The 57,208-nt window shown below is 68.3% G+C and carries 53 protein-coding genes (1 of these 53 cut by a window edge); 28 read left to right on the forward strand and 25 right to left on the reverse strand.

The window, feature by feature from the left end; all coding sequences use genetic code 11:
• The 6 genes from M3C17_RS06385 to M3C17_RS06410 all read right to left on the reverse strand — a co-directional run.
• Window positions 1-469 (reverse strand): Dps family protein (locus tag M3C17_RS06385; protein WP_259976820.1); only part of this gene is annotated, 469 nt, incomplete at its 3' end.
• A gap of 47 nt (window positions 470-516) precedes the next feature.
• Complete coding sequence (locus tag M3C17_RS06390) at window positions 517-1,470, reverse strand: TIGR03571 family LLM class oxidoreductase (RefSeq protein WP_074040866.1); 954 nt, start codon at window positions 1,468-1,470, stop codon at window positions 517-519.
• Between the two features lie 12 nt (window positions 1,471-1,482).
• Window positions 1,483-2,124 (reverse strand): SDR family oxidoreductase, encoded by a 642-nt coding sequence (locus tag M3C17_RS06395; RefSeq protein WP_074040865.1) that lies wholly within the window; start codon window positions 2,122-2,124, stop codon window positions 1,483-1,485.
• A gap of 36 nt (window positions 2,125-2,160) precedes the next feature.
• A complete protein-coding gene (locus M3C17_RS06400) occupies window positions 2,161-3,147 on the reverse strand; it encodes an MDR family oxidoreductase (RefSeq protein ID WP_200829309.1) in 987 nt (328 codons plus the stop codon).
• Window positions 3,144-3,791: a TetR/AcrR family transcriptional regulator gene (locus tag M3C17_RS06405; protein WP_074040864.1), complete on the reverse strand. Its 648-nt coding sequence runs from the start codon at window positions 3,789-3,791 to the stop codon at window positions 3,144-3,146. Before M3C17_RS06405 ends, M3C17_RS06400 begins: the two co-directional genes overlap by 4 nt.
• A 105-nt stretch (window positions 3,792-3,896) precedes the next feature.
• On the reverse strand, window positions 3,897-4,454 hold the full coding sequence (locus tag M3C17_RS06410) for a TetR family transcriptional regulator (protein WP_074040863.1): 558 nt from the start codon (window positions 4,452-4,454) through the stop codon (window positions 3,897-3,899).
• A gap of 141 nt (window positions 4,455-4,595) precedes the next feature.
• Here M3C17_RS06410 and M3C17_RS06415 point away from each other — a divergent pair, with 141 nt between their 5' ends.
• Entirely contained in the window at window positions 4,596-5,429 is an 834-nt protein-coding gene (locus M3C17_RS06415; protein WP_074040862.1) for an SDR family NAD(P)-dependent oxidoreductase, read from the forward strand.
• 91 nt (window positions 5,430-5,520) lie between these two features.
• Here the strand turns inward: M3C17_RS06415 and argS are convergent, their stop codons facing one another.
• The 4 genes from argS to M3C17_RS06435 form a co-directional block, all read right to left on the reverse strand.
• Window positions 5,521-7,197 carry an arginine--tRNA ligase gene (gene argS, locus M3C17_RS06420; RefSeq protein ID WP_074040890.1) on the reverse strand — a complete coding sequence of 559 codons (1,677 nt, stop codon included), beginning with the start codon at window positions 7,195-7,197 and terminating at the stop codon, window positions 5,521-5,523.
• A 569-nt stretch (window positions 7,198-7,766) separates the two neighbouring features.
• The gene (locus M3C17_RS06425) at window positions 7,767-8,201 is read right to left on the reverse strand and encodes a hypothetical protein (protein ID WP_074040861.1); all 435 of its coding nucleotides are present in this window, start codon (window positions 8,199-8,201) and stop codon (window positions 7,767-7,769) included.
• Complete coding sequence (locus tag M3C17_RS06430; RefSeq protein ID WP_131941896.1) at window positions 8,198-8,926, reverse strand: DUF2637 domain-containing protein; 729 nt, start codon at window positions 8,924-8,926, stop codon at window positions 8,198-8,200. Before M3C17_RS06430 ends, M3C17_RS06425 begins: the two co-directional genes overlap by 4 nt.
• Before the next feature lie 20 nt (window positions 8,927-8,946).
• Complete coding sequence (locus tag M3C17_RS06435) at window positions 8,947-10,035, reverse strand: ArdC-like ssDNA-binding domain-containing protein (protein WP_074040860.1); 1,089 nt, start codon at window positions 10,033-10,035, stop codon at window positions 8,947-8,949.
• A 565-nt stretch (window positions 10,036-10,600) separates the two neighbouring features.
• Between M3C17_RS06435 and M3C17_RS06440 the strand changes: the two genes are divergently transcribed.
• The 3 genes from M3C17_RS06440 (at window position 10,601) to M3C17_RS06450 (ending at window position 14,546) form a co-directional block, all read left to right on the forward strand.
• Entirely contained in the window at window positions 10,601-12,253 is a 1,653-nt protein-coding gene (locus M3C17_RS06440) for a ParB N-terminal domain-containing protein (protein WP_074040859.1), read from the forward strand.
• A 97-nt stretch (window positions 12,254-12,350) separates the two neighbouring features.
• Entirely contained in the window at window positions 12,351-13,235 is an 885-nt protein-coding gene (locus tag M3C17_RS06445) for a DNA-processing protein DprA (RefSeq protein WP_074040858.1), read from the forward strand.
• Window positions 13,236-14,108: 873 nt separating this feature from the next.
• Window positions 14,109-14,546: a hypothetical protein gene (locus tag M3C17_RS06450; RefSeq protein WP_074040857.1), complete on the forward strand. Its 438-nt coding sequence runs from the start codon at window positions 14,109-14,111 to the stop codon at window positions 14,544-14,546.
• A gap of 184 nt (window positions 14,547-14,730) precedes the next feature.
• Here the strand turns inward: M3C17_RS06450 and drmB are convergent, their stop codons facing one another.
• The 6 genes from drmB to M3C17_RS06480 all read right to left on the reverse strand — a co-directional run bounded on the left by drmB (window position 14,731) and on the right by M3C17_RS06480 (window position 25,435).
• Window positions 14,731-16,656, reverse strand: coding sequence for a DUF1998 domain-containing protein (gene drmB, locus M3C17_RS06455; protein ID WP_074040856.1), 1,926 nt, complete (start codon window positions 16,654-16,656; stop codon window positions 14,731-14,733).
• On the reverse strand, window positions 16,653-20,153 hold the full coding sequence (locus M3C17_RS06460; protein ID WP_074040855.1) for a helicase-related protein: 3,501 nt from the start codon (window positions 20,151-20,153) through the stop codon (window positions 16,653-16,655). Before M3C17_RS06460 ends, drmB begins: the two co-directional genes overlap by 4 nt.
• Window positions 20,150-21,859, reverse strand: a complete 1,710-nt coding sequence (locus tag M3C17_RS06465) for a nuclease-related domain-containing DEAD/DEAH box helicase (RefSeq protein WP_239279600.1) — start codon at window positions 21,857-21,859, stop codon at window positions 20,150-20,152. Before M3C17_RS06465 ends, M3C17_RS06460 begins: the two co-directional genes overlap by 4 nt.
• On the reverse strand, window positions 21,847-23,379 hold the full coding sequence (locus tag M3C17_RS06470) for a hypothetical protein (RefSeq protein ID WP_074040853.1): 1,533 nt from the start codon (window positions 23,377-23,379) through the stop codon (window positions 21,847-21,849). The genes M3C17_RS06465 and M3C17_RS06470 overlap by 13 nt, the downstream gene beginning before the upstream one ends.
• The gene (locus M3C17_RS06475) at window positions 23,376-24,074 is read right to left on the reverse strand and encodes a hypothetical protein (RefSeq protein ID WP_235006245.1); all 699 of its coding nucleotides are present in this window, start codon (window positions 24,072-24,074) and stop codon (window positions 23,376-23,378) included. The genes M3C17_RS06470 and M3C17_RS06475 overlap by 4 nt, the downstream gene beginning before the upstream one ends.
• Before the next feature lie 320 nt (window positions 24,075-24,394).
• Window positions 24,395-25,435: a DNA cytosine methyltransferase gene (locus M3C17_RS06480; RefSeq protein ID WP_074040852.1), complete on the reverse strand. Its 1,041-nt coding sequence runs from the start codon at window positions 25,433-25,435 to the stop codon at window positions 24,395-24,397.
• A 428-nt stretch (window positions 25,436-25,863) separates the two neighbouring features.
• Here M3C17_RS06480 and mobF point away from each other — a divergent pair, with 428 nt between their 5' ends.
• Window positions 25,864-29,373: a MobF family relaxase gene (gene mobF, locus M3C17_RS06485; protein ID WP_259976853.1), complete on the forward strand. Its 3,510-nt coding sequence runs from the start codon at window positions 25,864-25,866 to the stop codon at window positions 29,371-29,373.
• Window positions 29,374-29,381: 8 nt separating this feature from the next.
• Here the strand turns inward: mobF and M3C17_RS06490 are convergent, their stop codons facing one another.
• Both M3C17_RS06490 and M3C17_RS06495 read right to left on the reverse strand, forming a co-directional pair.
• On the reverse strand, window positions 29,382-29,729 hold the full coding sequence (locus M3C17_RS06490) for an Lsr2 family protein (protein WP_235006243.1): 348 nt from the start codon (window positions 29,727-29,729) through the stop codon (window positions 29,382-29,384).
• 68 nt (window positions 29,730-29,797) lie between these two features.
• Window positions 29,798-30,568, reverse strand: a complete 771-nt coding sequence (locus M3C17_RS06495) for a hypothetical protein (protein ID WP_074040850.1) — start codon at window positions 30,566-30,568, stop codon at window positions 29,798-29,800.
• A gap of 141 nt (window positions 30,569-30,709) precedes the next feature.
• On the opposite strand from M3C17_RS06495, the gene M3C17_RS06500 reads away from it, so the two are divergent.
• The 6 genes from M3C17_RS06500 (at window position 30,710) to M3C17_RS06525 (ending at window position 34,944) form a co-directional block, all read left to right on the forward strand.
• Window positions 30,710-30,943 (forward strand): addiction module protein, encoded by a 234-nt coding sequence (locus M3C17_RS06500; RefSeq protein ID WP_083603968.1) that lies wholly within the window; start codon window positions 30,710-30,712, stop codon window positions 30,941-30,943.
• Entirely contained in the window at window positions 30,940-31,251 is a 312-nt protein-coding gene (locus M3C17_RS06505) for a type II toxin-antitoxin system RelE/ParE family toxin (protein WP_074040848.1), read from the forward strand. Before M3C17_RS06500 ends, M3C17_RS06505 begins: the two co-directional genes overlap by 4 nt.
• 33 nt (window positions 31,252-31,284) lie before the next feature.
• Entirely contained in the window at window positions 31,285-31,782 is a 498-nt protein-coding gene (locus M3C17_RS06510) for a hypothetical protein (RefSeq protein ID WP_074040847.1), read from the forward strand.
• A 341-nt stretch (window positions 31,783-32,123) separates the two neighbouring features.
• Window positions 32,124-32,720, forward strand: coding sequence for a hypothetical protein (locus M3C17_RS06515; RefSeq protein WP_259976821.1), 597 nt, complete (start codon window positions 32,124-32,126; stop codon window positions 32,718-32,720).
• Window positions 32,721-32,839: 119 nt separating this feature from the next.
• Complete coding sequence (locus M3C17_RS06520) at window positions 32,840-33,169, forward strand: hypothetical protein (protein ID WP_259976822.1); 330 nt, start codon at window positions 32,840-32,842, stop codon at window positions 33,167-33,169.
• A complete protein-coding gene (locus tag M3C17_RS06525; RefSeq protein ID WP_259976823.1) occupies window positions 33,166-34,944 on the forward strand; it encodes a DUF4304 domain-containing protein in 1,779 nt (592 codons plus the stop codon). Before M3C17_RS06520 ends, M3C17_RS06525 begins: the two co-directional genes overlap by 4 nt.
• Here M3C17_RS06525 and M3C17_RS06530 read toward each other — a convergent pair.
• Window positions 34,916-35,527, reverse strand: coding sequence for a flavodoxin family protein (locus tag M3C17_RS06530; RefSeq protein WP_259976824.1), 612 nt, complete (start codon window positions 35,525-35,527; stop codon window positions 34,916-34,918). The genes M3C17_RS06525 and M3C17_RS06530 overlap by 29 nt on opposite strands.
• Window positions 35,528-35,615: 88 nt before the next feature.
• On the opposite strand from M3C17_RS06530, the gene M3C17_RS06535 reads away from it, so the two are divergent.
• On the forward strand, window positions 35,616-35,822 hold the full coding sequence (locus M3C17_RS06535) for a hypothetical protein (RefSeq protein WP_025105563.1): 207 nt from the start codon (window positions 35,616-35,618) through the stop codon (window positions 35,820-35,822).
• A gap of 28 nt (window positions 35,823-35,850) precedes the next feature.
• On the opposite strand, the gene M3C17_RS06540 is transcribed toward M3C17_RS06535, so the two are convergent.
• From M3C17_RS06540 to M3C17_RS06550, 3 genes are read right to left on the reverse strand one after another with little or no spacing between them, the layout of a single operon-like run.
• A complete protein-coding gene (locus M3C17_RS06540; RefSeq protein ID WP_259976825.1) occupies window positions 35,851-36,453 on the reverse strand; it encodes a GNAT family N-acetyltransferase in 603 nt (200 codons plus the stop codon).
• 32 nt (window positions 36,454-36,485) lie between these two features.
• Window positions 36,486-36,881 carry an ImmA/IrrE family metallo-endopeptidase gene (locus M3C17_RS06545; RefSeq protein WP_259976826.1) on the reverse strand — a complete coding sequence of 132 codons (396 nt, stop codon included), beginning with the start codon at window positions 36,879-36,881 and terminating at the stop codon, window positions 36,486-36,488.
• A 19-nt stretch (window positions 36,882-36,900) separates the two neighbouring features.
• Window positions 36,901-37,272, reverse strand: a complete 372-nt coding sequence (locus M3C17_RS06550; RefSeq protein WP_259976827.1) for a helix-turn-helix domain-containing protein — start codon at window positions 37,270-37,272, stop codon at window positions 36,901-36,903.
• Window positions 37,273-37,366: 94 nt separating this feature from the next.
• Here M3C17_RS06550 and M3C17_RS06555 point away from each other — a divergent pair, with 94 nt between their 5' ends.
• The 4 genes from M3C17_RS06555 to M3C17_RS06570 are packed head-to-tail and all read left to right on the forward strand — an operon-like array spanning window position 37,367 to window position 39,928.
• Complete coding sequence (locus tag M3C17_RS06555) at window positions 37,367-37,597, forward strand: helix-turn-helix transcriptional regulator (RefSeq protein ID WP_259976828.1); 231 nt, start codon at window positions 37,367-37,369, stop codon at window positions 37,595-37,597.
• A 36-nt stretch (window positions 37,598-37,633) separates the two neighbouring features.
• On the forward strand, window positions 37,634-38,560 hold the full coding sequence (locus M3C17_RS06560) for an aldo/keto reductase family oxidoreductase (RefSeq protein ID WP_259976829.1): 927 nt from the start codon (window positions 37,634-37,636) through the stop codon (window positions 38,558-38,560).
• Window positions 38,561-38,598: 38 nt separating this feature from the next.
• Window positions 38,599-38,982 (forward strand): PLD nuclease N-terminal domain-containing protein, encoded by a 384-nt coding sequence (locus tag M3C17_RS06565; protein WP_259976830.1) that lies wholly within the window; start codon window positions 38,599-38,601, stop codon window positions 38,980-38,982.
• Window positions 38,983-39,016: 34 nt separating this feature from the next.
• A complete protein-coding gene (locus tag M3C17_RS06570; RefSeq protein ID WP_259976831.1) occupies window positions 39,017-39,928 on the forward strand; it encodes a DUF1214 domain-containing protein in 912 nt (303 codons plus the stop codon).
• Here M3C17_RS06570 and M3C17_RS06575 read toward each other — a convergent pair.
• On the reverse strand, window positions 39,837-41,054 hold the full coding sequence (locus M3C17_RS06575; RefSeq protein ID WP_259976832.1) for an ROK family transcriptional regulator: 1,218 nt from the start codon (window positions 41,052-41,054) through the stop codon (window positions 39,837-39,839). The two genes, M3C17_RS06570 and M3C17_RS06575, sit on opposite strands and share 92 nt — an antisense overlap.
• A 113-nt stretch (window positions 41,055-41,167) precedes the next feature.
• On the opposite strand from M3C17_RS06575, the gene M3C17_RS06580 reads away from it, so the two are divergent.
• From M3C17_RS06580 to M3C17_RS06610, 7 genes are all read left to right on the forward strand, one after another.
• Window positions 41,168-42,277 carry a Gfo/Idh/MocA family protein gene (locus M3C17_RS06580; RefSeq protein WP_259976833.1) on the forward strand — a complete coding sequence of 370 codons (1,110 nt, stop codon included), beginning with the start codon at window positions 41,168-41,170 and terminating at the stop codon, window positions 42,275-42,277.
• Window positions 42,274-43,845, forward strand: a complete 1,572-nt coding sequence (locus tag M3C17_RS06585; protein ID WP_259976834.1) for a sugar ABC transporter ATP-binding protein — start codon at window positions 42,274-42,276, stop codon at window positions 43,843-43,845. Before M3C17_RS06580 ends, M3C17_RS06585 begins: the two co-directional genes overlap by 4 nt.
• Window positions 43,842-45,047 (forward strand): ABC transporter permease, encoded by a 1,206-nt coding sequence (locus M3C17_RS06590; RefSeq protein WP_259976835.1) that lies wholly within the window; start codon window positions 43,842-43,844, stop codon window positions 45,045-45,047. The genes M3C17_RS06585 and M3C17_RS06590 overlap by 4 nt, the downstream gene beginning before the upstream one ends.
• Window positions 45,044-46,111, forward strand: a complete 1,068-nt coding sequence (locus M3C17_RS06595) for an ABC transporter permease (protein ID WP_259976836.1) — start codon at window positions 45,044-45,046, stop codon at window positions 46,109-46,111. The genes M3C17_RS06590 and M3C17_RS06595 overlap by 4 nt, the downstream gene beginning before the upstream one ends.
• A gap of 2 nt (window positions 46,112-46,113) precedes the next feature.
• The gene (locus M3C17_RS06600) at window positions 46,114-47,322 is read left to right on the forward strand and encodes a substrate-binding domain-containing protein (protein WP_259976837.1); all 1,209 of its coding nucleotides are present in this window, start codon (window positions 46,114-46,116) and stop codon (window positions 47,320-47,322) included.
• A gap of 75 nt (window positions 47,323-47,397) precedes the next feature.
• The gene (locus M3C17_RS06605) at window positions 47,398-48,249 is read left to right on the forward strand and encodes a sugar phosphate isomerase/epimerase (protein WP_259976854.1); all 852 of its coding nucleotides are present in this window, start codon (window positions 47,398-47,400) and stop codon (window positions 48,247-48,249) included.
• 67 nt (window positions 48,250-48,316) lie between these two features.
• Window positions 48,317-49,324: a sugar phosphate isomerase/epimerase gene (locus tag M3C17_RS06610; RefSeq protein ID WP_259976838.1), complete on the forward strand. Its 1,008-nt coding sequence runs from the start codon at window positions 48,317-48,319 to the stop codon at window positions 49,322-49,324.
• A gap of 12 nt (window positions 49,325-49,336) precedes the next feature.
• On the opposite strand, the gene M3C17_RS06615 is transcribed toward M3C17_RS06610, so the two are convergent.
• Entirely contained in the window at window positions 49,337-50,305 is a 969-nt protein-coding gene (locus tag M3C17_RS06615; protein WP_259976839.1) for an NYN domain-containing protein, read from the reverse strand.
• Window positions 50,298-51,293: a Gfo/Idh/MocA family protein gene (locus tag M3C17_RS06620; RefSeq protein WP_259976840.1), complete on the reverse strand. Its 996-nt coding sequence runs from the start codon at window positions 51,291-51,293 to the stop codon at window positions 50,298-50,300. Before M3C17_RS06620 ends, M3C17_RS06615 begins: the two co-directional genes overlap by 8 nt.
• Window positions 51,294-51,398: 105 nt before the next feature.
• On the opposite strand from M3C17_RS06620, the gene M3C17_RS06625 reads away from it, so the two are divergent.
• The 5 genes in view from M3C17_RS06625 to M3C17_RS06645 are tightly spaced (at most 38 nt apart) and all read left to right on the forward strand, a layout consistent with a single transcriptional unit that may run on beyond the window.
• A complete protein-coding gene (locus M3C17_RS06625; protein ID WP_259976841.1) occupies window positions 51,399-52,793 on the forward strand; it encodes an NtaA/DmoA family FMN-dependent monooxygenase in 1,395 nt (464 codons plus the stop codon).
• A 38-nt stretch (window positions 52,794-52,831) separates the two neighbouring features.
• Entirely contained in the window at window positions 52,832-54,466 is a 1,635-nt protein-coding gene (locus M3C17_RS06630; RefSeq protein ID WP_259976842.1) for a TIGR04028 family ABC transporter substrate-binding protein, read from the forward strand.
• 16 nt (window positions 54,467-54,482) lie between these two features.
• Entirely contained in the window at window positions 54,483-55,448 is a 966-nt protein-coding gene (locus tag M3C17_RS06635) for an ABC transporter permease (RefSeq protein ID WP_259976843.1), read from the forward strand.
• Window positions 55,445-56,389 (forward strand): ABC transporter permease, encoded by a 945-nt coding sequence (locus M3C17_RS06640; RefSeq protein WP_259976844.1) that lies wholly within the window; start codon window positions 55,445-55,447, stop codon window positions 56,387-56,389. The genes M3C17_RS06635 and M3C17_RS06640 overlap by 4 nt, the downstream gene beginning before the upstream one ends.
• Window positions 56,386-57,208: the 5' portion of an ABC transporter ATP-binding protein gene (locus tag M3C17_RS06645; protein ID WP_259976845.1), read on the forward strand. 794 nt of this gene lie beyond the right edge of the window; only the first 823 of its 1,617 coding nucleotides appear in the window; its start codon is at window positions 56,386-56,388; its stop codon lies beyond the right edge, outside the window. Before M3C17_RS06640 ends, M3C17_RS06645 begins: the two co-directional genes overlap by 4 nt.

A 57,208-nucleotide genomic window follows, 5' to 3' on the forward strand; every position in this document is an offset into this window, starting at 1 on the left:
ACACGAGGAACCAGCGGTCCTTGTCGAGTCCGCGCTGGATCTCGATCGCGACGTCCTGGCTGGTCAGGTCGATGCCGTCGAGGCCATCGACCGCTGCGCGGACATCGGCGAGGAGACTGTCGATGTCCGCGATCACGGCATGCACGAGGTCGTCTGAGCTCGCGAATCCCGCCGGGACGCTTGTGACGGCGCCCTTCTCGGCGACAGCGCTCACACGGGCGTCGAGCGGGAGCCCGAGCGCGACGATGCGTTCCGCCGCCGCGTCGGCGAAATCGCCCGCGTTGCTCGCGATGGTGTCCAGCAACTCGTGGACGCCGACGAAGTTCGCGCCGCGCACGTGCCAGTGCGCCTGCTTGGCGTTGATCGTCAGTGCCTGAAGGCCGAGCACGACGGGCGTGAGGAACTGCGCGGTCGCGACAACCGCCGTCGGGTCGCTCGCGGTCGTGGCGATGGTGTCTGTGCTGCTCATATCAATCGTTCTCCCTGCTCGTTGGTTTCTTGATTCGGTGGACTCGGTCACGATCGGATGTCTGCGCCGGCTGGCTCTGATGCGGTTCGGGCTCGGAGGGCGGGGATGACGTCTTGTCCGATCTCTTCCATGACGTCCTCGACATCTCTGCGTCCCGGCCGCAGCACCAGGTTGATGTGCGCGATCCCTGCCGAGGCCAGTCCCGTGAGGTAATCGGTGAGACCGGTGGTGCCGACCCGTGCGCCGAGGCGGATGGGCTCGAAGGGTGCATCCGGGTTCTCAGCGAGGTCGAGGTAGAGGTTCGTCATGAACGGCTTGAGCGATATCGCCCGCCACTGCGCGGCGACGGCGCGCATCTGCGGGCCTGCACGGTGGTAGGTCATGTGCGCGTCGAGATTCTCGGCCGCCCACGCCGGGGACTGCTGCGCGCCACCGATCCCGATCAGTGGAATCGTCCCGTCCACAGGGGCGGGCAGGAACGAGTCCTGATCGATCCGGCCCTGCGCCGCCTGCTCCCAGATCTCACGCATGACACGCACGCCTTCGCGGTAGGTCTCTCCACGGCGATCGAAATCGGCTCCGAAGAACGGGTACTCGCCCGGCCTGTCGCCCGAGGCGAGGCCGAGCAGCAGCCGCCCACCGGAGAGAGCGTCGACGGTGGCGGCCTCCTTTGCCAGCGTCACAGGGTGCCGCAGCGGGAGCACAATCCCTGCCGTGCCGAGCAATATGCGCTCGGTCGATGCGGCGAGGTAGCCGAGGTAGGGGATGGGGTCGAAGATCTGTCCGGCATCGCCGAAGTCACGCGGTCGCCACATCGGCACGTCCCGGAGCCAAAGGGCCTGGAATCCGAGCCGGTCGGCGAGCTGTGCCCTCTCCTGATGCCGGGTCAGATCAGGGAAGAGACCCTGACCCGAGACATCTCGTCGAGCGAGGTCGTTGTCCAGGGGCAGCTCGATCCCGAGGGACAAGCCGTCCTTGGTGAGTGAGTCTAGAGCGGTCATGGCATGGTCCGTTCAGTACCAGGAGGGCTTGTCGCCGTCGGTGCCGGGCTTGTTCACGCCGAGCGAGGCGCCGACGCTGTCGGCCGGGTTCTTGGCGAGTTCGGCGACGAGCGCGCCGACGCTCTTGCGGGACACCTCGGTGCCCTGGAAGGGCTCATCCTTCTGGGTCAGCTCGTAGTCGACCTCGTCGTCATCTGACAGCCAGGCGGGACGGATGATCGTGTAGTCGAGGTCGGACTCCTCGATCACTTTCGCGGCGGCGCTGTAGGTCTGCAGGTATCCGCCGTCGAGCATCCGGTGGTTCCACTTGCCGTACTCGCCGGGCACCTCGTCGTAGATGCCGAGGGTGGATATCCAGATCAACCGTCGCGTTCCCGCGGCGGTCAGCGCTGCGACGACGGCGCGGGCCTGAGCTTCGATGTCGCCCCCGCCGAGGTTCGCGTACACGATGTCTTGCCCCGTGACGGTACGCGTGAGGAGGTCTTCATCGAGGACGTCGCCCTCGATCACCTGGACGCGGTCGGCGGGCACGTCAGCCAGGCTCCCCGGGCGACGCAGGTACAGGGTCAGCTCGTTGGCAGGCTCTTCCAGCAGTGCGGCGATGGCGTGTCTTGCGATACGTCCGCCGGCTCCGAGCACGGTGATCTTCGTCATGATCTTCTTCTTTCGTTTGTGTGGTCTTGGGGATGGTCAGCGGTTCACGTCGACGACGATCCGGCCGCGGACGCGCCCGTCCAGAAGGTCATCGGCAACGGAGAGGGCCTCGCTCAGGCCAACCTCGCGGCTCATAGCGGGCAGCAGGTCCAGGTCAAGCTCTGCGGCCAGGCGGTTCCACGCTGCGACGCGCTTGTCGTGAGGTTGGGTGACGCTGTTGATGCCGAGCAGACGCACCCCGCGTAGAATGAACGGCGCGACGGTGGCGGGTAGATCCATGCCCTGTGCGTTCCCGCATGCGGCGACGGCGCCGCCCGCCTTCGTCCCGGCACAGGCATTGGCGAGGGTATGGCTGCCGACGGAGTCGATCGCAGCCGCCCAGCGCTCTTTGCCGAGCGGCCGGCCGGGCTCGGATAGCTCTGTCCGGTCGATGATCGTCGTAGCGCCGAGGCGGCGCAGGTAGTCGGCTTCAGCGGGACGGCCGGTCGACGCGACGACCGAGTAGCCGCCGCATGCCAGCAGCGCGATCGCGAACCCGCCGACCCCACCGTTCGCGCCCGTGACGAGGACGTCACCCGAATCAGTGGTGAGGCCATGCGATTCGAGGGTCATGAGGGAGAGCATCGCCGTGTATCCGGCCGTGCCGATCGACATCGCCTGCCGCTCCGAGATCGCATCAGGAACCGGCACGAGCCAGTCCGCACTCACGCGAGCTCGCTGGGCGAGGCCGCCCCAGTGCGTCTCGCCGATGCCCCACCCATTCACCAGCACCCGGTCACCAGGCGCATAGGAGGGACTGTCGCTGTGTTCCACGACCCCGGCGAGGTCGATCCCGGGCACCATCGGGAAGCGACGCACGACCGGCGCCTTCCCCGTGATCGCGAGGGCATCCTTGTAGTTCAGACCGCTGTACGACACGCGAACCGTGACGTCCCCGTCGGGTAGCTCGCTGTCGTCGAGTTCGCGCAGCGTTGCCTGGTATCCGGCGTCGGCCTTGGCGATGGAGATTGCGCTGAACATCATGCTCCCTCGGGACGGAAACGGATGGATGCGAGGAAGCCGGCGAAGAAGACGCCCATCGGTCGGACGTCGCGGGTCAGGCGGGCGCGAAGGATCGCGCCTTCCCAGCCCACCCAGAAGAAGGACGCCAGCTCGTCGCAGTCGGAGCCGGGCGGGATCTCGTCTGCGTCTGCGGCCAGTCGCAGGCACGCCGCGACGCGACGCTCCCAGTCGCGCAGCACGTCTTCGAGCGCTTCACGGTAGCCCTCGGGAAGGGTGGAGACCTCTTGGCCGAGATTGCCGACCAGGCAACCTCGTTCGAAGTCATGTCGCACCATGCCGGCCTTGGCGTCGTTCACAAACCGCGCCAGGCGTTCCAGCGGAGATGGGCCCTCTTCGAGCAGCCATCGGTCGAGCTTGCGGGCGAAGTAGCCCGCATACCGGTGCAGCACCTCGAACCCGAACGCGTCCTTGCTGTCGAAGTAGTGGTAGAAGGAGCCCTTCGGCACGCCGACGCGCTTCAGGACCGTGTCGATGCCGGTCGCGCTGATGCCCTGCATCGTCAGCACCGCCATGCCGCAACGCAGCAGCGCCTCGCGCGTGTCCCCGTGCTCGCGAGGGATCTTCGGGGGGCGTCCCCGGCGGGGTCGAGCTGCGATGTCGGTCATGACAGCGAATTTAGACCGACCGTCTCTAAATATCTACGAGTGAGCGCAGAGCATGCAGAGATCGGCTAATCGGGGCAGGGATCGGCCACTGGCTGGCGGGGCGCGTCAGGTGGGATCGCTGCCGATGGCCGCCATGGCGTGATCGAGGACGGCTGCGAGTGGCAGGGCTCCGTCTCCTTGAGCCCACGCGGCGATCGCGGCGTCGAGATATCCGAACGTCGCGGCGATCAAAGCCCCCGGGCGGGGGTCGCGGGGGTCGTCCGACTGGTTGCCCAGTCGGCGTGAGACCTCGGGGCCGAGCGTGTCGCGCCAACTCGCGACCTTTGTCGCGTGGTGCACGGCGAGAGCCTGCGTGCCGGTGAGCATCTGTGCGACGCGCATCGCGCGGTCGGGGTCCGTGCTGTAGATCGCGAGCAGTGGATCGAGCGAACGGCGCAGTGCGGTCCACGGCGTCTCAACCTCGGGGCGCTTCTCCAGTGCCTCGCGCATCTCCTCGCCGAAGCCGATTACTCGCCTGAGCAGTGCCTGTTCCTTCGTCGGGAAGTAGCGGAAGAACGAGCTGCGGGAGACTCCTGCAGCAATGCAGATGTCGTCAACTGTCGTGCTCTCGTATCCGCGGTCCGCGAAGAGCTCGAAGGCTGTCTCCGCGACATGGTTCGCCACCGCGCTTCGCGCAAGAGCCCGAGCGGTCGGTCGAACAGGTGGGCGAGGATCCTCAAGCATGCCACTCATGCTACTGTCATCCCGAAACTGAAACTACAGTGTCATGTAGGGGACTACAGTCCCGGGAAGGCGGGCTGCAGGATGCCCACACGAAAAGTCATCGTCATCACGGGAGCCAGTGACGGCATCGGCGCGGCAGCGGCCCGCGCCCTCTCCGCACGGGGCCATCGGATCGTTCTCGTGGGACGCAGCCGCGAGAAGACGCAGCGGATTGCGCAAGAGCTCGAGCAGGAGTTCCACGTGGCAGACTTCGCAGAACTCGAGCAGGTGCGCGCGCTTGCGCACCTGCTCCTCGAACGTCACCCGCGCATCGATGTCCTGGCCAACAACGCCGGTGGCGTGTTCGGCAGGAACCGGCAACTGACCATCGACGGGCATGAAGTTACCTTCCAGGTGAACTATCTCGCACCATTCCTTTTGACGAGCCTGCTCATGGAGAGGCTGATCGAATCCCGCGCTTCGGTCATCAACACCTCGAGCGTCGCGAACCGCGCTTATGGGCGCATCGACCTCGCGAACCTGAACGGTCAGAAGCGGTACAGCCCCGTTACCGCGTACGGCAACGCAAAGCTCGCGCAGATCCTGTTCACCAGGGAACTGCACCACCGCTACGCAGACCGCGGCCTGGCCAGTGCCGCGTTCCACCCAGGCAACATCGCGACCAGTTTCTCCACCGAGGCCGGCGCCGGCCTCCGTCTCGTCTACCAGACCTGGATCGGACGGCGCATCCTCCAGACCCCGGACAAAGGCGCCGACACGCTCGTCTGGCTCGCAGACGCTGAAGCCGGAACCGACTACCCATCCGGCGAGTACTTCGTACGGCGTCGCGTCCGCCGAGCCAACCGCCAGGCCTACGACGAGACACTCGCGCGCGACCTCTGGGCGGCGAGCGAGCGCCTCCTTCACTCCCGATAGAGGAGGGGTGCAGGAGAGCGCGGCCTCACGTCAGAGGGAGCTGATCGATCACCCGGCGGCCCCTCTGGGCGGGCATCTTCCGCGCAAGCACTCAGGTAGTCGGCCACATCCGCTCGGGCGCCGAAACACCCAGCAGGCCGAGGCCGTTGCGCAGCACCTGTCCGGTGGCGTCGTTCAGCCACAGACGCGTGCGGTGCACGCTCTCGATCGGGTCATCGCCGAGCGGAGTGATGCGGCAGTTGTCGTACCAGCGGTGGTACAGGCCGGCGAGCTCCTCCAGGTAGCGGGCAACGCGGTGCGGCTCGCGCACCTCGGCGGCGAACGCCACGACGCGCGGGAACTCCTGCAGAGCGCCGAGCAGCGCCGACTCGGTCTCGTGCGTGAGCAGCTCGGGGGCGAACTTGGAGCGGTCGACGCCCGCGTCGGCGGCGTTGCGGGCCACGTTGTGCGTGCGGGCGTGCGCGTACTGCACGTAGAACACGGGGTTGTCGTTCGTGCGCTTGCGCAGCAGGTCGGGGTCGAGCGACAGCGGCGAGTCGGCCGGGTAGCGCGCGAGCGAGTAGCGCAGCGCGTCGGTGCCGAGCCACTCGCGCAGGTCATCGAGCTCGATGATGTTGCCCGCGCGCTTCGAGAGCTTGGCACCGCCGATCGAGACGAGCTGGCCGATCAGGATCTCGACGTCCTTCTCGGGGTCCTCGCCCACCGCACCCGCGAGCGCCTTGAGGCGGTGCACATAGCCGTGGTGATCGGCGCCGAGCAGGTAGATCTTGTGCGCGAACCCCCGGTCGCCCTTGTTCAGGTAGTACGCGGCGTCGGCGGCGAAGTAGGTGTACTCGCCGCTGGAGCGGCGGATGACGCGATCCTTGTCGTCGCCGAAGTCCGTCGTGCGCACCCACACCGCGCCGTCCCGGTCGAAGACGTAGCCCTGCGCGCGCAGCCGGTCCACGGCGCGGTCGACGAGGCCCGGCCCTCCCGCCTCGCCCGCGGCATGCAGCACGCGCTCCGAGAACCACACGTCGAAGTGCACGTTGAATTTCGCGAGCGAGCCTTCGATCTCCGTCAGCTGCAGCGCGTACGCGTCATCGCGCGCGGCGACGAGCTGCTCGTCGGCCGGCAGGCTCAGGATGTCCGGACGCGCCTCGAGCACGCGACGACCGAGCTCCGTCACGTACTCGCCCGGGTAACCGCCCTCGGGCGTGGACTCGCCCTTTATCGCGGCCAGCACGGAGGCGCCGAAGCGGTCCATCTGCACGCCGGCATCGTTGATGTAGAACTCGCGCGCCAGCGTCGCGCCCGAGAACTGCAGCACCCGGCCGATGCTGTCGCCCAGCGCGGCCCAGCGGGTGTGGCCGATGTGCAGCGGGCCCGTGGGGTTCGCGCTCACGAACTCGAGGTTGATCGTGTTGCCGATCTGCGTGTCGTTGCGGCCGTAGTCGACGCCCGCCTCGACGATCGTCTTCGCGAGAGCGCCCGCGGCTCCCGCCTCGACGCGGATGTTGATGAAGCCAGGTCCCGCCACCTGGACCGACGCGATGCCGTCGGCCGAGGCGAGCTCCTCGGCGATCTCCCGCGCCAGCTCGTACGGGTCCGCACCGAGACGCTTGGCGATCTTCATGGCGATGCTGCTGGCCCAGTCACCATGATCGCGGTTCCGTGGACGTTCCAGCACAATGTCGGTGGCGCTGAGAACGAGCGCTTTCTCCGGGCATCGCCGCGCGGCGATCGGCGCGACGACGGCGAGGAGAGCGGCGGCGAGACCCTTTGTCACCCCGGGGACCACCCGCGTAGGAATGCGAGAACCTTTGCGTCAGGCATCTCACAGGCCCGGAGGCAGTCAGCGTCCTGAGTCCGGTACACATTGGCGCTGACTAGATCATTTCCCCCTAGTTCCTCGGCGTAGATGCTGACGCTTCGTCCGCCTGCGTGCTCCGTTCGAGCTAGTCCGTAGGGACGTCCGTTGTAGACAACACGGGTCCAGCCTATTGGCACCCGGTCGAGCAGCGTGGAAAGGGGCTCACTGCAACGCTCGCCGCGCTGTGGTCGAGTGAGAGCATCCGTGTTGCTTCGCTCGCTGGGGCTTCGCCTGCTTTGCGAATTCAGATTCCCGGTTACGTGGCCCGGGCTAGTCACGTTCAATGTGTCCACCGTCCTCACGGCCTCGCCGGACAGCGTAGGGCCGCCCTGTAGACCACCCTAGACGCAGACTGGACCCCAAAGACCAAAAGTTGCGTATGTCGCGTCTGACCTCCCGCACATCAGCGAACTCGACGCGCCCGCCGGATCGACTGGCCCTCCGCTGCGCAGTGCACAAGGCGTCGGTCTCCGACGCGGTGCCGCTCAGATGCTCTGACGAGTCACCACAGGTTCGCTCTGCTGCGGTCGCCCGATGACGGGGCGGGGCGTGCCCAACTCTCGTACCCGCTCGCCGACGGCCTGCGCCACCTTCCTTGTACCGGCTACCGTGGCGTCCCGCACAGCCCGGTGCAGTCTCTCCTGCCCGTGACTGATCGCGTCCGCGGCACGTTGGCTGCTGTGTCGCATCAGTTCCGATGCGGGCATCCACGTCAGCCGCGAACGATCCTTCACCTGAGCGGCGATGCGCTCCCGACGCGCCGCCAACGCCGGGTCCGACAAGCGAGCCAGCGCGTCCGAATCCCTTTGCGCCGTCTCCACATGCTCCGGCCCGGCCGTTCGTTCAGACGCCACAGTCACTACTGAATCCCTGCCATCCTGCTTCAGCGGGATGTACCGCTCGTCGTCAGCCGTGTTCATGATTCCTCCTCTTTCTCCACTGCGGTCTCGGACCGCTTCTCGACTGATTTCAGCCACCGTCCGACGGTCGTCGGATGGACACCGAGCTCGAACGCGATCTGTCGGTTCGACAGACCCCGCTTGCTCAATCGGATCGCCTCTTCAGGCCCGCCCATATCCGCGGGCGCCCGGCTCGGCGTAGATGATGCCGCGTGCGTGTCTTCCGCTGTGACTGCTGTGCTCACTGTTCCGGACGCCAACGCTCGAACCGGCGTACGCTCCAACCTCCCTTCCTGCATCAGGGTCGTGGCCGGGACGACATCGGCATCCTCACCGACGGTCGGCACGGCGCGGCGGTAGCGGCCCAGCTCCACGGTCAAGTGCGTGGCCGCAAGCAGTACGATCGGTGGCACCGATGCCACGAGTGCCGCCACTATGCCGGGCACGGTGTCGTCAGCGGCGACCAGTGCGTGCGTGATGTTCGCCGTGATCGACACCAGCGCTGCCCCGGCCAACAGCAGCCATGGATACCGGGTCGCCGCCCGCCCATACGGTGACAAGGCGACCACCGACATCGTCGCGATGACGATTACCCCGTCCACGATCAACGGCCATACCCACGCGAGCCCCACCGCGGTGCCCGCGCGGGACGCGAGGTCCGCGAGCGCGGTGAACGATAGCCAGAACGCGCCGACTCCCAGCAGCACCGTGCCGATGATCGAGGCACCGACGACCCAGGCACCCATCCGACGCTGCGGCATACCCGTCACAGCGCCGGCACGGAGACGTCGACCGTCGCCGTCGTGCGCACCGGAGTCGCCGTACCCAACTCCACCGTCCGGGCCCGCGACGTCTCCCGTTCAGCGTCGGGGCCGGTGCGGTCAAGCCCGGGCGGGTACCCATCGCCGATGCCCGCATCCGGCAGCTTGTCGAGGATTTCCAGTGCCACGCGACGCACCCGCTCGCCGGTCTCGCGCACCACGTCCACCGGTTCCTTGTCCGCCACCGACTGCGCCCACGTCGCGACGTAGGGAATCGTGTAGTCGCTGGTGTCCATGCCGTGCGCCGCGCCGATCATCATCGCCACCGACTCCGCTTCTACCTCTCGGATGCCTCGATGATGGGTGACGGCCTCAGCCGGGTCGTGCATGCGGACGTGCCCGAGTTCGTGCGCCAGCGTCTTCACCCGCGCTGCATCGTCCATGTCCGCGCGAACTGCGACAACCTTCGTGTCGTAGATCGTCACGCCATTCGCTCCCCAGATGGAAGTCGCATCCACCGCGTCCTGCAACTCGAATCCCTCCGTCGCGACCTGGGCGGCGAGCCCCGCCCACAGCCCGGCCGGCGCCTCTCCTTCGAGCAGCCGCGGCATTGGCCGCTCCGGGATCTCCGACCCGCTGGTCTGCGTCACATCCCACACGTAGGCGGGCTTCACGTTGACGATCCTCGAACGCACCACCTCGCCTGCTGCAGGTTTCTCCCGGGCTTGCAGTCTGCGCCACGACATCGGATCGGAGGGATCTTTCGACGCGAATCGCCCCATCACCGGGGCGTAGATCATGTACCCGGATTGGCCCTTGTCGACCGACCGGTCGAGTTGTTTCCACTGGTTGAACCCCGCTACGTACGTCGGCACCGGCGTCGATACTCGTCCCTGTTCGTATGCGTCGGTGTGCTGGGCGTAGATCAGCAGTGTGTTCCGAAAACTCCGAGATCTGAACCGGGCCGCGAACTCGATTGCCCTCTTCCAATCCTCACCCGTCGTCAGCCCCGCGACGGCAGTCTCGAGCTTCTCCGCCATCTCGTCGAGCTTGGCTTCACGCGCCGCCTGCACCTCGGCCGGTGAACGTCTCATTCGGGCCACTCAGACCACCGCCTTCACGTCCGCACCGACCACGCTCGGATCGGCTATTCGTGAGGACAGGTGCGCGCGTCACACCCCACAAGTCCGTGCTGGAGGTGACCTCGGGAACCTGCTGCTGTCCCGCGAGTAACCATCCCGGGTGCCCGGCACTCCCGAGCCGCCATCGCCCTCTCGCTACTCTCCGCCGCTCATCCTGTTCGCCGTCGCGTGTCCAGATTCCTCCCGAGTTGCGGGCTGGCGCTGTCGCCGCTTCTGCACGGAAAGTCAGGCGGTCACCGCTGACGCGGTGGCAGCACTGGTTGGGCAATCCTGCGGATTGCCTTTCGGCTGCTTGATTGTGCGGGACCATTCCCTTCTGCGCAAGGCACGCAAAAAATCTCCCCGATAGTAGATCTCCTTCCCCTGGCGTGGGGGAGGAGATTTTTTGACTCTTCGGCCTTGCGCATTCATTCCTGGCCCCTTTTCTCGGCATGTGCCGAAAGGCAATGGCAGGGAGGGAACAGCCACACCACCGGGTGTGACGGCCCTCCGGGATTCAGGAAAGGAACCGAAAGCCATGACCATCATCGACACCACCCCGACCCAGGCCGCAGACCTCACCCCCGCCCAGGAGGCCGTGCAAGGACCGGAGGTTCGCCGGATCAGCCCCCACGCCCTCGTCGTGGAGGACAACATCCGCTCACAGGTCGACCTCGACCGGGCATTCGTCAACTCGATCAAGCTCCACGGCGTGATCGTGCCCATCCTCGCTCACCCCGACCAGGACGGAAACATCATCGTCCGCGACGGCCAGCGCCGCACCCTCGCCGCCCGCGAGGCAGACGCCGAGGACGTGCCCGTCTACGTCGTGGACGCCTCCGACGAGAAGCGCATCCGCATCATCCAGCAGTACATCACCAATGAACACCGCGCAGGCCTCACCGACACCGACCGGGCCGAGGCATGGCGGCAGTTGGCGCTGGACGGGATGAGCGTCACCGCGATCGCCAAGCAGACCGGCACCAAGCGCACCACCGTCAAGACCGGTCTTGCCGTCGCCGAAAGCGACATCGCCAAGACCGCCGTCACCCAGCACGCCCTCACCCTCGACCAGGCACTCATACTCACCGAGTTCGAGGACGACCCGGACGCGCTGGCCGAACTCACCAGCATCGCCGCACGCGACCCGGAATCGTTCGACCACTACGCCCAGCGGCACCTGGACGACAAGGCCACCAAGGAGGAAATCGCGGCCCTGCGCGCCCAGTACGAAGCAGACGGATACATCGTCGTGGACTACCCGGCATGGGGCGACGAGGACGTGGCGTTCTTCCATGACCTCCTCACCGCCGACGGCGAGCGCGTCACCGAGGAGAACTACGCCGGGAAGGACGGGCACGCCGTCGCTATCGGGGAGCGGTGGGGGAGCATCGACGTCGCGCACGTCGTTGTGAACTGGCGTGAGCACGGCCTGACCTCCATCCGGCACAGCCAGCCCACCACCCGATCCGGGGCGATGACCGAGGAGGAGAAGGCCGAACGTCGCCGCGTCGTCGCGAACAACAAGGCATGGGTCAGCGCGGAGAAGGTGCGCCGCGCATGGGTGACCAAGTTGCTCGGCCGGAAGCGTCTGCCCTCTCAGGCGCTCGCGTTCGCGGCAACCGTGATCGCGGACAGCCGTTACGAGGTCGCCCGCGCCGCAAACGACGGGCACGACATGGCCGCGACCCTCCTGGGCCTCGACGGTCAGCGCCACTACGGGCAGCCGCACCCCATCGCCGCGATGACCCAGGCCACCCCGACCAAGGCCGGACACGCACTGCTCGCCGTCGCACTCGGCGCTATGGAAGCGGCAACCGACAAGAACAGTTGGCGCAACCCCAACGAGTCCATCCGCCAGTACCTCGACCAGCTCGCCGCATGGGGATACACCCTCTCCGACGTCGAAACCCTCATCACCGACCCCGACAGCGCCACCCCCGGCGAGGACGCTCCGACCCCCACCGAGGAAACGGATGCCGCCGACGAGGAGAGCGGCACGGACGAGGACGAGGCAACCAGTGACGCCGACGACGAGGAGAACGGGCCGGAGGACGTGACCGCGCTCGAGAACCCCGCCGACGACGAGGAGCCGTCCACCGAGACGGACGCCGCCGACGCCACCGAGGCACGCGGCACAGACGAGGACAACGCGACCGACGCTGGGGCCGAGGTCGCAGACGCCGCCTGACCCGCCGTCAATAACCACAGGGGCCGGCCATCGCATCGCCGTCGGTGACCGGCCCCGCTCCCTCTTTCCGTTTCGCGACCTCACAGGAGCAGACATCATGAGCACCCAGATTCTCGACCGCATCACCGCCGACCCCGACCAGCAGGAACGCTACGCACGCATCGCGCTGGCCTGTCTGACCATCCCCGGCGAACCGAACCCGCCCGCCGTCCGTCTCACCGGCACCAACGGCCCCGCCGTCGTCCAGCACACCCTCGATACGCTCCCGCCCGCCATCGCAGAACAGACCGTGATCGACGCCCTCGACAGCGCCGCAGACGGCACCCACCGGGTACTCATCCCCACGGACCCGGAATGGCCCACCGGGCTCGACGACCTCGGCACGGAACGCCCCGTCGCTCTCTGGGCATCCGGAGACCTCGACCTCCTCACCGGCACCCCCGCCCGAGCCGTGACGATCACCGGAGCCAGAGCCGCCACGAGCTACGGCGACCACGCCGCCGCCGAACTCGCCCACGACCTCACCAGTACCGGGCGCAGCATCATCACCGGAGGCGCGTACGGGATCGACGCCGTCGCCACCCGCGCAACCCTCGCCGCATCCGGACACCCCATCGTCGTCCTCGCATCCGGCATCGACCGCCCCTACCCGGCAGGCAACACCGGCCTGCTACATCAGGTCACCGAGCAGGGCCTCGTGCTCACCGAGACCCCGCCGAGTGTTGCACCGACCCGCTCCCGGTTCGTTGCACGCACCCGCATCCTTGCAGCGCTCGCCGCTGCAACCGTGATCGTGGAAGCCGGAGCGCGCTCGGGCGCACCCCAGGTCGCGCACACCGCGCACCGCCTCGCGCGCACCGTGGGAGCAGTGCCCGGCCCGATCACGAGCACCACCAGCACGGGATGCCACCTCCTCATCCAAGCGGGCATCGCCCGCCTCATCACCAGCGCCGACGACCTCGCCCCCACCGTGGACGAGTAACCGCCAGCACCCCCGGACGGCGCCGACCGCGTTACCAAGCCACGGTCGGCACCGCCCGAACCCCTCTCACACCGCACCCTGCGCCCGACCCTCGCCGCCAGCACCATGACCAGCCCACGCACCCAGCACCCGGCGCCAGCTCCGCCTCCGCTCGACCCGAAACCGGCCCCGCGGACCTCCTCCACCACGCTCCGCACCCGCTCTTCTCACAGTCGGATACACGTCTTGCATTTACACGCCGATCGAGCATTATTGCGGCAGAAGCCTCTTCCGCGCCCGCGTCGATGCGACCTCGCCGCCGCTACGCAGCGATCCCGCTCTCGCTCGATAAAACAGCCGACACCGCACGCGCGCCCGCGCCTGAAACTTGCCGAGACATCGACCCGGGCCCGAGAAATCACCACGCGCGCAACTCCACAGCTCGCGCTACGGCCGAACAGGGATCGAGCCTCACCACCACCGGCGCTCACACCGCCGACAACGGCGACCGGAGCCGAAACACCCCGGCACCGCGCCCGCCATACGCGATGGCGAGGCGAACGTGCTCCGCAACACGCACGCGCACAACAGCCCGCACATCACACCCGCAACACGAAGCCCCCGCAGCATGTTGCACACAGCAAAGGCCCCGGCAGCTCCAAGCGTGCTGCACGCCTCGCGCCCGCACATCCGCGACCTGTAACATCCCTGCACGGACCCGATGCACCGCAAGAAGGAAGCCCTAGCGGCACCATGCAACACCCGGTACCATCGACAGCACCCGGCGGGCAATTACATGCTTCAGGATTCAGGACGCACCATCGGTGCGAAGGGGCCCAGCCACCAACAACACAACCGAGCACGAATGTGCTCGACCGTTGAAGGAGGCCCCTGATGTTCCTCATCTCACTCGCCATGCGCCCCGCCGCCGCCGTCTACAACTGGTGCCAGCGGTGGCTCCCCAGCAATCGACTCGTCACGCTCCTACGCACGCGGCGAGGCTACCGTTGGGGCGTGCCCGCCGTGCTCCTCGGCGCCCTGTACTTCGTCGTCGGGATCGGCTGCTACGGTGCTGTCCGCCTCGGACATACCGAATGGCTCTACCTCGGCATGCTCGTCTTCTGGTGGACCGCCCTCAAACTCGCCGTCCACGGCGTGACGGCGACCATCCGTCTCCTCATCGCCCGCGGCCACGAGAACCTCGCCGTCCGCGCCGCCATCCGCAACGAACGCCGCATCGCCGTCGCAGAAGGTCGAACGGCGCCGACCCACACCGTCGCCGAACGCCGCCGCATTACCGGTGACGTAAGGCACACCTTGCTCGCGCAGTGAGAGACACCGGCCGACAGCCCTCCTTAACTCTGACGGCCGCCCAGAGCCATAACTCCGAGTATGCAACTTCTGGGCGGGCCGATACGACCAGACTCGTACTCGATGCCCCATAGTTTGCGCATGAGCACCGCCCCCGAGTGGCGATGGGACTGGTCGTCAGATGGTATCTTCCTTCGGAAACGCTTCAGTCTGAGAACGCGTCGGAGAAGTAGCCCAGCTTCGGGTCGTCCAGAGTGCCGATTACGAGACCTCGATCGAGGAATCGATTGAACTCCTCACAGCTGGTCTCGGGGAGGAGCCCACAGGCGTGACACGCCGCAAGGTTGCAGGAGTCCGGTCCCTGCCCCTTCTCGCCTGCATCCATACACACCGGATCAGTCGAGCACCAGTGAGCGTCCGCCAGTGCAGAGGCAAAAACTTGCCGCAGGTTGTCCGGGCGTGCCATGCGAACAAGTCCGCCCATCGTCCCTTCTGAGTCGCCCGCCGCTGTGTAGATCAGTACGCCGGCCATGTTCCGATCGGCCGAGTCAGAGACGTAGAGACGCTCCCGGAGCGAAGCCGAGCTGTAGCCGCAGGCGAAGATGAACTCGTTGATCAAGAGATGCGACAGCGTATGCAGCAGCACGAACCTTGGGCTAATCGTCCGCCCCTGCAACCCGCGCTGGCTTGCCACTGATCCGTAGTGATCGGTGATCCGCTGGGCGCGTGCCTGAACCTCCGCACGCCCCTCCCAGGCTGCAAGGCGTGTCCCATCGAGTTCGAAGTAGATTCCTTCACCCTTGACCACATAGGCCGGCAGCCAATCCTGTGCAGGGGTCAAGCTGGCACGCCTGAGCATCGCCTTCCCCTCCGTCAGCTTCAGCTCGCCGTCGCGAACTCGCGTAAACCCCCGCAACGCGCGCGTCTCCCGAAGCACATCGATCGACCTCACGCGAGAGAGGTGGCTTGCTAGATCAGCGTGAAGACCGGGGTCGGATGCCGCGAGGAAGTCATCTTTCGGTGTCTCGCGAATCTTCACGTATTCCGGATGCCGCCAGATGTCGTCGCTCGTCAGGCTCTCCGCGTCGACCGGAGTCTCGACTGGCTCCTCCCCGCTGCTCTCGCCGATGCCGAACTGATCTTGGTATGCCGCCAGTAACTCGTCGTCCGAAATGGGAGCGAAGAGTTCGGGCGGGACGTTTCGCTCCAGCAGCTTCCGTAGCTGCCCGCCCGACACCTCATCAAGACTCAACTGAAACACGTTGTTGAAGGTCGTGCTGACAGCAGGGTGTCGGAGCAGCTGATGGACCTCCTCGCTGACGGCTCCCTCACGTCGAGGGAGATAGATCGAGGACTCCACCTTGGGGAAGTAGACGTTTCCAGCAGCGCGCAGGGCGCCTCGAATCGGTTGATCGCAAACACCGTCAAGCTGCGCTAACCAGGGCCGAGCCCCACCGCAGAGATAGGGCTGTTCGGGCGAAACGAGCTGATCGCTGAGATTGGTGTGCTCCTCGCCGTTCTTGTCGAATCGGGCCTCGGTGACCCCTCGAAGCGAGCGCTCCTGCTTGCAGGTATCGCAGGTTACGACCTGCCCTTCGAGCCCGCCGCCTCCGCGTGATACGAGGCGCAAGGTGCCCGTACATGATGGGTTGGCCGATCGATGCACCCACTTGTCAAAGGGAAAGTCATCCAGGTGTCCTCGGGCGCAGATCGCCACGAACGGAACCTGCGACATCTTCGGCTTGTACTTCTTGTCGGCATGCTCCTTGTCCTGGCACTCAACGAGCGTCTTCATCGTGAGCTTGCTGAGTTCCAGACGCTTGCAATAGATGCAGAACGACCATCGGGGGAAGCGCAACACGGGCACGGTAAGTCGGACGTTTCGCAAGTCGCTGCCCTGGCCTGACGGCCTGTAGTCCGGTGGCAGTCGGAACTCGGAGACTTTGAGGCGAGACTCAAGCCGCCAGTCGTGTTCCTGGTACTCCTCCATCGCGAGAGCGCTTTGGTCGACGACCTCGTACCAGTGATCAAGACCAGCAGTGATCACTGAGGTCCCATTCACAAGCACGCTCATGGCCCCCACGCCGAATGGAGTCACTAGCTGCGCTCGGCGCATTGCTCCAGTGCTCATGCTGGCTCCTCCGCGGCCGTGTCCTCGAACAGGTACGCCTGACTGATCTCCAGGCGGCATTCGGCATCGACGTTCCGCATGCTTGTCGGCACATCCCAGATCGTCGCGCGCCTATCGAGATCAGGGAGGGTTCCCGCGAACCGCATGAGCCCCTGCAGCGGATCACCAGTACGGGGGTTGGCGTCCCACTCGGTACGCTCCCAACCACCCCACTGACGGGCGCGATCACGCGCAAAACGATCGAGGACCGGGAGCTCGTCGGGTTCCGCGATTTCTGCTCGCTCACGCAGCAGGCGAATGGCCTCGTCGTAGGCAGTCGAAGGGAACGGGTCGGGTCCGAGTGTCTCGGGAGCGGTCTGCCGAACATAGGCGACCGCGGCAGCGTGAAGCGCTCTGCGAAGGACCGGCATGGCAAATGGAGTGACGGAAGTAGGCTCCACCTGCGCGTAAAGCTGTTGATGGTAGGTGCGGAAACGCTCGTAGTGGCTGCGGTCACGCGGCTTCGCGGCCCCGTAGATGGTGATGACCAGTCCAGGGCTGACTTCCTGCTTCCGGCCGACCCGACCGCTCACCTGGATGTACTGCGCCGTGGTCTTCGGTTGCCCGACGATCGTCATCAGCGCGAGCCGATCGATGTCCACACCTACCTCGATGATGTTCGAGGCGAGACAGATATCGATAGCCTCTTGTCGCTCCTTCCCAGGGGCGTACCTCACCTGGAGCTGTTCGATCGCTTTTGGAATCTCGTCTGACCGCCGCCTCGATGTGAGTTCCATCTGTCGGTGAGGCCACCGTGGCACGATCCCGTCCCGTCGGCGGAGCCCGGTGAGATAGTCGGGAATGTCAGCCTGGAGGAGCGAGACGGTATTCCCGAGTTCCCGGAGCGAGTTGAGGAAGTTGAGGTTGGTCCAGTAGCCGTCCCGGTCCTCTTCCGGGATGTCCACCGCGGCCTGGAGGGTTGCGGCGGCGACGCGGACCTGGACCGTCTGTGTCGAGCCGAGCGATGCGCTCATCACACCGATGTAGCGCCGCCCTGGTTCCGGGGTTCCGTCGGCCGAAGTCGCGGGTTCAGCGAAGAAGGATCGCCCCTCCTCAAGACCGTGCGGCGGAAAGAGCGCGACGGTCTCCCTGCCGAAAAGCCCCTTGATCTGGTCCTCATATCGTCTGACCGTCGCCGTGGAGGCAATGATCTTGGGGAGCACAGGACTCGCGCCGCGGCGATCGGTACAGAGTTCGTCGATCACGGGCTCGTAGATTCCGACCATTGAGCCGAGCGGGCCGGAGATCAAGTGCAGCTCGTCCTGAATGATCAAGCTGGGCGGGGACACCTTTCGCGCGCCACTCCCGTCAAGCCCGAAGAGATTCCTCGCCCTGGGGCGCCACGCCATCATCGCGAACTTGTCGACAGTCCCGATGACAATCGAGGGCCGAGCTTCATAGATATCGTCATCGACAACATGGACCGGCAGACCAGCGCGGCGTGAATACTTGCACTCGCCGTCAATGCAGCGGAGCACGACCCTGCCCGCTGCTTCCTCGTACCCGATCGGTTCCTGTCCACCGCCCTTCTTAGGCTGCGGGCCCATCTGTGCACCGCACCAGGGACACCTCAGCAGAAGGAAAAGGTTCTGCTCGTGAGGTCGTCTACGCAGAGCCCGCAAGTTGTCAAGTGCTTGCTTCCACGTATTCGGCGTTGAGCTGCCACCCAGCCAAATCCCAATTCCAAAGGGAGCAGCACCGAGGGTGTCAGAGTTCTGCTCCCGAATGTCTTCGAGCACGCAGACCAGCGATGCAGCACGGAGGAACTGCTGCGCCGTGAGGAGACGCAGGGTGTATCGCATGAGCGTGTCTGTTCCGGCGTCCTCGGGGTTACGGAGCCGCCGGGAGAGCAAACTGACGGCGGCCGCGCCAAGGTACGCCTCTGTCTTGCCACCACCAGTGGGGAAGAAGATCAGATCGACGTCGCTGCGAGTCTGGCGTTCTGGCTCTACGAGTTCGGGCAGCACTGCAAGTAGGAACGCGATCTGGAATGGACGCCAGTATCCCCGGCCAGTCGGCACGGTGAGTGCGGGGTGCGCTCCCTCGACTCTCCAGCGACCATCGCCGCTCTGCTTGGCCTCGCGCAGCTCGAATCCGGATCGGACCTGCTGGAGCAGCATCGCCTCGTTTGCCCAGCGAAACGCTCGCGCAGCTCGATCGTTCGCTGCCACGAGGCTCCAGCCTGTTCGCATCCGCGTCAGCGCCGCTCGTGCTCGACGCATGTGCTCACTCGCGGCGTCCTGATAGCGCGGAAGCAACTCGGGGATCTCGGCCTCCCGCCGGTCGATCCACTTCTCGTACTGACTGAGGACAAGCTCCACTTGGGCGGCGCCGTCCTCGCTACCGCTTGCCAGGGCCGCCATACTGACAGCCACCGGCTGCCGCTTGCCATCGGCATCGAAGGCAGGATTCCCGTTGTCGTCAGACAGGTACACGTTCGGTGAGAGGCTGACGACCTCATATGCAGGCAGAGCCGCGGCCTGCACGAACGGCACAACTCCATCGGCGTTGACTGCCCCCCATTCGGCTGCACAGCCATGCCCGATCGCATAGGTGCGCTGGTTCCGGTAGAGGAGGTCAAGTGATCGCTCCTCCTCGTCCCGGTCGGGCAGCTCGACCTCCGGATAGGGGACGATGTCAGCGTCGCCGACAGTCGACACCTTGAAGCCAACCTGAAAGACCGCCGCAGACGGGCCGGAACCAGGGGCATCGTTGACGACTGCGAGGGTCACGATCCTGAGAGCCGGGTCGTCAGCCCCGGGGACCGGACGACTGAACACTCGCACCGCAAGAGGGACAACGCCTTCGCCGCTCAGGAGCACGACGTCGATAACTTTGAGCCGATTCGTCTCCCGCAGAACCGTACGACCCGAGATCGTGCCGACCGCCTCGAAGGGGCGTCTGACCCACCAATCGACTGGTTTGGCGACACCTGGGATGTGCACGGTCAGCTTCTCGTATCTCGCGCCGACTACCTCAACTGTGAGGGTTCCCGAGTCAGCCATGCGAGTCTCAAACGAGACGGCCATCGCCGACGGCTTGAACGTGTTGGCATCCGTGAGATCGAAGTCATCCGAGTCAGCGACATCGTGACGGACGTGGCCCTGAATCTCGACAGGCGGCCCAATCTGGTCGTCTTCGGAGAGCGCGATACCGGTGATTCCGTCGAGGGCGTCGGAAACCTCCTCGACGGCGCTTTCCACCGGCGAGCCGCCGACGGTGGCGCCCGCGAATAAGACTCCGACGCCGTAGCGCTTGAGCGGGGTGCCGCTCGTGAGAATCTCCTGGCCGCTGTCCGCATCGTGGAACTGGCCCCGGGATGCCTCCGTCGTCTCGAAATGCACGACTCCAGCGTTAATCGTCAGCGGCTGCCCCCGCACGGGATCACCGTCGAGAGGCCCGAAGAGCTCGCGCCGTAGGGCCGCCTCAACGGTCTCACGGGCTTCGATTCCGCTCATGCCTCTCCTCCAACCAGTCGCCGTAGCGTCTTCGTTTCTACCAGGGCGGTCAGGCGATCCGTCGCGCGTGTCAGCCCGACGTAGACGAGGGCATCGAAGTGCGGCCCACCGGAGTCATCAAGGTCAGTGACGATGACGGCCGGCGCGTCCAGTCCCTTGAACGAGTGGATGGTGCCGTAGCGGAGCCGCCCCTTGATCGGCTTCGAACCGTCTGCGGGACTCAGCACTTGACGAAGCCAGGGCTCAGATGTGCTCGCAGCGACAGAACTATCGCCAAGCGGGCTGAGCACGACGATCTCTGTCAGATCGAAGCCTTCGTCACGCAGATCGCCTACGACCTTCCGCAATATGGCGGCCTGGTCCTCGCCGCGGACGTACTTGATGATCGTCGGATCGATACCGTCGTCGGTTCGGCGGAACTCTCTGAACCCCGGCGTCAAGTGACCGAGGAGATTCACCTGATATCCGATGCGGGGCAGGTTCCGACAGTTCTCGGACAGCCGGAACGACGCCAGATGCGGCGATCGGGCGCGAAGTACCTCGCGTGCCCCCTCGCTGCCATAGATCGCCTGGCGTTCAAAGTCACCGAACATGAGAACGCGACCGTCGCGCAGCCCGCCCTTGACGAGCAGATCGAGCAAGTCGAGGTAGGTGCCAGTCGCGATGTCCTGAATCTCATCGACGATGAGGAAGTCCCCGACCTCCTCCGCACTCCGCTCAGCAAGGCCCTCAAGGGCCTTCTCGGGCAGCACTCGCTCCCAGAAGTCGCTATCGGCGTCTGCCGGCGGGCCGCTCATGCCGGCGAGTCGCAACATCTCCTGGTGCAATGTGCCCACGCGGAGCCCCACGACATCCATGAGCTTCTCGCGGAGACTACGCCCAAGTAGGCGGTTGAAACACAGAAGTCGACCTGCTCGCCCCTGAGCGACCTCCCGCTGAGCCGACTCAGCGGCGAGGAAGGTCTTGCCTGTGCCGGCGGGGCCTGTGAACAAGACGCCTCTGTTGTCGGCGGCTGAGTCCAGTGCGCGGTACTGCTCCTCGACGAACTGTGCGAGCTGACCCTCTCGCGCTTGTCGGCGGTCCCCAGCAGTCATCACAACCTCGAACCGCGGACGAAGCGTAGCCACGATCCGTTCAGTGGTGGCCCGGTCCGGGCCATATCCACCAAACCCGAAGTACTTGATCATCGAGGCGAGGTGCTGCGCTCCCTCTCTCATGACTCGTTCAACCGCTTGAGCTGTGGTCGGGAGGTCGCTCGAATCAAGCACCTGCCACGAGTGCCACTCAGGTGAGTCGGGCAGCGTCGCTCGCGCACGCACTCCCGTGAACCACACCGCGTGCAGGACCGGGACGTCCCGCAGCTCGACCCGTTTGCTCCGGAGGTAGCCCCGGATGCTGTGCATCGCCTCCTGCGCCTGCTGAAAAGGTCCTCGCACGGTCGGAGGGTCCTGACCGAGGCGCCAGGTGCCATCGGAGCTACGCGCGACCGACAGGTGCGACTTCACCTCTACCACCAGCAGGCCAGCGTCGGGCGCGACGACGACGAAGTCCGCCTCTCCTTCGACCTGTCGCTCATGCTGCGCGATCCCAAGTGAGTGCAGCACAGTCCAGTGTTCAGTCCCAGCTGCGTCCCGCAGTGCCACAAAGACGGCCTTCTCGCCTGGAGGCGCGGACTCGGTGCAGTAGGCCGGGATCATTCGAGCCATTGAGCACCCTCGTCGGCAAAGGGCACGCGAGCGTCGTAGCGGGCGACCAGTTCCGTAAATGGCGCGATCGCAAGGACGCGGGTGACGAACATGCCCCGAAAGCCTGGCTCAGCAATGTCGAGAGTCATATGACCGACGCGCTCGAGCTCGTGAAGGTCCGCGGCATCCGCCGCTGCTTCCAGCCGGTCACGCAGCTCCCGGGTGGCTCGATGCACCTCATGTCTTAGCAATGAGGCGTGCCCGAAGTGCGGCTGGATCGGTAGCCCCAGCCATCCGAGGAGCCGCTCGAAATCGCCATCACTCTGCGGACGGATAACGTGCGGCGATGCCCAGGCGCGAACCTGGCCGGCCGCGCGAACACCGAGTGCACGCAAGGCGCGTTCGGAGTCGCGGATGCCTCTCGCCCTAAGTTGCTCAATCAGTGCAGACTTCCAGGACGCCTGCGACTCCTGGGTTGCTGACGCGCGAGGGCCGATTCGCGTATATGCTCGCGCATGGAGGGACTCCCGCTCAGCCTCACCTTCACGCAGAAGCAGGTACGTGCCCGGAGCGACCGCGGACACCTCCGAATAGCCGACGCGCTCGCCAGGCGGCTGTGTCGGATCAAGCGCACGGATGCGCTCACCATCGTCATCAAGCCAGATTGCGCGATTCCCCGAAAGAAGAATCTTGCGCGCTTCCACCTCGTCCGCGTGCGGCGCACGGTCCTCACTCACCCGGCTCCCCCAGACCGGCTGCGGAAGGAGGTCCTCCTCCTGGATCGGCTCGGTCTCCGACATCGCAGGCTCCGGCGGCGCAGGCAGCGCATCGCCGACCTCGACGATGCGCGCGGCGACCTGGATACCGCCTTCGGCGTACTGTGCGATCGCCGACCTTGGGACGTTTCGATCGCCGAACCACGCCGGAAGGATAAACGTCACTTCCAGCGTGCGGGGCGCAGTGACCGCCGTCGGTTTGAAGAATCGCGGGGGACCCACGAAGTAGGCGATGTCCTCGGAAACATCGGCGCGCTCAAGATCGCCGAGCGTGAGAACTCGTGCCCCAAGCGAGCCGAGCCATTCGCCCAGGGCTTCTCGCGATCGACTGCTCGCAGTCACGACAATTGCCGAGTCCACTCCGACCTCAGTCAGCGACTCAAGCAGTACGGCGCCTACGAGTGGGTCGCGGGTGCAGAGTGCCGCCGCGGCGTCAGCGATCTCTCGCAGGAGCGCATCTTCGTCGACGGCTCCGATCAGCTGCCGAGCCTGACGACCCACCTCGCCCGCAGCAGCCGTGAGCTGAGCATTGCGCTCTATCGGCATCGGGTCGGTGATGAGGCGCCAGCGCAGTGCTTTCGCGGCACCGGCAAGATGATCCCAGACGCCGGGCCCATCCCGCTGGATCAGTCGGAAAAGGCCGCGGGTGGCCGAATCGAACCTTGCACCGAGTTCGTCCCGAACAGCAATGATCTCGACGCCATGCCGCACCAGCGAAGCCGAGGCTGTATATCGCTGATCGAGTCCGATGATCCGCGACGTCATAGTGCCACCGTGAATCCGAGTGCCTCGACACCGGCAGGAGGAGCCCAACCGAGCTGTGTCGACAGCGCAATCGGCTCTCCGCGCGAGTTTCTGAGCTGCACGACCTGTTCCGCTGCACTCTCGTCAGCAACGGATCGATCGAAGACGCACACGACGATCGGGCTTAGGACGTCATTGAGATATCTGATCGCACCTTGGCCGTCCAGAATCGTGAGGGATACGTCATCCGAAAGCGGAAGCTGGTCAGCAAGGCCCGAAGACGAGTAGATGCGCGAGAACCAAGTTGCCGATTTCTCGGTCCTCGGCAGAAGCAGGGTAGCCAGCGAGTCGCCATCGGGATCATCACCCCGGGCAAGAACAGCTTCGAGGTCGTCGCTGATCCAGCTTTTCGTGCCCACGATTGCGAGGTCCGCCGCAGGAGCGACAAGACGCCGCGCCCAGTTTCGGTCAACACCTGTCATCCGACCGATGCTCCCGATGCGCGGTCGCGGCATCCGCTCGGCCGGGTCGCCCTCGGCAGTGGCCGCGACTGCTTCCAGCATGTCGACGACCCACTGCCCTGCGAGTGTGACATCAACGCGCAGCTTGTCTCGCACGACCTTCTCGGACAACCCCTGGAACCTACCTGAAATCACGTGGTTCGCGTTGACGGCACGATAGTTGCCCTGCGGCAGTGCCGCGCGCAGAACCGTCAACGGATCAGTCGCCACCTGAGTGGGCGGCCTTCCGAGAGTCCAACCGGAACCAATGAGCGCCGCTGCATACTCGCGACTCGGAACCGAGATTGCAATGATCAGCTGTCGACCTCTGAAATCATCAACCTTCCGCGCAAGCCGCGTTCCCAACGCGAGGATGGGACCAATCCAAGACGAGCAAACCGAGGCGGAGTCAGGGTTTTCAGCAAGACTGAGGAGCACGTTCGGCCCAGGCCGACTCTCCGCCTTACTCATCGTTTCCTCCCCCCTCCACTGTAGGGATGACGGCCGACATTGGACGCAGGCAGCGGCTGAGCTGACTACGCTGTGACCGTCTGGGTAGCGCTCGCCGACGTGGTTAGCGCAGTCGAGGTGGCCGCCGCGAGCGAACGAGCCACGGGCGGTGGCACAGCGTTCGAGACCTGCTCCACCTGCTGTGAGAGAGTGCCTTCGAGGACGAATGACCTCGGGAAGCCCTGCAGGAGCATCGCCTCATAGATGCTGAGCCGACGCGCTCCGTCCGGATGAACATGAATCTCGCGATGTCCGTAGGCGACCGTGGGACTTGGCTTGTCCCACGACAGGCGTCGGAAGCTCCTAGTGGGCGCGGGCGCAGCGGTCTCGCCCTTGAATCTCTTGGACCGCGGAGTCATCGTCCAATGGTTCGGATGTGTCGGGATGTCGTCCGCTGAGAGGCTTCGCGAGAAGAAAACTGGCTGAGGCAGGTGACCAATTGCGCCGCGCACGGTCAAGTCGACTCCCTCGCGGGAGATTGTCTTCGGCTTGAAGGCGCTAGCGGCTGCCTCGTTCTTGAATCCTGAAATGATCACACGGTTCCGTGTCTGGGGCACGCCGTAGTCGAGGGCCGAGTGGTCGGCGACACCCGCCGTGAGTTCCAACTCTTTGAGGCGAGCCAGGATCCCACGGAATGTCACCGAGTGCTTCGCATCGCGGATGCCCATGACGTTCTCGAAGAGCACGAACTGCACGTCGTAGCGTGTTTGCAGCGCCTGAACGATCTCAAGGTAGAAGGTTGGCATTTGATTTCGGGGGTCATCAGCGCGAGAGTTCGAGTTCGCGCGTGAGAATCCCTGACACGGGGGCCCGCCGATGATTCCGATGGCCTCGCCATCCGTCAGCGCCTTCGCGATCTCATCCAAGACGGCGAGGCTGCCGGACGCCTCGTTCCGGATCGTGATGTCCGCCGCAACTGACATGGTCGCTGGGAAGTTGCGCTTATGCGTCTGCACCGCGGCCACCATCCGATCGACAGCAAAGGCGATTTCGTAGCCCTCCAGATGGAAGCCAAGATCAAGTCCTCCTGCACCCGAGAAGAGGCTCACGATGCGGGGCAAGACCATCGGGCGCTCCTTCGGCTACGCAGGCACCCGACTGGGCCTTTCCGGCCTAGCGTACCGGCATCGCCGACTCAGATCAGACCGCTGTCGGCGTGTCGTGAGGCTCCTTCTGCTTGTGTCGGCTATTGCTTCCTCGCCCCCTACCAGAGCGCGCCGGAATGGTCCGGATGGGGCAGCTTAACGCGAACAGACGGAACGGGGCTGTTCGGACTGTCCGGTGGAAGCCAGGGCGCTAGCGGCAGGAAAGCTGTGGTGAATTTCGATTCCTGCGCGCTTCCCTACTCGACCAGTCGGACACTCCGAGGAGCACCTCCGATCAGTTCCCCGATTCACCTTCCGCATGAAGACCTCGTCGGGCCCTCTCCCCGGCCGCCGCCTCAAGGGGCCCTCGAAGGGATCGGGTCACGTACCTGTCTTGTGTGACGGTGTCGATGCGTGTGCTCAGTGCGGGGGAGGGGTATCGGTATCTCCTCAAGAGCATCGCGGCCGGTGACACCGGGCGGGACCTTGCGACGTCACTGACCCGCTATTACGCGGAGGCGGGAACCCCGCCGGGATTCTGGCTTGGTACTGGTTTGACCGGTCTCGAGGATGCGGCCGTCGCGGACGGTGAGGTGGTGACGGAGGCCCAGCTTCGTCATCTGCTGGGACGGGGTGAGCATCCGACGACGGGTGAGCAGCTCGGGCGGGCGTACTTCGCGTTCAAGCCGTTGCGGGAGCGGGTGAAGATCCGCACTGGCAGGTTGTCCGAGGATCTGAACGCTGAGAAGCGGGAAGCCGCGGTGGAGAACATCGTCCGTGAGGAGAAGGAACGCAAGCGCCCGCGCACCGTCGCCGGGTATGACTACACCTTCTCCGTCCCGAAATCGGTCTCCGTACTCTGGGCCGTTGCAGACGGCGGCACACAGGCACTGATCGGACAGGCCCATCACGCGGCAATCCGGGAAGTCATCGATCTGATCGAGCGTGACGTCGCGGCGAGCAGGACAGGCACGAACGGTGTCGCGCAGGTCGACGTGCGGGGCGCGGTGGCGACCGCGTTCGATCACTTCGATTCCCGCGCGGGCGACCCTCAGCTGCACACGCATGTCGTGATCGCGAACCGGGTGCAGGCAGCGGACGGGAAGTGGCGGACGCTGGATGGCCGGCCCATGCACGCGGCCGTGGTCGCGTTGTCTGAGCACTACAACGCGGTGCTCGCCGACCACCTCACCCGTGTCCTCGGGCTGGGGTGGGAAGCTCGCGATCGCGGCCGGGACCGCAACCCCTCGTGGGAGATCACCGGGGTGGGCGACGCGTTGATCGATGAGTTCTCGTCCCGGTCGGCCGCGATCGACACGGAGAAGAACCGGCTCATCGACGAGTACGTCACGCGTCACGGGAAGTACCCGTCAGAGACGACGATCATCCGGTTGCGCCAGCAGGCGACCCTCGCCACCCGTCCCGCGAAAGAAGTCCGCTCCCTCGCTGACCTGACCGAGGAATGGCGTGGACGGGCGACCCACGTGCTGGACGAGGAATGCACCACGTGGGCGACGCATCTTCTCGAATCCGGCACCGCCCGGGGAACCCTGCGCGCAGATGATCTTCCGCTGGACCAGGCCACCGCGATCGGTGAAGTCGTCGTCGCGCAAGTCGGGGTGAAGCGGTCGACGTGGCGGCGCTGGAATCTGCATGCCGAGGCATCCCGGCAGACGATGGGACTGCGCTTCGCGTCCACCACCGACCGGGAAACGATCATCGGCATGATCGTCGACGCCGCCGAGACTGCGTCGCTGCGGCTGACCCCGCCTGAGCTCGTCGTCCCGCCAGCGGAGTTCACTCGTCCGGACGGGTCGAGCATGTTCCGTCCGAAGCATCACACGGTCTTCTCCTCGACCCGCATCCTGGAAGCCGAAGACACCCTCCTCGCACTCTCACAGGCCACGAACGCCCCCGCCGTGCCGCTGCGCACCGTAAGCGCAGTCGTCTCCCGGCGAGACGCCCGAGGCATCCGGCTGTCGGTGGAGCAGCAGGCCGCGGTGGAGAAGATCGCCGTCTCCGGGCGGAGCATCGACGTGCTCGTCGGCCCTGCCGGAACCGGGAAGACCACGACCCTCGGAGCGCTGCGCCGCGCATGGGAGAAGAAGCACGGCGCCGGCACCGTCATCGGACTTGCCCCCTCGGCCGCTGCGGCGGAAGTGCTTGCAGAGGACCTGGGCATCGAAACCGACAACACTGCGAAGTGGCTTCATGAACATGACCACGGCCGATGGGACCTGCAGCCCGGCCAGCTGGTCATCATTGACGAGTCCTCCCTCGCTGGCACCCTCGCCCTGGAACGCATCGCCACCCACGCCGCCGAGGCCGGCGCGAAGGTCGTCCTCGTCGGGGACTGGGCGCAGCTGACCGCGGTCGATGCCGGTGGGGCATTCGGGTTGCTCGTCCGGGACCGCGGTGATGCCCCCGAGCTGGCCGACGTGCGCCGATTCCACGCCGAGTGGGAGAAGACGGCGTCCCTGCACCTCCGCCTGGGCCGGACCGACGTGATCGACACCTACGACGATCAGGGTCGGATCGTCGTAGGTGACTTTGAAGACATCCTCGACGCCGCCTACCGGTCCTGGTACATGGACATCGCCGACGGCAAGAGCAGCCTCCTGATCGCGGAGACCAACGAGACCGTCACCGAGCTGAACAGCCGCGCCCGCGACGACCGCATCCTCGACGGCCACGTCTCACCCGACGGCATCCGTCTGCGAGACGGCACCCGCGCCGGGACAGGAGACATCATCATCACCAGGAAGAACGACCGGCGCCTGACCACCGGCGGAGGGGCGTGGGTGAAGAACGGCGACCGGTGGCGCGTCGCCGAACACCACGACGACGGTTCCCTCACCATCGCACGTGCCGACGCCCGCCACGCCACCACCGTCGTGCTCCCCGCTGGCTACGTGGCAGACAACGTCGACCTCGGATATGCGGTCACTGCCCACCGCGCACAGGGCGCAACCGTGGACACTGCGCACGCGATCGTGCACTCGTCTTCAATGACGCGGGAGAACTTCTACGTCGCGATGACCCGCGGCCGGGCGTCCAACACCGCCTACGTCGCCATCGACCAGGCCCACCTTGAAGAACACCAGCTCCCCGACACCGAGCCCACCGCCCACTCGATCCTCTACGGGGTCTTGCAGCATGAAGGGGCGGAGAGGTCCGCGCACGAGACGATCGAGGCCGAGCAGCAAGCCTGGTCCTCGATCGCGCACCTCGCCGATCAGTACGAGACCGTCGCGCAGGAAGCCCAGGCGGAGCACATCACGGAACTGTTTGCGCGAGCGGGCCTTGACCACGGCCTCGTCGACGAGCTGACAGAGTCGGAAACGTTCGGGTCCATCGTCGCCACGCTGCGCCGGGCAGAGGCCGCCGGGCACCGACCGGAACGGCTGATCGACCGCGCACTGAAGGCCGGGCCGCTCACTGACGCCGATGACCCGGCGAGCCTGCTGCGCCACCGCGTGCAGCAACTCGCCACGCGCACCAGCCCCGGACGCGGGCGCGGCACCCGGCGACGGTTCATCGCCGGGTTCATCCCCGAAGCATCCGGCAGCATGCCCGAGGACATGACCCGCGCGCTGACCGAACTACGATCGCTCATCGAACAGCGCGCCCAAGCCCTCGCGGACGACGCCCTCACGGAGAAGCCTCCCTGGCTGAAGGCGCTCGGCCCCGAACCTCGTCCCGATTCAGCTGCGAGAGAGCCGTGGGGGACGGTATTGCGCATGGTCGTCGCCTATCGGGAACGCTACGGGATCACCGACCACACCCCGCTCGGGGCGAAACCGGATGCCACGCAGCAGCGCCTCGATCACGAACGCATCGACGGCTTCCTTACCAGCCTCCGCCGCCGTGGCACGCCTCCGGCCACGCCCGAGGTCACGCGAGAGGGAATCGGACGGTGAGCGTTCCGTCAGGACGTGGCGTCGTAGGCGGCGACGATGGCCGCCGAGACACGTCCCCGATCGCTCACCGTGTATCCGTGATCCCGTGCCCATTCCCGGATCGCCCCCAAGTTCCGAGCCTGCGCGACAGAAGATGCCGGGCGCCCGGCTGGGCGACGCCCCGTCAGGCGTGCGGCCGTCAGGTACGGGGTGAGCACCTGCCGAAGTTCATCCGCGTGTGCCGTCGACAGGTCGATCTCATACGTGCGGCCATCCAGCCCGAAGGTGATGCTCTCACCGGTCCCGTCGAGCTCGGCGCCATCAAGGTCATCAACGAGCTGAACACCATTTTGCGTGCCATGCGTTGATCGTGACACACCACAAGGGCGTCGCATCTCTGCGACGCCCCGGCACCTCACCCCAGTGGGTTCCTATCCATATGCGGTCATCTGCCCAGTGGCTCCGGGCGGGCGTCGATGCTGTGACCAGTCACCCCGGCGGTGACCGTCGGCGACGCTGGGCCCAGCTGCCGGGCACGCTCCGATGGTGTCGCCGCCTCGGCCGCGCCAGCGATACTGCGGGTCAAGCCCACGTGTCCCAGCGAGTGATTCCACGACAGGTGATATGCGCCGCTGCGGAACTCCCTATCCCACGTCCCGACCGGTGGCGCCTTGTAGACGTGACCGTTCGCGGCTGCAGCCTGCTCCGTCTCATCTCCAAAGTCCCACTGCGCCAAATGCGCGATCGCTGCCTCCGGACCGCGCTCTTCAAGAACCGAGAGCGCGGCGTCCGCGTCCTCGCCCTGCAAAAACACCACCGACGCCCACGGCCCTTCCTGCTCACCGAACCGCCCGGTGAACACCTCCGGCTCTTCGAGCTCGAACGACGCCATCGCCAGCTCGTCCTCATTCAGATACGCCTGCTCATAGACCCACTCCGGGTAGGCGTCATCCGGCGGGCACATGCCCGAGCGGTATCTCTCGCCTGCCTTAGAGAGGAACCCCGCCAGCACCCCGACCATTCGCGACGCCGACACATCCATCCCGACACCCGCATACAGATCCGTACCTCGATAGACATGCTCGCCGGCACGCACCTCGTACAAGAACTGCATCCGACTCCCGCCGGCCTCCTCGGGCGCGCGGCCTGTCTTCTCGACCCGCAGCGACATGCCGCCGACCACCGTCGATGCCTTACGATCCAACTCCGAAGCCATGACCAGTCCTCGCATCTATCTATCCGCTCACTTGCGTAAAGAGGTACGAGACGACCACCCCACGCAGGGCTGACGACTCCTCTCACGCTCGTGGCCGGGTCAACCTCGCTGAACCGGACGGTGCCACGGTAGAATTGGGGCATGACGGTGGCTGAGGTGATCCAAGCCGCGATGGCGCTCACGCCCGAGGAGCGATCGCGGGTCGCCGACGTCCTCTACGACGCCGACGCCCCCGACCAGGCGGTCATCGACGCAGCCTGGGCATCCGTCGCTTCACGCAGGGCTGACGAACTCGAGAACGGCACGGTCACGATGCTCTCTCGCGAGGAAGCGAACGCCTACCTCGACGCCCGCGCTGCCGAGAGAAGCGTTTGACGCTCCGCGTCGGGTTTCACCCCGATGCCGTGCGTGAGCTGGACGACGCGATCCAGTGGTACGACCAGGGTGGACAGCACCGCGGCGCGAGGTTCCGCACCGACGTCGACCGGGTCATCGATCGTCTCCTCGAATGGCCGGAGTCAGCCGAGACCATCCTCGACACGCCGGCTGGCCGTGTCTTTCGCCATGCCAAGGTTCCTCACTCGCACTACCGCCTCGTCTACTACCTCACCGACGAGGCCCTGAAGATCGTCGCCATTGCCCACGAACGGCGCATGCCGCTGTACTGGAGCGGAAGAGACTGACACGCCGACGGCGACCGCAACTACCCTGAAAGCATGGCGACGATCTTCCTCACCGTGCGGGTCGCGCTCGATGACGTGGATGAGGCGCTCCGCGTTGCGAGCGGCCTCGGATACGAGGCGCGTCCGATCGGCGGCAGGCGCCGCAGCACTCTCGTGCTGGTCGAGACGATGACCATCGACGACGCAACGGACGAAGGCGCCGCCGAACAGCGGGTGCGTCACCGTGTCGCTACGGCGTTGACAGAACACGGCCTCCAATACGACCTGATCGGTAGCGGGACGGACGCATCGAGCATTACGAAGTCGCTCTTCACGATCAGGCCCATCGGCGCCACCGACGAGACCGACTCGCTCGAGATCCGCGCCGACAACCGAGCCGAGTTCGAGCAGCGCCTGGCCGCCGTGCGTTCGCTGTTCAGCGGGGAATCGTGGCCGAGTCAGGACCTCGTCGGATACGAGGTCACCGTCGATGGCCTCGCCGCCGGTGATCCCGACGTGCAGCACCTGCCCTTCCTCCCGAAACGGCGATAGATCCGCGACGGGCACGTGCAGACGCCAGCTGGGACGAGTACAATTTGTACTGTGTCACGACCCGTTTCGGCGAGTGCAACAAGCCTTTTGGTACGAGTGGCACGCAGGTGGCACGGCCGGTCTGCGGAGACGCAGAGACCGCGAGATCACGTGCTTCCCGACGAGAACTGGGACTTCTGACCCGCTCGGCGAAAGCTCGAACGAACGACCCCCTCCGGTTCCGGCGGAGGGGGTCGTTCTCGTTCGTGACGCAGCCGGATGTGCGAGCGATGGAGTCGGGGGAGGGGAGCTTCGCGCTGCCGTGGCGGGGGCTCGCTCCGTTTCGCGCCAGGATGGGACTCGTGATCACAGCGACGAGACGACCCGCCCGCATCCTCCTGATGGGGGCAGCCATGCTCGCGGCCCTCACGGGCTGCGCGGCCGAGCCGGTGTCCACCGGGCCGCGTGACGGGAGCGCCGCCGCCGACGCCCCTACACCCGAGATCGAAGTGGGCGATGTCCTCACCGCAGAGCAGGCGACCGCGCTCAACGACGGGAATGAGCTCATGAAGGCGTATCCGGTCGGGGCCGAGTTCATCGCTGTCGAATGGGGTCAGCCAATTCCCGAGGCGGTGACGACCGCCGTCACGGCGCAGGTGGTCGCTGCTGCGCCGACCTGGGGCACGAATACCGACAGCGACGTGAACGCCGCGGCCTGGCAACAGGTGCGCGATGCCATGAAGCAGGAGTCCCAGAAGCTCGGGGGCGTCACGATCGCCCTCGTCTCGTGCGCTCAGAGCTTCTCCACGGAGATCAACACCTGGCGCCCGACCTGGGTCATGTCGGAGCCCGGTCCGGTCGGCGAGTACGAGTCCAAGGAAGCGGTTCTCGCCCGCGCGGATGCCTGGGCGCAAGAGGGCAGGAAGATGTACGTCGTCGTCGACAACCTCGGCTGCTGACAGAACACGCCGTAGGACCAGCTCGGCATACCCATCCCGCGGACAACATCGTGCCGCGGGCCTCGACCGCGGGCCCGATGCTCTGCCGTCCAGTGATGCCTCATGGATAGAGTCGGGGGATGGGAACCATGCAGTACGGCAGCGGCAGCGAGATCCAGATCGAGGACAGGGCGCTCGCGCACCTGAAGGTCGCGATCGCGACGAAGCTCCGCCGCAACGAGAGTTTCACGCTGTCCTGGCGGCACGCCGAGGGTGACACGCCCGGGCGTTCCACCATCTGGCTTCACCCGTCCATTCCGCTGCGGTTCACGTTCTCGGAGCCGGAGACGCCGCAGCTCAACGCGAAGTGGATACAGGCGCTGATGGTGGAGGCCAGCTCCTCCGGCGGGATCCGCCTGGTGGACGAGGTCGTCGACGGCCCGGCCGAGGAGACGTCGCGCATCGCATGACGCTGACACGCGAGAGCCTGTTCCACGAGCTGACGACCTCGCTGGCCCTCCCGGAGCATGAGCGCGACGACTGGGTCGAACACGTCGCTCGCGGCCGCCCGACGCCGCGGCAGCAGCTGCTGGCCCTCCTGCTCCTCATGGACGCCAGCCCCGCGCGGATGAACGGCTGGCCGTTCCGGTCGACCGAGAATGCGCTGATGGGCTCACTGCCGCGCAAGTCCCTTCCCTGGGATGGGCCGACCGCCGTGTTCGCGCTGCGCGCCGCGCTCGCGATCAGTGCCATGACGTACGTGTGCGGACCCGCGCTGCGGGGCGCCGAGACCGCGATGCAGGCAGGGCACCGCGATCCCGAGCTGTACGAGGCGCTCGCCGCGTGCGCGCAACAGCTTCAGGGGCTGATGTCGGGCCGGTTCGCGACACGCTGGGGTGTCGACAGAGACCTCAAGACCGCCAACCGCCTGCTCGCCCTGTTCCTGCCCTCCGGGGTGCTCGACCTCACCATGATCCACGACGGCGACGACTGGGCGGAGAGCGCCCGCCGGAGCGCGCGGACGCACCCCGTCGACGGTGTCGAGCCGCTCGTGCGGCAGCTGACGTCACTCGGCCACAAGGCGCCGTCGCAGACCTGGCAGCGGGGAGTTCAGCCTCTTGTGCAGACCGATACCGGGCGGCAACTCGTACGCGACTGGCTGGAGGCCGCCCGGCAGACCACCACCGCGGAGGACGGCCGCCTCTTCTCGGCCTCGAACGAGGACCTGGTCCGCGCCACGGTGATCGCCGCGCGCTGGCTGCCCGAGACGGACGTCCCCGCGGAGCTGCTCGGTGCACTCGCGCGCCAGGGCGCCGCGACCCGCCCTCCCGGGACCGAGTCGCTCGCGCTGCGCGTCGCCACAGCCTCGATCGACACCCTCGCCCAGCGTGCCGCGCCGGCCGATGTCGCCGAGCTCGAGCGGCTGCTCGACGACATCACGCGTCGGGACCTGATCAAGCGGATCGGTTCCGCGCTCGGCCCGGAGGCGGTGGCGCGTGCCGAGAGCCGCGACACCGACCTGAAGCGCGAGAAGGCCGCCGCCGTGCGGGCGAAGGCGAACCCGATCCCGAAGATCCTGCGGGCGGAGGTGGATCGCCTGCTGCGCGAGCACCTCGACGAGGTCATGCGCGAGCTCGGCTTCCGGAAGTCAGGGCGCACCTGGCGTCGCGTGCGGGAAGACCAGGTGGACGTCGTCGACGTCTCCTCCAGCCACCTGTACCTGGGCGTGCAGTACGGTGTGCTCTTTCCTGCGCTGCACCCGGAGGACGGGCCGGCACCGCAGCGTGAGCCGAAGCGCGTGAAGCCGTCCGAACTCGACCTGCTCATCGTGGAGGACTCCTGGATCGCGGAGGAGGGGCCCCTCGACCTGCTGGCGGCGCGCATGCGGTCGACCATCTCCCCGTTCCTCCTCGCCTGCGGAGACAGGGAGGCGCTCGCCGCCCTGCTGACGACCGGCGCCGGGATGCCGCAACCGGCGGGGCTCCGCGATCCGTTCACCGGTCGCGCCGACGCGGCGCTGTACTTTCGCACCAGGCCGTTCACACCGGGCCTCGCCCTCGGGGCACTGGCCTGCGTCGCGGGGGACCGCGATGCCGCGCGGGTCTGGCTCGACGACGCCGCCCGGGCGATCGACCCCTCCCGTCACCGTGCGGCTGCGGCCGAGGCCGACTACTGGAGGCGACGTGTGGAGGCGCTCCCGGGCGGGGGAGGGCGAGTCAGCCCGCGGGATACTCCTGGGCCCTGAGCTGGCGCGCCAGGTGCGCCGCGTTGCGCGCCGCGGTGGCGATCGCCGAGGACACCGCCTCCGGCGTCTCGTCGAGATCCTTGTAGTCGACGGTCTGCATGGCCTCGCCGTTCCAGTACACCGAGGTCTGCGCGGGGATCGTGTATCCGACGTCGTTGAGCGCCTGGAACAGGATGGCCGAGATGTGGTGGGCGCCGTCCTCGTTGCCCAGCACGCCCGCGATGGCGACCTTGTCGAACAGGGTCGGGCGCCCGCGCGCGTCGGTCTCGCCGAGCTCGGCGTCGAGGCGCTCCAGCACCCGCTGCGCCACGCTCGAGTGCTGCCCCATCCAGGTCGGCGTCACGAAGACCAGGATGTCCGCCTCCAGCACCTTGCGCCGCACGCTCGGCCACTGGTCTCCGCCGCCCATGTCCTTCTCCACGCCGGGGCTCAGATCGAGGTCGACGGCGCGCACGAGGTCGCCGGTGACCCCGTGCCCGGCGAGGGCGTCCAGCAGCTGCCTGGCGAGCAGATCCGAGCTGGACTCCGCGGGGGAGGGCTTCAACGTGCAGGAGATCGCGAGTGCGGTGAGCGGACTGTTCATGCCCCGAGCACACCACCGCCTCGGAGCGCGGGACAGGGCCTTCCCGGGCGCGGGCTATCCTGGTAGTGCACCGACGACAGGAGATCCCGTGATCCTCAGCTTCCTCTTCTTCATGATCATGTTCCTCGGAGGCTTCTGGCTGCTGGGGATCGCGCATGAGATGCCGGACACGCTCGCCGCGCTGACCTTCGTCGGCGGCATCCTGCTCGTGTCGCTCGCTCTCGGCTTCGCCATGCGCCAGCGCGGCTCCGCGACGCGCCGCTCCAAGAACTGGACCGGCAGCCCCACCGAGTGAGCAGGAGCGCGCGTCCGCGGACGCGCGCTCACCGGCGGCGGGACAGTCGCGCCTCGAGGTTGGCGCACACCGCCGGCCATTCCGGCTCGATGATCGAGTACTCGACGCTGTCGCGCAGGGCGCCGTTGCGGTAGCGGCTCATCGCGCGCATCACCCCGTCCTGCTTGGCACCGAGGCGTTCGATGGCCGAGCGTGACTGGAAGTTGACCCACTGCGTGGTGAGACCCACGCGGAAGACGCCGAGCATCTCGAAGGCGTGACGCAGGAGAAGCAGCTTCGACTCCGCGTTGGTGCCGGTGCCGTGGGCGGACGGGCGATTCCACGTGTACCCGATGTGGAGTCGGGGGACGTCGGCGACGATGTCGTAGAACGAGGTGAGACCCAGCACGCGGCCCGTGGCGTCGAAGGCGGTGAAGGGCACCATCTCCCCGCTCTCGACGAGACCGAGCCGGCGGTCGACCTCGGCGGCGACGCCGTCCGGGGCCGGCACCGAGGTGTACCACGCGGTCTTCCACAGGTCTCCCTCGGTGACGGCGTCGATGAGTCCGTCCACGTGCGAGCGGTCGAGGGGTCGCAGTTCGACGAGTTCGCCGGTGAGGGTGACGGGGGACGGCGGGACGAGGAAAGCCATGCGCCCATTCAAGCAGTGTGTCGTCGAGCGGATCACGCCGCCGCGCGCGGTCCTGGATCCTGACGCAGCAGCCGCTGGAACGCCGCCACCAGCTCGATCGTGACGTCGAGCTCGAAGGCGAGGCTCGCGAGGTGGGTTCCGCGCGCCGCCTCGGCCTCCGCGTAGGCCGCGGGGGTGATCAGTCGGCGCGCGGCCCACTCGTCAGCGCGGCGCTCCTGCCGCGCGCGGGCGGACGCGAGAGCCGTGGGATGGTGGCCGAGCTGCGCGTGGCCGAGCTCGTGGGCGAGCACGCTGCGGGCGGTGCGCCGGCTCATGCCTGGCGCGAGTCGGATGGTGCCGGCGACAGGATCGAAGCCGCCGCGGGTACGTCCGGCGCGTTCGACGACGCGCAGCTCGAGCTGGTCGGCGAGACGGAGGAGCTGCTGCACGGTCCTCCCTCCCCGGCGGCTAGTCGTAGAGGTCGTCGGTATCGGCGCTGTGCGGTGTCGGCGAGTCGAAGGCGACCTCGCGGGTATCTTCGCGTGGGGCGGCGACATCGGGGGATCGGCGGATCGGCGTGACGGTCGCCGATGCGCCGTCGGCGTCGAGGCGCTCCTCAGCGCGGGAGATGAGCACGTGCGGTTCGAGGCCGAGAGTCGCGCACACCGCATAGACCACGGGCACGGGGATGGCGCGCTTGCCGGTGACGTAGTTGTCGAGAGCACTGCGGGCGATGCCGATGCTGCGGGCCATGGCGGCGATGCTGCTCCGGGCGGCCGCGATCTCCGCGCGCAGCTGGCGACCGACGGCAGCGTTGAACTGCTCGGCAGGTGTCCTCATCCGACTCACCCTAGCAGCGCCCCGACGTCAGGATGCCGTCATATCGGTGGTGCGGGACGCCGTGAGTGTCTGTGCGTGGGAGTAGCGTATGCGTATGGGGACAGAACTGCGTCATCTGGTGGCAGCTTCGGTGGAAGCCGCCCGTCTTCACGCCGGAGTGTCACTCGGCTGGCTCGCCGACCGCTCCGGGCTCCCGGTCGAGACGCTCGACGGGCTGATGCGGGAGCAGGCCGACTTCACGATGGTCGATCTCGCTCGGATCGCCGAGGCCCTCGATGTCGCAGTCACGACCCTTCTTCCCTGCTCGCCCGCGGAAGACCTCTGAGGCGCGCGGAGCAGGCGGCGGAGTAGCGTGGGCGCTATGAAGACAGTGCCGTTCGGATCCGCCACCGCCCCCGCCGTCATCGCCGGCATGATGCGCATCGATGCGAAGGATGACGAGCAGGTGCGCGAGCTCTATGCCGCGGCCAGGGAGTCGGGCATCGACTTCTTCGACCACGCCGACATCTACGGCGGGTCCATGCATCACTGCGAGGCGCGGTTCGCCGACGCCCTGCGTCTCAGCTCTGCCGAGCGTGACGAGATCGTGCTGCAGACGAAATGCGGGATCGTGCCCGCGCAGGGGATGTTCGACTTCTCCTTCGAGCACATCGTCGGGCAGGTCGAGGGGTCGCTCGCCGCCCTCCGCACGGACCGCATCGACGTGCTGCTGCTGCATCGCCCCGACGCCCTCGTGGAGCCGGACGAGGTCGCGCGTGCCTTCGACCACCTGGAGGCGGCCGGGAAGGTCAGGGCCTTCGGCGTCTCGAACCACACCCCACGGCAGATCGATCTCCTGCGCACCGCCGTCCGCCAGCCGCTCGTGGCGAACCAGCTGCAGCTGTCCCTGACGCACGCGCCGATCATCGCGCAGCCCGTCGCCGCCAACATGGCCGGTCACGACCAGAGCATCGACCGCGACGGCGGCATCGTCGACTACTGCCGGATCAACGGCATCACCGTGCAGGCCTGGTCGCCGTTCCAGAGCGGCTTCGGGGGCGGCGTGTTCCTCGACAACCCCGAGTACGGGGAGCTCAACGCGGTGATCGACCGGCTCGCCGCCGCGCACGGCGTGACCGCGCTCGCGATCGCGACGGCCTGGATCACGCGGCACCCCGCAGGAATGCAGGTCGTGCTGGGGACGACGACCCCGCAGCGCGTGCGCGACGCGGCCGCGGGAGCCGACATCGTCCTCACCAGAGCGGAATGGTACGAGCTGTTCCGCGCCGCCGGCCACCTGGTTCCCTAGCCGGCTCGGCCCCGTCGCCCGTCGTCTACCCTGAAGCCATGCCGTTCCTGTTCTCCATGCTCGTCATCGCGCTGATGATCGGTGCGCTGATCGACATCATCACGCGCGATGACGCGCAGGTGAAGCATCTGCCCAAGATGGTGTGGATCATCATCGTGATCCTGCTGCCGCTCGTCGGCAGTCTGCTGTGGTTCGCGATCGGCCGCGAGTACGGGGACGGCGGCATCCCGATCCCGAGCATGCGCCGCGCGGAGCGTCCGCGCACGCCCGTGGTCGACGTGCGCCCGGCGCCGCCGGTCGACACCAGGACCACCGAGCAGCAGATCGCCGACCTGGACCGCGAGATCGAGGAGTGGCGGCTCCGCGAGGAGATCGAGCGGCGGCGGCGCGAGCCGGGCGACGACGCGACGCCGAACGCCTAGCCCTCGCGCGCCCGCGGCGATCGACAAGCAGACCGTGATCCGGCTGAACCGTGACACGCTCTACAGCTTCGCCGTGGTCGACATCAGCCAGGGGGCGAGCTTCACCATCCCCGAGCACGGGGAGCGCTACCTGTCGGCGATGGTCGTGAACGAACACCACTACGTGAACGCCATCTTCCACGATGCCGGCGAGCACCGGCTCACCCTCGAGCAGTTCGGCACGCCCTACGTCGTGCTGGCGGTGCGCACGCTCGTCGACCCCGCCGATGCCGCCGACATCGACGCGGTCGCCGCGCTGCAGGACGCGATCAGCCTCGACGCCGTCGCCGCCGAGCCGTTCGCGATGCCGGACTACGACACGACCACGCTGGATGAGACCCGCCAGGCGCTGCTGGCGCTGGCGCGGAACCTGCATGGCTTCGACCGCATGTTCGGCTCGGCCGAGCAGGTTGACCCGGTGCGGCATCTGATCGGGACGGCGGCGGGCTGGGGCGGGCTCCCCTCCTTCGAGGCGAGCTACATCGGCGTCGATCCGCGCCTGCCCCGCGGGCGTTACGAGCTGACCGTGCGGGACGTGCCCGTCGACGGCTTCTGGTCGATCTCGGTGTACAACGCGGAGGGGTACTTCGAGCCGAACGAGCGTGGCGCTTACACGATCAACAGCATCACCGGTGTACGCGATGAGGACGGATCCATCACGGTCCGCTTCGGCGACCACCCGACGGGCTGCCGAACGTGCTCCCGATCACCGACGGATGGAACTATCTGGTGCGGCTGTACCGTCCACGTCCCGAGATCCTCGACGGCGCCTGGACCTTCCCTGCCTGCAGCCGTCTGCGGGATGACCGGGTTGCTCACGCACCGGCGCCCTCGCCGGCTCTCGCGGTCTTCGCGGCCACCGCGCGCTCGACGCTCGCGGGGGAGAGCACCTCGCGAGCGACCATGATCGCGGCGCCGAGCACCGCCGCACGGTCGCCGGCCTGCGACTGGACGATCGCCAGGTGCTGCGTGGCGAGCGGGATGGACCGACGGTAGACGACCTCGCGCACCCCCGCCAGCAGGTGCTCTCCGGCGCGCGCGATGCTCCCGCCCAGCACGATGATGGAGGGGTTGAGCAGGTTCACCACCGAGGCCAGCACCTCGCCGACGTCGCGCCCGGCCTGCCGCGTCGCCTCGATCGCCGTCGCGTTGCCGGCGCGCACGAGGTCGACCACGTCGGACGCGCCCTGCACGTCGTGGCCTTCGGCGCGCAGCGCTATCGCGAGCGCCGACCCGCTCGCCAGCGCCTCCAGATCGCGCTCGTCTCCCGGCTCGCGCACCGACCCGGCGCCGATCGGCACCTGCACGTGCCCCATGTCTCCCGCGGAGCCCTGCGCGCCACGCTGCAGATGGCCGCCCGCGATGATGCCGGCGCCGATGCCGGTGGAGACCTTCACGAAGATGAGGTCGTCGACGTGCGGCCAGCTGGTGGCCTGCTCTCCGAGCGCCAGGATGTTCACGTCGTTGTCGACCAGCACGGGCACGTCGAAGGTGCGCTGCACGTAGCCGGGCACGTCGAACCGATCCCAGCCGGGCATGATGGGCGGGTTGGTGGGGCGGCCGGTGGAGTGCTCCACGGGGCCGGGCACGCCGATGCCGACCCCGAGGAGCGGGAGACCTCCGGAGGCGGCGGCGAGCAGATCGGTGCCGTCGGCCAGGATCGAGTCGAGCAGACGCTTCGGGCCATCGCCGATGTCGATCGTGCGGGTCCTGACATCGAGGATCACTCCGGCGAGATCGGCGACAGCGACCGTCGCATGCGTGGCGCCCAGGTCCACGGCCAGGACGAGGCCGGCCCGGGGGTTGAACGCGACCCGAGCCGGCGGGCGGCCGCCGGTCGAGGCGGCCTCTCCCGCGGGGCGGAGCAGACCGGCGGCAAGCAGAGCGTCCACGCGGAGCGCGACCGTGGAGCGGGCCAGGCCCGTCAGCGCCGCCAGCTCGGCCTTCGTGCGCGCCTGGCCGTCGCGGAGGATCTGGAAGATCTCGCCGGTGCCGGGGGCGGGCGTCACGATCGGCTTCAGCACGTCAACCATGGCGTCAGTAAACCACAGCATTCGACGGCAGAGCCGTGGACTTCGAATTCGATCCACGCATCTTTTGACGAGGCACTAGCAAAAGTGGTCTCGAGTGTGTCAGACTCCCCGACATGACAACGGATGTCACAGACACCGGGCTCGGAACGATCCGAACCGGGATCCTCGGCGGGGGCTTCATGGCCCGCGTCCACCGCTCAGCGGCCCGCGACGCCGGCGCCGAGCTGCGGGCCATCGCCACCCGGTCCCTGCAGGGGGCCAGAGACGCGGCCCACGCGCTGGGAGCCGAGCGCGCCGAGAGCGACGCCGACGCCCTCCTCGATGCCGCGGACATCGACGTCGTGCACATCTGCACCCCGAACGCCACGCACGCCGAGCTCGCACGGCGGGCACTCGCCGCAGGCAAGCACGTCGTCTGCGAGAAGCCGCTCGCGACCTCGGCGGCCGACGCCGCCGCACTCGCCGAACAGGCCGCGCAGAGCGGTCGCATCGCGGCGGTGCCGTTCGTATACCGCTATCACCCCATGGTGCGGGAGGCCAGGGCCCGCGTCGCACGCGGCGAGGTCGGCGAACTGCTGACGCTGGACTGCTCGTACCTGCAGGACTGGATGCTGCTGCCCACCGACGACGACTGGCGCGTGCGGTCGGCCTCCGGCGGCGCCTCCCGCGCCTTCGCCGACATCGGCTCGCACCTGTGCGACCTCATCGAGTTCGTGACGGGCGAGCGGATCCACGCGCTCAGCGCCCGCACGCGCCGCGTGCACCCCGAGCGCGCAGGACACGCTGTCGACACCGAGGACATCGTGGCCGTGCTCATCGAGACGGACTCCGGCGCCCTGGGCACCCTGCTCATCTCGCAGATGGCCCCTGGACGCAAGAACGCGCTGACGCTCGAGCTGCACGGCTCGCAGCAGAGCCTGCGCTTCGAGCAGGAGCGGCCGGAGGAGCTGTGGGTGGGGATGCGCGAGGAGTCGCGACTGCTGCTGAGGGACCCCGCGACCGCCGACGCCGCCTCCGTGCGGCTGCAGCGGGTGCCGGCCGGCCACGCCATGGGCTACCAGGACGCCTTCAACGGCTTCGTCGCCGACGTGTACGCCGCCATGGCCGGTGCGGCACCGGACGGGATGCCCACGTTCGCCGACGGGCATCGCGCCGCGGTGCTCACCGAGGCCGTGCTCGACTCGGCCGCGCACGGCGGACGATGGGTGGAGGTGACGGCATGACCGCGACCACGACCGCGCCCGTGCTCGCCGCGACGGGCATCCGCAAGTCGTTCTTCGGCGTCGAGGTGCTGCGCGGCGTCGACTTCGACGTGCGGCCCGGCGAAGTGCACGGACTGGTCGGGGAGAACGGTGCGGGCAAGTCGACCCTCATGAAGATCATCGCGGGCGTGCAGCCCGCCGACGAGGGGGCCATCACCTACCGGGGCGAGGAGGTGCACCACGCGCATCCGCGCCAGGCCATGGACGCCGGCATCGTCACGGTGTTCCAGGAGTTCACGCTGCTCCCCGAGCGCACCGTCGCCCAGAACGTCTACCTCGGACGCGAGCCGCGGCGACGGGGGCTCGTGGACCTCCGCGGCATGAACGCGCGCACGGCGGAGCTGCTCACGGATCTCGGGGTGACCTTCATCGACCCGCAGGCCAGGGTCGGCTCGCTCACCGTCGCGGAGCAGCAGATCGTCGAGATCGTGAAGGCCCTGTCCTTCGACGCGCAGGTCATCTCGATGGACGAGCCCACCGCGGCGCTCAGCGACCGCGAGGTCGAGCTGCTCTACGCGATCATCCGGCGCCTCACCGCGCGCGGAGTCGCCGTGATCTACGTGTCGCACCGGCTCAAGGAGATCTTCGACCTGTGCGATCGCATCACGATCCTCAAGGACGGCGCCCTGGTCTCGACGGACGAGACCGCAGCGCTCACCACCGACGAGCTCGTGCGGCGCATGGTCGGCCGTTCCATCCAGTCGTACTTCCCCGACCGGCTCGCGGGCACTGCCGTGGGCGCCCCGCGGCTCGAGCTCGACCGCTGCGGCAACGCCTACGTCGACGGGGTGTCGCTGACGCTCCGCGCCGGGGAGATCGTCGGCGTCGCCGGGCTCCAGGGCTCGGGTCGCACGGAGCTCGTCGAGGGCGTGTTCGGCATCCAGGCGTTCACCCGCGGCGAGCTGCGCATCGACGGAGCCCCCGTCCGCATCACCGGCCCGAGGGCTGCCGTGCGCGCGGGTCTCGCGCTCGTGTCGGAGGACCGCAAGGCGCAGGGCCTCGCGCTCGGGCAGTCGATCCTCGACAACGCCCTGCTCGTGGTGCGCAGCGTGTTCGCCGGTCGCACGGCCGTGTCGCGGCGAGAGGTGCCCGGTGTGCTGAGCGCCTTGGAGGTCTCCTCCCGCGGGCTGGACCAGGAGGTGCGCTTCCTCTCCGGCGGCAACCAGCAGAAGGTCGTGCTCGCCAAGTGGCTGCTCACCCAGCCTCATGTGGTGCTGTTCGACGAGCCGACGCGAGGGATCGACGTCGGCGCCAAGTACGCGGTGTACCAGCTGATGCGCGAGCTCGCGGCGCAGGGGAAGGCCGTGCTCATGGTGTCCAGCGAGCTGCCGGAGGTCATCGGCATGAGCGACCGCATCCTCGTGATGCACGATGGCGAGCTCGTCGCGGAGCTGCCCGCCGGGTCGGCCGAGCACGAGATCCTCGGCGCGGCGACCGGGGCGACCGCCGGCGCGCACGGCGAGACCCGCGTACCGGACGGCGGTCGCGCTCCGCGCGCCGGTGGCGTCGATGAGGGAGGCGCGCGATGAACCGCCTGCGCGCCGGATCACGGTTCCGCGTCGACTCGACCGTCATCGTGCTCGGCATCCTGCTGCTGACCCTCGTGGTCGGCGCGATCCTCGTGGCCACCGTCGGCCGCAACTTCCTCAGCGCCGGCAACATCCGCGACATCCTGACCGGCATGAGCGTGCTGGGGCTCGTGGCCATCGGGCAGACCCTCGTCGTCCTCGGTGCCTCGCTCGACTTGTCCGTCACGTATGTGATCAGCCTGTCCAGCCTGCTGGCGGCCACGATCATGAACGGCAATCCAGGCAACATCCCGGTCGCGGTCCTCGTGACGCTGCTCGTGTGCGCCGGCATCGGACTGCTCAACGGTCTCATCGTCACCGTGCTCAAGGTCAACGGCTTCATCGCCACGCTTGGCGTCGGCCTGATCCTGCAGGGCATCCTCAACACCAACTTCGAAGGGTCCGCGGGCAGCGTGCCCTGGGCGTTCCAGCTGATCGGCGCCACCGGTGTCGGCCCTGTCCCGGTGTCCACCCTCATCATGATCGTGCTCGCCGTGCTGGTGTGGGTGCTGCTGAACCGCACCCGCACGGGCGCGCACCTGTATGCGGTCGGCGGCGACCCCGAGATCGCGCGGCTCAGCGGCGTCCGCACCCGCATGCCGCTGATCTGGGCGCACGTGCTGTGCTCGGTGTTCGCCGGACTCGCGGGGCTGCTGCTCGCCAGCAGGCTCGGCGTCGGCAGCCCGACCGTCGGACAGCAGGGCGGGTACGCGCTGCTGTCGATCGCCGCGGTGGTGCTCGGCGGCACGCTCCTGCTCGGCGGCCGCGGCTCCCTGTGGGGCACGATCGGCGGCGTCGCGATCCTCGCGGTGGTGGACAACGTCATGAGCGTCATGCAGGTCAATCCGTTCCTGAAGGACGTCGTGCGCGGCATCGTGATCGTCGCGGCCGTGGCGGTCTACAGCCGCAGGGCGATCGTCCGCCGCCGCCCGCGCTTCGGCCCCGGCGGCACGCGCACGAGTGGAGACGACGCCGCCAGGGCCGCTGATGCCGACATGGCCGCCGCTGCCACCCAGCTGGCCGACCCTGCGGCCGACGTCGCCGCCGTCGACAGCCCCACCACCCATACCGCCCATACCGCCGCCGACATCGCGGCCGTGGACACCCCCGCCGCGGATACGTCGGCCGATACCGCCGCCACGACGGAAGGAGGCCGCCCATGAACGCGCTGCGTACCCTGGTGAGTCCGCGGGGAGCCGTGTTCCTGCTGCTCGTGGTGCTGCTCGTCGCCGTCACGGTCCTCAACCCGAGCTTCGCCGATCCAGGACAGTTCATGCGGTTCCTGCAGCGCGTCGCCCCCATCGCGATCGTGGCGATCGGCCAGTACTTCGTGATCATCGCGGGGGAGTTCGACCTGTCGCAGGGCTCGCTCATCACGGCGCAGGTCATCATCGCGGGCAACCTCGTCGGACAGGACGACTCCCGCACGATCCCCGTACTGCTGCTCATGGTGGTGTTCGCCGTGGCGGTCGGCCTCGTGAACGGCGTGTTGACCACGCTGCTCAAAGTGCCGTCGTTCATCGTCACGCTCGGCATGATGCTGGCCCTGCTGGGCGGCGTCATGTGGTGGACCGGGGGAGCGGCGACCGGGAACCCCGCGGACAGCTTCCGCGAGATCGGCCGCGGCGGCTTCCGGGACGTGCCGCTGCTCGAGTTCATCCCGTGGGCCGTGCTGCTGCTGATCGCCTGGCTCGCGCTCGGCATCTGGGTCACGAAGCGCCCGCTCGGCAAGACGCTCATCGCGGTGGGCGACAACGCCAGGGCGGTGGACTACGCGGGAGCCCGCCGTGCCTGGGTCACCACCCGCGCTTTCGTCATCTCGTCGCTGTCCGCGACGCTCTCGGCCGTGCTGCTCGTCGGCTACGCGGGCGTGCACCCCTCGGTCGGACGCGGTTACGAGTTCACCGCGATCACCGCGGTCGTGCTCGGCGGTGTCGTGCTGGGCGGAGGGCGCGGCTGGATCGTCGGGGCCGTCGCCGGCGCCTTCACGCTCGAAGCGCTCTTCATGCTGCTGAACATCGCAGGAGTCCCGTCGACGCTGCGCGACGCCGTGCAGGGCGTCATCATCATCGCCGCGGTCGCCTACTCGGCTGTCGCCTTCCGGGCTCGACGGCGCCGCGCACCGCAGGTCGCGCAGACGCCGGCGGACCCCGCGGATGCGCGCACGCCGACCGGCGCCGCGGCCGCACAGACCAGCACCATCCACACAGAAACCAGAGGAGATTAGCAATGCGACGATCGATGAAGATCGCCACCGCAGGGGTGGCCCTCTTCGGCCTCATCGCGCTCGCCGGGTGCACGACCGACCCGTCGGTGGCGCCGGCCGAGTCGGAGAATCCGGAGGAGTCCGCCGAGACGACCGAGTGGTTCGACCAGGAGCTCTTCGACAAGCAGGATGAGGAGCGCGGGGTCGAGCCGCAGGGACCGGCCGACCAGCCCTACCTCCAGCACATCAACGCGGAGATGGTGGACACGGCGGAGTACGCCAGCAGCGGGGCCAAGAAGGCCTGCTTCGCGAACGCCTCGATCTCCAACCCGTGGCGCCAGACCGGGTGGATCACGATGAACGAGCAGCTGAAGGTGCTGCAGGAGGCCGGAGCGATCAGTGAGATGGAGACGCGCGACGCGCAGGACTCCGACGACACGCAGATCGCCGACATCGACTACTTCATCGCCGAGGGCGGCTGCGACGTGTTCCTCATCTCGCCCAACAGCACCGCGGCGATGACGCCCGCCGTGGAGCGCGCATGCGAGACGGGCAAGCCCGTCGTGGTGTTCGACCGCGGCGTGAACACCGACTGCCCCGTCACGTTCATCCACCCGATCGGCGGTTTCGCCTGGGGCATCGACACGGCCGAGTTCCTGATCGACAACCTGGAGGAGGGAGACAAGGTCGTGGCACTGCGCATCCTCCCCGGGGTCGACGTGCTGGAGCACCGCTGGGCCGGCGCCGAGAAGCTGTTCGACGAGGCCGGCATCGAGGCCGTGGACTACTTCACGGGCGCGGACCCCGCCGAGATCAAGAGCATCATCAGCGACGAGCTCGCCAAGGGCGACGTGCACGGCATCTGGATGGACGCCGGCGACGGCGCCGTGGCCGCGATCGAGGCGTTCGAGGACGCCGGCGCCGACTACCCGGTGATGACCGGCGAGGACGAGATGAGCTTCCTGCGCAAGTGGAAGGACACCGGTCTCACGGGTCTCGCACCGGTCTACTCGAACTTCCAGTGGCGCACCCCGTTGCTCGCGGCGCAGATGATCTTCGCGGGCCAGGAGGTGCCGAAGGAGTGGGTGCTCCCGCAGAAGCCGATCACCGAGGCCGAGCTGGACCAGTACCTCGAGGCCAACGACGGCATGCCGGACGGCCACTACGCCAAGTTCGGCGGCGAGGACCTGCCCGGGTATCCGACCGTGTGGCAGGAGCGCCAGATCCCGTGACCCGAGGCTCCCGCCCTTCCGCTCCGCACCCGCGGGGTGGGAGGGTGGGAGCGTCTTCCCGATCGAAGGACGATGATGCCCCGCACGATCGCCGTCAACACCTGGGTGTGGACGTCACCGCTCACCGATGCGACGCTCGAGCCGCTCGCCCGGAAGGCCGCGGCGCTCGGGTACGACGCGCTGGAGCTGCCGCTGGAGAGCCCCGGCGACTGGGACCCCGGTCGCGCCAGGGAGCTGCTCGACGAGCTCGGGCTCGGCGCGGTCGTCGTCGGGGCCATGGGGCCCGGGCGGTCGCTGCTCGCCCGCGCCGGCGACGTGCCGGCCACGCAGGAGTACCTGCGGGCGTGTCTCGACGCTGCCGTCACCCTGCGCGCCCCGGTGGTGGCCGGGCCGTTCTACACCCCGACCGGCGTGACCTGGCGGATGGACGCCGACGAGCGCACCGCCGCCGTGTCGGAGCTGCGGGAGAACCTCGCGCCCCTGGCGGACACGGCGGCGGAGACCGGACTGATCCTGGCCGTCGAACCCCTCAACAGGTATGAGACGAGCCTGCTGAACACCGTGGAGCAGAGCCTGGATGCGCTCGACCCGCTGCTGGGCGCGGGCGTGGGGCTCGCGCTCGACACGTATCACCTCAACATCGAGGAGAAGCGGCCCGCGGAGGCGGTGCGTGCGGCCGGAGCCGCCATCGCGCACGTGCAGGTCTGCGGCAGCGACCGCGGGGCCGTGGGCGACGACCACACCGACTGGCCCGCGTTGCTGCAGGCCCTCGACGACGTCGGCTACCGCGGCGTGCTCGGCCTGGAGAGCTTCACGGGCGAGAACGCCACCATCGCGGTCGCCGCCTCCGTGTGGCGCCCGCTCGCCGCGAGCCAGGACGAGCTGGCCGCCCGCAGCATCGCCGCCCTCCGCGCCCTCGGCACCTGACCCGTCCGCACACCCGCCCGCCGCCCCCGCACACCCGCCCCCGCACACCCGCCCCGAAGGAGCATCCATGAGCACTCACCCGGTCACCCTGTTCACGGGCCAATGGGCCGACCTGCCGTTCGAGGAGGTCGCGCGGCTCGCGGCCGACTGGGGGTACGACGGCCTGGAGATCGCCGCCTCGGGGGACCACCTCGACCTGCTCCGCGCCGACGAGGACGACGCCTACGTCGCGTCGCGGCGGGAGATCCTCGACCGGCACGGGCTTCAGGTCTTCGCGATCTCGAACCACCTCGCGGGGCAGGCGGTGTGCGACGACCCGATCGACTTCCGCCACCAGGCGATCCTGCGCCCGTCCGTCTGGGGGGACGGCGCCGCGGAGGGCGTGCGGCAGCGCGCGGCGGAGGACATGAAGCGCGCGGCGCGCGTGGCGCGCAAGCTCGGCGTCGACACGGTGGTCGGCTTCACCGGTTCGTCCATCTGGCCGTTCGTGGCGATGTTCCCGCCCGTGCCCGCCGCGGTGATCGAGGCAGGGTTCCAGGACTTCGCCGACCGGTGGAACCCGATCCTGGACGTGTTCGACGCCGAGGGCGTGCGCTTCGCCCACGAGGTGCACCCGGGGGAGATCGCCTACGACTACTGGTCGAGCGTGCGCGCCCTGGACGCGATCGACCACCGGGAGGCGTTCGGGTTCAACTGGGACCCCTCGCACATGATGTGGCAGAACATCGACCCGGTCGGTTTCATCGTCGACTTCGCGGATCGCATCTACCACGTCGACTGCAAGGACACCCGGATGCGTCCGCGCAACGGCAGGGCGGGAGTGCTCGGCTCGCACCTGCCGTGGGGCGACCCGCGGCGCGGCTGGGATTTCGTCTCGACGGGTCACGGCGACGTGCCGTGGGAGGACGCCTTCCGCGCGCTCGACGCGATCGGCTACCGGGGCCCCATCTCGATCGAGTGGGAGGACGCGGGCATGGACCGTCTGCACGGCGCACCCCAGGCGCTCGCGTTCGTGCGGTCGCTGCTGTGGCCGCCGCCTGCCGCGTCGTTCGACGCCGCGTTCAGCAACCAGTGACGCGCGTCGACCTCACGGCTCGCGGAGCCGGACGAGCCGCTCGTGCCCCGTCTCCTCGAGCTCCGCGATGTCGTCGCGCGACTTGAGGAAGTCGGAGAACGAGCGGTAGCCCAGCGCCTTCTCGCTGAAGGACGGGTCCATCCGGCGCATGTGGGTCTTCACGGCGGAGCTGTGCAGCCACTCGTCCGCGTCCGCCTTGTCGTGGCCGAGCCGCAGCGCACGCTCCAGCAGACGCGTGGCCTCGCCCTGGTCGTCCACCTTCTGCTCCTCGACCTTCGGCTCCTCCGCCTTGGCCTTGGACTTCGCGCGCTTCGGGGCCGTCTTCGGCTTCGCGGCCGTGTCCGCCACGGACTCCGCGGCGGGAGCGGCGGCGGTCACCGGAGCAGCCGTCGTGGCCGGAGCGGGCTTGGCCGGGCGGGCGACGCCTGGCAGCGAGTCGTACGACTCGAACTCGTCGCACGCGGCGGCGAGGGACTTCGCGGTGGAGCCGGCGACGCCCACCCCGATCACGTAGCGGCCGAGGCGCTTGCACCGCTGCGCGAGCGGCACGTAGTCGCTGTCGCCCGCCACGATCACCACGTGCGTGAGGTCGGGCAGCCGGAACATGTCCTCCACCGCGTCGACGGCGAGGCGGATGTCGGCGCCGTTCTTGGCGTAGGCCGCCGCGGGGAAGAGCTGCACGAGGTCGACCGCGCGGGCCACGAGCTGCGAGCGGTACTCGGCGTTCACGGGAGACGACCAGTCGGCGTAGGCCCTCGTGAGCACGAGCGTGCCGAACGAGGCCGCGTAGTCGATGATCGCGCCCACCTCGATCATGGCGCTGCTCAACCGCTCGGCGACCTCGGGGTCGTTCGGGTTCTCGGTGATGCGCTGGCGGTCCTTGCCGTACGAGTTGCGGCCGTGCACGCGGTCGTACCAGGAGATGACGATGTTGTCGAAGTCGAGGTACACCGCCACGCGGGCGTCGGTCGTCTCAGCCACGTGCGTCCTCCTCGCCGGGGTAGCGCACGCCGATCTGCGCGCGGATCTCGTCGAGGGCGCCCATGATCGCCACGGTCTCGGCGATCGGCAGGATGTCGCCCTCCAGGGTGCCCGCGGCCACGAGGCGCTCGGCCGCCAGGGCCTCGAACTGCATGCCGCGGCCCTCGATGTCGGTCACGTACTCCTCCTGCACCGTGCCGTCCGGCAGGACCAGGCGGAACGTGGTGGGGGCGTACCAGACGCGGTCGATGTCGATGCGGGCGGCCGTGCCCACGATGCTGGCCGCGTTCGGGCCGGCGCCGCGCGAGGAGGAGAGGCTGGTGGAGATGGCACCGCCCTCGTGCGTCATCACGGTCGCCACCTCGGAGTCGGCGCCGGTCTCGACCAGTCGGCCGACCGCGCGGATGCTCGTCGGGGCGCCCAGGATGTCCCAGATGAAGGAGATCGGGTAGATGCCGAGGTCGAGCAGGGCGCCGCCGCCCAGCTCGAGCGCGTTCAGGCGATGGTCCGGATCGGTGGACAGCAGCTGCGTGTGGTCGGCGCTCACAGCGCGGATCTCGCCCAGTGCGCCCTCCGCGATCAGCTCGCGGATGCGCACCATGTGCGGCAGATACCGCGTCCACATCGCCTCGGTCACCAACAGGCCGCGCTCGGCTGCCAGCGCCTGCAGATCGGCGGCCTCGGCCTGCGTCAGCGTGAACGCCTTCTCGATCAGCACGTGCTTGCCGTGCTCCAGCGCCAGACGGGCGTTCGCGTGGTGCATCGGGTGCGGGGTGGAGACGTACACGATGTCGACGTCGGGGTCAGCCACGAGCGCCTCGTACGAGGGATGGGCGTGCGGGATGTCGAACCGCGCGGCGAACGCGTCGGCGGACTCCTGCGAGCGCGACCCCACCGCGACCAGTTCGAGGCCCGCCGTGCGCAGGTCGGATGCGAACGCGCCGGCGATGCCGCCGGTCGCGAGGATTCCCCAACGAAGACCAGTCATGGTCTCAGCGTAGAGGGTGGGGTGGATATGTCGCCGTGTGACGTCGCATGACACCCGGCATCGCCGCCATGGCCGCGGCGCCCGTGCGCTCCTACCGTGACGGACATGACGGAGACCCTCGTGATCGGCGCCATGGTGCGCACGCTCGGCGCCCACCCGTCGGGCTGGCGACAGCCCGGCGCCCACCGCGACCCCGCGCGCGACGCCGAGATCCTGCGGCACATCGCCCGCGAGGGGGAGGACGCGGGGCTGGACTACCTCTTCTTCGGCGACTGGCTCGCCACCGGACCCGACCTGGAATTCCGTGACCCGTACCTGCTCGCCCGCATCGACCCCCTGAGCGCCGTGCTGTACCTCGCGGGGGTGACGTCGCGGATCGGCCTCATCGCGACGGTCAACACCACCTACGCCGATCCCTATGCCACCGCCAGGGCGCTCGCCTCGCTGGACCTGCTGTCGGGAGGGCGCGCGGGCGTGAATCTCGTCACCGGCGCCGAGCCGCGTGCGGCAGGCAACCACGGTCGCGGCGCCCACGCCGACACCGAGACCAGGTACGACAGGGCCGAGGAGTTCGTCGAGGCCCTGCGCCGGCTGTGGGACTCGTGGGACGAGGACGCCTGGATCGCCGACGCCGCGCGCGGGGTGCTGATCGACCCGGACGGACTGCACGCCGCGGACCTCGACGGTGCGCACGTGCGGGTGTCCGGTCCGCTCAACGTCGCGCGCCCGCCCCAGGGTCGCCTCCCGCTCGTGCACGCCGGCACCTCACCGCGGTCGCGGAGGCTCGCGGCCACGGTGGCGGACCTGGCCCTGATCGCGGCGCCGACCCTGGACGACGCCATCGCCACGCGCCGCACGCTGCACGAGATCGCAGTCGAGGCAGGCCGCTCGCCGGAGGAGCTCCGGGTGATCGCGCCCGTGCTTCCCGTCGTCGCCGACACCGACGCCGAGGCGCACCGGATCGTGGAGCGGCTGCTCGCCCTGGTCCCGCTCGCGGAGGGGCATCAGGCGACGCGCCCGGGCTTCCCCGCGAACCGCACGGTCGCCGCTCTCGCGGATGCCTTCGACGTGGCCATCGACGACCCGCTGCGGCTGTCCTCGTTCGACGCTCCGGTCCGTCCGGCCGAGGCCCTGCGGCTGGGGGAGCGCGGAGCAGTGCTCATCGACCGCGTGCGCACGATCGCCGGGGTCGGCTCCGCGACCGGGGTGCCGCTCACCTGGCGGCACCTGGTCGCCGCCCACGCCGTCCCCGCGGCCTTCGTGGTCGGCGACGCCCGCGCCATCACCGACCACGTCGAGACCTGGCGCGACGAGGGCGCCGCGGACGGCTTCAACGTGCTCTCCGCCTTCCAGCCCGCGCAGTTCGAGGCTTTCACGCGGCTCGCCGTCCCGGAGCTCCGTCGCCGGGGGCTGCTCGCCCCGCCGCCCGAGGCCGACGCCGACGGTCGCCCGCCGACCCTTCGCGACCGCCTCCGCGTGTCGTCGCGTGTCGGCGCCTGAAAACCCCAGCCCGAATCCCTGACCGAGGAGACCTCCGCATGAACCGCCGCCTCATCCGCACCGCCGCCGTCGCCGTCCCGCTCGTCCTGGCGGGGAGTCTCGCCGCGTGCGCGACCTCCCCGGCCCCGGGCAACACTCCCTCCGACAGCGGTGACCCCGTCGCCGGGGGCACGCTCACCTACCTCGAGCACCAGGCGTACACGAACCTGTACCCGCCGCAGGCCGGCTTCTACCCCAACGGCGGCATCGTGAACAACATCACCGCCCGCCTCACCTGGCAGAACCCGGAGACGCTGGAGATCGAGCCGTGGATCGCGTCCGCGTGGACCGTGAACGACGACGCCACCGCGTACACGTTCGACCTGCAGCCCGGCGTCACCTTCTCCGACGGCACGCCCGTCGACGCGGCGGCGGTCGCCAAGAACTTCGACACGTACGGTCTCGGCGACGCGGACCGCGGGCTGACCGTCTCGGAGGCCATCAACAACTACGCGAGGAGCGAGGTGGTCGACGAGGACACGGTGACCTTCCGCTTCACGGCGCCCTCGCCGGGATTCCTGCAGGCGACCTCGACCATCAACAGCGGGCTCCTGTCGCCCGAAACCCTCGACGGCACCATCGAGGACTTCGGCGCGGGCAACGCCGAGGAGATCATCGGCTCCGGTCCCTTCACCGTCACGGACGAGAAGCTCGGCACGGAGTACACGCTCACGGCACGCGCGGACTACGACTGGGCGCCCGAGAGCGCGGACAACGACGGTCGTGCGTACCTCGACGCCGTGCACGTCCTCGTCACGCCGGAGGACTCCGTCCGCATCGGCTCGCTACTCGCCGGGCAGGCCGACTACGTGCGCTACGTGCAGGCGTTCGACGAGGACCGCGTGGAGGGCGCCGGCTTCACGCTGTACGCGCCGCAGACGCGCGGAGTGAACAACTCGATCGCGCTGCGCCCCGACAACCCGCTGCTGGCGGACATCCGCGTGCGGCAGGCTCTCATCGCGGCCGTGGATGCGCAGGAGGTCGTCGACACCCTCTTCACGGAGAACTACCCGGTCGCCACCTCCGTGCTGTCGTCCCAGGCCGTCGGGTACAAGGACGAGTCCGCGTACTACGCGCACGACCCCGAGAAGGCGGAGCAGCTGCTCGAGGACGCCGGCTGGACGCCCGGCGCCGACGGCATCCGCGAGAAGGACGGCGAGCGCCTCGCCCTCACGGTGTACGAGGCGAAGCCGCAGCCGCTGTCGAAGCAGACGCTGGAGCTCATCGCCCAGCAGCTGGCGGCGGTCGGCGTGGAGCTGACGGTGAAGCCGGGCGACGCGGGCTCCTATGCCGAGGACACCAGGGACCCGCTGAAGACGGGGCTCTACCACTCCATGGTCGGCCGCGCGGACCTCGATGTCATCAAGAGCCAGTACTTCACGAAGAACCGCGACGTGCTGATCTCGCAGGACGCGACCCTCGACGAGCTGCTGCTCGCCGTGGCGTCCGAGCCCGACGCCGAGAAGCGCATCGCCGCCTCGCAGGCCGTGCAGGACTACATCGCCGAGCAGGCGTACGTGATCCCGCTGTTCGAGGAGCCGCAGGTGTACGGGGTCGCGACCTCCGTCCACGGCGTCGCGTTCGAGTCCGTCGGACGCCCGACGTTCTCCGGCGTCTGGCTCGCGGAGCACTGAGGGCACCGGTGACCCGATGACCTTCGTGCTCCGACGAGCCGGGCAGGCCGCGATCGTGCTGGTCGCGGCCTTCACGGCCACCTTCTTCCTGCTGCAGCTGCTTCCGGGCGACGCGATCCTCATCAAGTTCTCCGACCCGAGCCTCGGGCTGTCGCCGGAGCAGCTGGACGACATCCGCGCGACCTACGGGGCGGACCTGCCTTGGTGGCAGCAGTACCTGCACGCCGGGCTCGGCTTCCTCGCGGGCGACTTCGGGTACTCGACGCAGTTCGGCACTCCGGTGCTGACGATGCTGGCCGAGGCGCTGCCCGCGACGCTGCTGCTCGCGTCGCTCGGACTCGTCGTGGCCTTGGTGCTTGCAGTGCTGATCGCCGGGCTGTCAGCGCTCGCCCCGTTCGCCTGGCTGCGCGACGGGCTGCGCCAGGTGCCTGGTCTCTTCGTCGCGGTGCCGGTCTTCTGGCTCGGCATCCTGCTCATCCAGGTGTTCTCGTTCGGCCTCGGCTGGGTGCCCATCGTCGGCGCCGACCCCGTGTCCGGGCTGATCCTGCCCGTGCTCACGCTGGCCGTGCCGATCTCGGCGCCGCTCGCGCAGGTGCTGGTGCGCTCGATCGACCGAGTGCAGGCGCAGCCCTTCGTCACGGTCGTCCGCGCCAAGGGCGCCCCGCCCGTCTGGGTGCTGACCCGCTCGGTGGCCAGGAACGCCGCCGTGCCGACGCTCACGATCGCCGGCGTGCTGTTCGGGGAGCTCGTGGGAGGCGCGGTCGTGACCGAGACCGTGTTCGGCCGCACCGGCATCGGGAGACTGACGGAGCAGGCCGTCGCGAACCAGGACATCCCGGTCCTGCAGGGCGTGGTGCTGCTGTCGGCGCTCGGCTTCGTGCTGATCAGCCTCGCGGTCGACATCGCCACTCCGCTCATCGACCCGCGGCAGCGCACCGTGCGCACGCCGACCCGCCGCACGCTCCAGGAGGCGACCGCATGACCGCTCCCGCCCCGTCCACGCCTGCCCTCGCGGCGACGGACGACACCGCTTCCGCGCCCGCATCCGCACCTCCGTCCCCGCCTTCGCCTGTCGCCGCGTCTGCGCCCGCCGTGCCGCCCGCTCTTCCGCCGCGACGCCGGGGGCGCCGCGGTCGCCCGTGGGGCCTGTCCCTCGCGGTGGCCGTGATCGCCGTCGCCGTGCTGTGGGCACTCCTCCCCGGCGTCTTCGCGCCGGGGGACCCGCTGTCCGGCGTGCCGGCGGACAAGCTCCTGCCGCCCGGCGCCGCGCACTGGTTCGGCACGGACGCCCTCGGCCGCGATCTGTTCGGCCGGGTCGTGCACGGCGCCGTGCACTCGCTCTCCGGCGCGCTGATCGCGGTGACCGTCGGGCTCGCGCTCGGCACGCTGCTCGGCGCGATCGCCGGCGCCGTCGGGGGCGTCGTCGACGACGTGCTGATGCGGGTCGTCGACGTGCTGCTGGCGATCCCGGGTCTGCTGCTCTCGCTGTCCGTCATCATCCTGCTCGGATTCGGCACGGTGAACGCGGCGATCGCCGTCGGGCTCGGCAGCGTCGCGGCGTTCGCTCGGCTCATGCGCGCAGAGGTGGCGCGCGTGCGCCGCACCGAGTACGTCGAGGCCGCCTTCGGCAGCGGTGCGACGTTCCTCGCGGTGCTGCGCCGACACGTGCTGCCGAACTCCCTCACGCCCATCGTCGCGCTCGCCGCCCTCCAGTTCGGCACCGCGATCCTGGCGATCTCCACACTGGGCTTCCTCGGCTACGGCGCGCCGCCGCCCACGCCGGAGTGGGGCCTGCTGATCGCCGAGGGCCGGAACTACACCGCGACGGCGTGGTGGCTGACCGCACTTCCCGGCCTCGTCGTCGTCGCCGTGGTGCTCAGCGCCAACCGCCTCAGCCACCGCATCGGAAGGAGCACGAGATGAGCGTGCTGACCGCCGCCGACCTGCGCGTCTCCTACGGGGAGACCGAGGTCGTGCACGACGTCTCGTTCGAGATCGGCGAGGGAGAGACCCTCGCGCTGGTCGGCGAGTCCGGGTCGGGCAAGTCGACCACGGCGCACGCCCTGCTCGGGCTGCTCCCGGAGGGCGGCCGCGTGACCGGCGGCCGGGTCCTGCTCGGCGGACTCGACATCTCGGGATGGTCGGACCGCGCGCTGCGCGGCATCCGTGGCCCGGAGGTCGGCCTGGTGCCCCAGGACCCGACGACCTCGCTCGACCCCGTGCGACCGGTGGGCGTGCAGGTGGCGGAGGTCCTGCGGCTGCACGGCCATCGCGACCGTCGGGCGCGGCGTGCGCGGGTCCTGGAGCTGCTGGATCGCGTGGGCATCGACGACCCCTCCCTGCGGGCCCGCCAGTACCCGCACGAGCTGTCCGGCGGCATGCGGCAGCGTGTGCTCATCGCCACCGCGATCGCCCTCCGGCCGCGGCTGCTCATCGCGGACGAGCCCACCAGTGCCCTGGACGCCACGGTGCAGAAGCGCGTGCTGAACCTCCTCGACGAACTCCAGCGCGAGGACGGCACCAGCATCCTGCTCGTCACACACGACCTCGGCGTCGCCGCCGACCGTGCCACGCGGATCGCCGTGCTCAAGGACGGCCGCGTGGTGGAGCACGGGCCGAGCGCGGCGGTGCTCGCCGACCCCGTCGACCCGTACACGCGGCGGCTGCTCGCCGACGCCCCGGCGTTCGCGACCGGGTTCCGTCGCCCTGAGGCCCCGCCGTTCCTGCGCGATGCGGCCGCGG

Origin of the sequence: Microbacterium sp. p3-SID336 (genome assembly GCF_025143365.1) — a bacterium.
GTDB lineage: Bacteria > Actinomycetota > Actinomycetes > Actinomycetales > Microbacteriaceae > Microbacterium.

Coding starts and splice junctions, on each gene's coding strand:
- M3C17_RS06390 (WP_074040866.1), bottom strand. CDS start 1,470: ATGACCGCTCTAGACTCACTCACCAAGGACGGCTTGTCCCTCGGGATC.
- M3C17_RS06395 (WP_074040865.1), bottom strand. CDS start 2,124: ATGACGAAGATCACCGTGCTCGGAGCCGGCGGACGTATCGCAAGACAC.
- M3C17_RS06400 (WP_200829309.1), bottom strand. CDS start 3,147: ATGATGTTCAGCGCAATCTCCATCGCCAAGGCCGACGCCGGATACCAG.
- M3C17_RS06405 (WP_074040864.1), bottom strand. CDS start 3,791: ATGACCGACATCGCAGCTCGACCCCGCCGGGGACGCCCCCCGAAGATC.
- M3C17_RS06415 (WP_074040862.1), top strand. CDS start 4,596: ATGCCCACACGAAAAGTCATCGTCATCACGGGAGCCAGTGACGGCATC.
- M3C17_RS06425 (WP_074040861.1), bottom strand. CDS start 8,201: ATGAACACGGCTGACGACGAGCGGTACATCCCGCTGAAGCAGGATGGC.
- M3C17_RS06430 (WP_131941896.1), bottom strand. CDS start 8,926: ATGGGTGCCTGGGTCGTCGGTGCCTCGATCATCGGCACGGTGCTGCTG.
- M3C17_RS06435 (WP_074040860.1), bottom strand. CDS start 10,035: ATGAGACGTTCACCGGCCGAGGTGCAGGCGGCGCGTGAAGCCAAGCTC.
- M3C17_RS06440 (WP_074040859.1), top strand. CDS start 10,601: ATGACCATCATCGACACCACCCCGACCCAGGCCGCAGACCTCACCCCC.
- M3C17_RS06445 (WP_074040858.1), top strand. CDS start 12,351: ATGAGCACCCAGATTCTCGACCGCATCACCGCCGACCCCGACCAGCAG.
- M3C17_RS06450 (WP_074040857.1), top strand. CDS start 14,109: ATGTTCCTCATCTCACTCGCCATGCGCCCCGCCGCCGCCGTCTACAAC.
- drmB (WP_074040856.1), bottom strand. CDS start 16,656: ATGAGCACTGGAGCAATGCGCCGAGCGCAGCTAGTGACTCCATTCGGC.
- M3C17_RS06460 (WP_074040855.1), bottom strand. CDS start 20,153: ATGAGCGGAATCGAAGCCCGTGAGACCGTTGAGGCGGCCCTACGGCGC.
- M3C17_RS06465 (WP_239279600.1), bottom strand. CDS start 21,859: ATGGCTCGAATGATCCCGGCCTACTGCACCGAGTCCGCGCCTCCAGGC.
- M3C17_RS06470 (WP_074040853.1), bottom strand. CDS start 23,379: ATGACGTCGCGGATCATCGGACTCGATCAGCGATATACAGCCTCGGCT.
- M3C17_RS06480 (WP_074040852.1), bottom strand. CDS start 25,435: ATGGTCTTGCCCCGCATCGTGAGCCTCTTCTCGGGTGCAGGAGGACTT.
- mobF (WP_259976853.1), top strand. CDS start 25,864: ATGCGTGTGCTCAGTGCGGGGGAGGGGTATCGGTATCTCCTCAAGAGC.
- M3C17_RS06495 (WP_074040850.1), bottom strand. CDS start 30,568: ATGGCTTCGGAGTTGGATCGTAAGGCATCGACGGTGGTCGGCGGCATG.
- M3C17_RS06500 (WP_083603968.1), top strand. CDS start 30,710: ATGACGGTGGCTGAGGTGATCCAAGCCGCGATGGCGCTCACGCCCGAG.
- M3C17_RS06510 (WP_074040847.1), top strand. CDS start 31,285: ATGGCGACGATCTTCCTCACCGTGCGGGTCGCGCTCGATGACGTGGAT.
- M3C17_RS06520 (WP_259976822.1), top strand. CDS start 32,840: ATGGGAACCATGCAGTACGGCAGCGGCAGCGAGATCCAGATCGAGGAC.
- M3C17_RS06525 (WP_259976823.1), top strand. CDS start 33,166: ATGACGCTGACACGCGAGAGCCTGTTCCACGAGCTGACGACCTCGCTG.
- M3C17_RS06530 (WP_259976824.1), bottom strand. CDS start 35,527: ATGAACAGTCCGCTCACCGCACTCGCGATCTCCTGCACGTTGAAGCCC.
- M3C17_RS06540 (WP_259976825.1), bottom strand. CDS start 36,453: ATGGCTTTCCTCGTCCCGCCGTCCCCCGTCACCCTCACCGGCGAACTC.
- M3C17_RS06550 (WP_259976827.1), bottom strand. CDS start 37,272: ATGAGGACACCTGCCGAGCAGTTCAACGCTGCCGTCGGTCGCCAGCTG.
- M3C17_RS06555 (WP_259976828.1), top strand. CDS start 37,367: ATGGGGACAGAACTGCGTCATCTGGTGGCAGCTTCGGTGGAAGCCGCC.
- M3C17_RS06560 (WP_259976829.1), top strand. CDS start 37,634: ATGAAGACAGTGCCGTTCGGATCCGCCACCGCCCCCGCCGTCATCGCC.
- M3C17_RS06565 (WP_259976830.1), top strand. CDS start 38,599: ATGCCGTTCCTGTTCTCCATGCTCGTCATCGCGCTGATGATCGGTGCG.
- M3C17_RS06575 (WP_259976832.1), bottom strand. CDS start 41,054: ATGGTTGACGTGCTGAAGCCGATCGTGACGCCCGCCCCCGGCACCGGC.
- M3C17_RS06580 (WP_259976833.1), top strand. CDS start 41,168: ATGACAACGGATGTCACAGACACCGGGCTCGGAACGATCCGAACCGGG.
- M3C17_RS06585 (WP_259976834.1), top strand. CDS start 42,274: ATGACCGCGACCACGACCGCGCCCGTGCTCGCCGCGACGGGCATCCGC.
- M3C17_RS06590 (WP_259976835.1), top strand. CDS start 43,842: ATGAACCGCCTGCGCGCCGGATCACGGTTCCGCGTCGACTCGACCGTC.
- M3C17_RS06595 (WP_259976836.1), top strand. CDS start 45,044: ATGAACGCGCTGCGTACCCTGGTGAGTCCGCGGGGAGCCGTGTTCCTG.
- M3C17_RS06600 (WP_259976837.1), top strand. CDS start 46,114: ATGCGACGATCGATGAAGATCGCCACCGCAGGGGTGGCCCTCTTCGGC.
- M3C17_RS06605 (WP_259976854.1), top strand. CDS start 47,398: ATGCCCCGCACGATCGCCGTCAACACCTGGGTGTGGACGTCACCGCTC.
- M3C17_RS06610 (WP_259976838.1), top strand. CDS start 48,317: ATGAGCACTCACCCGGTCACCCTGTTCACGGGCCAATGGGCCGACCTG.
- M3C17_RS06620 (WP_259976840.1), bottom strand. CDS start 51,293: ATGACTGGTCTTCGTTGGGGAATCCTCGCGACCGGCGGCATCGCCGGC.
- M3C17_RS06625 (WP_259976841.1), top strand. CDS start 51,399: ATGACGGAGACCCTCGTGATCGGCGCCATGGTGCGCACGCTCGGCGCC.
- M3C17_RS06630 (WP_259976842.1), top strand. CDS start 52,832: ATGAACCGCCGCCTCATCCGCACCGCCGCCGTCGCCGTCCCGCTCGTC.
- M3C17_RS06635 (WP_259976843.1), top strand. CDS start 54,483: ATGACCTTCGTGCTCCGACGAGCCGGGCAGGCCGCGATCGTGCTGGTC.
- M3C17_RS06640 (WP_259976844.1), top strand. CDS start 55,445: ATGACCGCTCCCGCCCCGTCCACGCCTGCCCTCGCGGCGACGGACGAC.